The organism is Streptomyces actinomycinicus, assembly GCF_016741775.1.
GTDB classification, from domain to species: Bacteria; Actinomycetota; Actinomycetes; order Streptomycetales; family Streptomycetaceae; genus Streptomyces; species Streptomyces actinomycinicus.
Window position 1 is genome coordinate 56562 of the sequence record NZ_JAERRK010000001.1, and the last position, 54497, is coordinate 111058.

Annotated in this window: 56 protein-coding genes, 3 tRNA genes and 2 pseudogenes (2 of these 61 cut by a window edge); 42 read left to right on the forward strand and 19 right to left on the reverse strand. The window is 72.2% G+C overall.

Annotated features, from left to right (window positions below):
* Positions 1-823: the 3' portion of an MFS transporter gene (locus JK359_RS00275; protein ID WP_201830355.1), read on the forward strand. It extends 719 nt beyond the left edge of the window; only the last 823 of its 1542 coding nucleotides appear in the window; its start codon lies off the left edge, out of view; it ends in the stop codon at positions 821-823.
* Between the two features lie 129 nt (positions 824-952).
* Here JK359_RS00275 and JK359_RS00280 read toward each other — a convergent pair whose 3' ends face one another.
* Positions 953-1405 carry a hypothetical protein gene (locus JK359_RS00280; RefSeq protein WP_201830357.1) on the reverse strand — a complete coding sequence of 151 codons (453 nt, stop codon included), beginning with the start codon at positions 1403-1405 and terminating at the stop codon, positions 953-955.
* A 274-nt stretch (positions 1406-1679) separates the two neighbouring features.
* On the opposite strand from JK359_RS00280, the gene JK359_RS00285 reads away from it, so the two are divergent.
* On the forward strand, positions 1680-2630 hold the full coding sequence (locus JK359_RS00285; RefSeq protein ID WP_201830359.1) for a GlxA family transcriptional regulator: 951 nt from the start codon (positions 1680-1682) through the stop codon (positions 2628-2630).
* 283 nt (positions 2631-2913) lie between these two features.
* Here JK359_RS00285 and JK359_RS00290 read toward each other — a convergent pair whose 3' ends face one another.
* On the reverse strand, positions 2914-3216 hold the full coding sequence (locus JK359_RS00290; RefSeq protein ID WP_201830361.1) for a hypothetical protein: 303 nt from the start codon (positions 3214-3216) through the stop codon (positions 2914-2916).
* 203 nt (positions 3217-3419) lie between these two features.
* Here JK359_RS00290 and JK359_RS00295 point away from each other — a divergent pair.
* The 3 genes and pseudogenes from JK359_RS00295 to JK359_RS00305 form a co-directional block, all read left to right on the forward strand.
* Positions 3420-3810 (forward strand): annotated as a pseudogene (locus tag JK359_RS00295) (Hsp20/alpha crystallin family protein); the annotation flags it as partial.
* A gap of 266 nt (positions 3811-4076) precedes the next feature.
* Entirely contained in the window at positions 4077-4556 is a 480-nt protein-coding gene (locus JK359_RS00300) for a DUF2267 domain-containing protein (protein ID WP_201830363.1), read from the forward strand.
* 64 nt (positions 4557-4620) lie between these two features.
* Positions 4621-5085, forward strand: a complete 465-nt coding sequence (locus tag JK359_RS00305; protein ID WP_201830365.1) for an ATP-binding protein — start codon at positions 4621-4623, stop codon at positions 5083-5085.
* Here JK359_RS00305 and JK359_RS00310 read toward each other — a convergent pair.
* Entirely contained in the window at positions 5082-5840 is a 759-nt protein-coding gene (locus tag JK359_RS00310; RefSeq protein WP_201830367.1) for a hypothetical protein, read from the reverse strand. The two genes, JK359_RS00305 and JK359_RS00310, sit on opposite strands and share 4 nt — an antisense overlap.
* A 563-nt stretch (positions 5841-6403) precedes the next feature.
* On the opposite strand from JK359_RS00310, the gene JK359_RS00315 reads away from it, so the two are divergent.
* Genes JK359_RS00315 through JK359_RS00330 form a run of 4 tightly spaced genes read left to right on the forward strand, consistent with a single transcriptional unit; the run spans position 6404 to position 10878 of the window.
* A complete protein-coding gene (locus JK359_RS00315) occupies positions 6404-7114 on the forward strand; it encodes a KpnI family restriction enzyme N-terminal domain-containing protein (RefSeq protein WP_201830369.1) in 711 nt (236 codons plus the stop codon).
* Between the two features lie 16 nt (positions 7115-7130).
* Complete coding sequence (locus JK359_RS00320; protein WP_201830370.1) at positions 7131-8552, forward strand: ParB/RepB/Spo0J family partition protein; 1422 nt, start codon at positions 7131-7133, stop codon at positions 8550-8552.
* Positions 8549-10366 carry a DEAD/DEAH box helicase gene (locus JK359_RS00325; RefSeq protein ID WP_372445327.1) on the forward strand — a complete coding sequence of 606 codons (1818 nt, stop codon included), beginning with the start codon at positions 8549-8551 and terminating at the stop codon, positions 10364-10366. The genes JK359_RS00320 and JK359_RS00325 overlap by 4 nt, the downstream gene beginning before the upstream one ends.
* A gap of 44 nt (positions 10367-10410) precedes the next feature.
* Positions 10411-10878, forward strand: a complete 468-nt coding sequence (locus JK359_RS00330) for a very short patch repair endonuclease (RefSeq protein WP_201830371.1) — start codon at positions 10411-10413, stop codon at positions 10876-10878.
* Here JK359_RS00330 and JK359_RS00335 read toward each other — a convergent pair.
* Both JK359_RS00335 and JK359_RS00340 read right to left on the reverse strand, forming a co-directional pair.
* On the reverse strand, positions 10804-12138 hold the full coding sequence (locus JK359_RS00335) for a DNA cytosine methyltransferase (protein ID WP_201830372.1): 1335 nt from the start codon (positions 12136-12138) through the stop codon (positions 10804-10806). The genes JK359_RS00330 and JK359_RS00335 overlap by 75 nt on opposite strands.
* A 317-nt stretch (positions 12139-12455) precedes the next feature.
* Complete coding sequence (locus JK359_RS00340; RefSeq protein ID WP_201830373.1) at positions 12456-13475, reverse strand: tetratricopeptide repeat protein; 1020 nt, start codon at positions 13473-13475, stop codon at positions 12456-12458.
* A gap of 123 nt (positions 13476-13598) precedes the next feature.
* On the opposite strand from JK359_RS00340, the gene JK359_RS00345 reads away from it, so the two are divergent.
* The 3 genes from JK359_RS00345 (at position 13599) to JK359_RS00355 (ending at position 16473) form a co-directional block, all read left to right on the forward strand.
* Entirely contained in the window at positions 13599-14654 is a 1056-nt protein-coding gene (locus JK359_RS00345) for a permease (RefSeq protein WP_201830374.1), read from the forward strand.
* Positions 14651-15376 (forward strand): TIGR03943 family putative permease subunit, encoded by a 726-nt coding sequence (locus JK359_RS00350; RefSeq protein WP_201830375.1) that lies wholly within the window; start codon positions 14651-14653, stop codon positions 15374-15376. The genes JK359_RS00345 and JK359_RS00350 overlap by 4 nt, the downstream gene beginning before the upstream one ends.
* 236 nt (positions 15377-15612) lie before the next feature.
* Positions 15613-16473: a class E sortase gene (locus JK359_RS00355; protein WP_201830377.1), complete on the forward strand. Its 861-nt coding sequence runs from the start codon at positions 15613-15615 to the stop codon at positions 16471-16473.
* 327 nt (positions 16474-16800) lie between these two features.
* Here JK359_RS00355 and JK359_RS00360 read toward each other — a convergent pair whose 3' ends face one another.
* Positions 16801-18192, reverse strand: coding sequence for an MFS transporter (locus JK359_RS00360; protein ID WP_201830378.1), 1392 nt, complete (start codon positions 18190-18192; stop codon positions 16801-16803).
* A 144-nt stretch (positions 18193-18336) separates the two neighbouring features.
* On the opposite strand from JK359_RS00360, the gene JK359_RS00365 reads away from it, so the two are divergent.
* From JK359_RS00365 to JK359_RS00380, 4 genes are all read left to right on the forward strand, one after another.
* Entirely contained in the window at positions 18337-18876 is a 540-nt protein-coding gene (locus JK359_RS00365; RefSeq protein ID WP_236677106.1) for a winged helix-turn-helix transcriptional regulator, read from the forward strand.
* Positions 18877-18906: 30 nt separating this feature from the next.
* Entirely contained in the window at positions 18907-19236 is a 330-nt protein-coding gene (locus JK359_RS00370; RefSeq protein ID WP_201830379.1) for a DUF6412 domain-containing protein, read from the forward strand.
* A gap of 117 nt (positions 19237-19353) precedes the next feature.
* Positions 19354-20064: a YidC/Oxa1 family membrane protein insertase gene (locus JK359_RS00375; protein WP_201830380.1), complete on the forward strand. Its 711-nt coding sequence runs from the start codon at positions 19354-19356 to the stop codon at positions 20062-20064.
* 151 nt (positions 20065-20215) lie between these two features.
* A complete protein-coding gene (locus JK359_RS00380; RefSeq protein WP_201830381.1) occupies positions 20216-21073 on the forward strand; it encodes a fumarylacetoacetate hydrolase family protein in 858 nt (285 codons plus the stop codon).
* 201 nt (positions 21074-21274) lie between these two features.
* Here the strand turns inward: JK359_RS00380 and JK359_RS00385 are convergent, their stop codons facing one another.
* Positions 21275-21784, reverse strand: a complete 510-nt coding sequence (locus JK359_RS00385) for a heme-degrading domain-containing protein (RefSeq protein WP_201830382.1) — start codon at positions 21782-21784, stop codon at positions 21275-21277.
* Positions 21784-22857, reverse strand: coding sequence for a Gfo/Idh/MocA family protein (locus tag JK359_RS00390; protein ID WP_201830383.1), 1074 nt, complete (start codon positions 22855-22857; stop codon positions 21784-21786). Before JK359_RS00390 ends, JK359_RS00385 begins: the two co-directional genes overlap by 1 nt.
* A gap of 72 nt (positions 22858-22929) precedes the next feature.
* Here JK359_RS00390 and JK359_RS00395 point away from each other — a divergent pair, with 72 nt between their 5' ends.
* The 13 genes from JK359_RS00395 to JK359_RS00455 all read left to right on the forward strand — a co-directional run bounded on the left by JK359_RS00395 (position 22930) and on the right by JK359_RS00455 (position 36541).
* Positions 22930-24171: an ROK family transcriptional regulator gene (locus tag JK359_RS00395; RefSeq protein WP_201830385.1), complete on the forward strand. Its 1242-nt coding sequence runs from the start codon at positions 22930-22932 to the stop codon at positions 24169-24171.
* Between the two features lie 604 nt (positions 24172-24775).
* Positions 24776-25741, forward strand: coding sequence for a hypothetical protein (locus tag JK359_RS00400; RefSeq protein WP_236677107.1), 966 nt, complete (start codon positions 24776-24778; stop codon positions 25739-25741).
* Positions 25742-25950: 209 nt separating this feature from the next.
* Entirely contained in the window at positions 25951-26706 is a 756-nt protein-coding gene (locus tag JK359_RS00405; protein WP_201830389.1) for a GntR family transcriptional regulator, read from the forward strand.
* Positions 26707-26898: 192 nt separating this feature from the next.
* Positions 26899-28023 (forward strand): TIGR03364 family FAD-dependent oxidoreductase, encoded by a 1125-nt coding sequence (locus tag JK359_RS00410; protein WP_201830391.1) that lies wholly within the window; start codon positions 26899-26901, stop codon positions 28021-28023.
* Positions 28020-28727 carry a phosphonatase-like hydrolase gene (locus tag JK359_RS00415; protein ID WP_201830399.1) on the forward strand — a complete coding sequence of 236 codons (708 nt, stop codon included), beginning with the start codon at positions 28020-28022 and terminating at the stop codon, positions 28725-28727. The genes JK359_RS00410 and JK359_RS00415 overlap by 4 nt, the downstream gene beginning before the upstream one ends.
* Before the next feature lies 1 nt (position 28728).
* Complete coding sequence (locus tag JK359_RS00420; RefSeq protein ID WP_201830400.1) at positions 28729-29784, forward strand: ABC transporter ATP-binding protein; 1056 nt, start codon at positions 28729-28731, stop codon at positions 29782-29784.
* Positions 29777-30646, forward strand: coding sequence for a 2-aminoethylphosphonate ABC transporter permease subunit (locus JK359_RS00425; RefSeq protein ID WP_201830402.1), 870 nt, complete (start codon positions 29777-29779; stop codon positions 30644-30646). Before JK359_RS00420 ends, JK359_RS00425 begins: the two co-directional genes overlap by 8 nt.
* The gene (locus tag JK359_RS00430; protein WP_201830404.1) at positions 30633-31430 is read left to right on the forward strand and encodes an ABC transporter permease; all 798 of its coding nucleotides are present in this window, start codon (positions 30633-30635) and stop codon (positions 31428-31430) included. The genes JK359_RS00425 and JK359_RS00430 overlap by 14 nt, the downstream gene beginning before the upstream one ends.
* Positions 31431-31563: 133 nt before the next feature.
* The gene (locus JK359_RS00435; protein ID WP_201830406.1) at positions 31564-32619 is read left to right on the forward strand and encodes a 2-aminoethylphosphonate ABC transporter substrate-binding protein; all 1056 of its coding nucleotides are present in this window, start codon (positions 31564-31566) and stop codon (positions 32617-32619) included.
* Between the two features lie 144 nt (positions 32620-32763).
* Positions 32764-34245 carry an alkaline phosphatase family protein gene (locus tag JK359_RS00440; protein ID WP_236677163.1) on the forward strand — a complete coding sequence of 494 codons (1482 nt, stop codon included), beginning with the start codon at positions 32764-32766 and terminating at the stop codon, positions 34243-34245.
* 77 nt (positions 34246-34322) lie between these two features.
* The gene (locus JK359_RS00445) at positions 34323-35102 is read left to right on the forward strand and encodes an HAD-IIA family hydrolase (RefSeq protein ID WP_201830417.1); all 780 of its coding nucleotides are present in this window, start codon (positions 34323-34325) and stop codon (positions 35100-35102) included.
* Positions 35103-35315: 213 nt separating this feature from the next.
* Complete coding sequence (locus JK359_RS00450) at positions 35316-35861, forward strand: hypothetical protein (RefSeq protein ID WP_201830425.1); 546 nt, start codon at positions 35316-35318, stop codon at positions 35859-35861.
* A gap of 8 nt (positions 35862-35869) precedes the next feature.
* On the forward strand, positions 35870-36541 hold the full coding sequence (locus JK359_RS00455) for a class F sortase (protein ID WP_201830426.1): 672 nt from the start codon (positions 35870-35872) through the stop codon (positions 36539-36541).
* 37 nt (positions 36542-36578) lie between these two features.
* Here JK359_RS00455 and JK359_RS00460 read toward each other — a convergent pair whose 3' ends face one another.
* Together JK359_RS00460 and JK359_RS00465 are read right to left on the reverse strand one after the other, a co-directional pair.
* Entirely contained in the window at positions 36579-37259 is a 681-nt protein-coding gene (locus JK359_RS00460) for a FadR/GntR family transcriptional regulator (RefSeq protein ID WP_201830427.1), read from the reverse strand.
* A 108-nt stretch (positions 37260-37367) separates the two neighbouring features.
* Positions 37368-37444, reverse strand: a tRNA-Lys gene (locus JK359_RS00465).
* Positions 37445-37631: 187 nt separating this feature from the next.
* Here JK359_RS00465 and JK359_RS00470 point away from each other — a divergent pair.
* From JK359_RS00470 to JK359_RS00490, 5 genes and pseudogenes are all read left to right on the forward strand, one after another.
* Complete coding sequence (locus JK359_RS00470) at positions 37632-38948, forward strand: peptidoglycan-binding protein (protein WP_201830428.1); 1317 nt, start codon at positions 37632-37634, stop codon at positions 38946-38948.
* A 97-nt stretch (positions 38949-39045) separates the two neighbouring features.
* On the forward strand, positions 39046-40182 hold the full coding sequence (locus JK359_RS00475; RefSeq protein WP_201830429.1) for an SPFH domain-containing protein: 1137 nt from the start codon (positions 39046-39048) through the stop codon (positions 40180-40182).
* 113 nt (positions 40183-40295) lie between these two features.
* Positions 40296-40901, forward strand: coding sequence for a lytic polysaccharide monooxygenase auxiliary activity family 9 protein (locus JK359_RS00480; protein WP_201830430.1), 606 nt, complete (start codon positions 40296-40298; stop codon positions 40899-40901).
* Between the two features lie 181 nt (positions 40902-41082).
* Entirely contained in the window at positions 41083-41550 is a 468-nt protein-coding gene (locus tag JK359_RS00485) for a DUF3592 domain-containing protein (RefSeq protein WP_201830431.1), read from the forward strand.
* Positions 41551-41590: 40 nt separating this feature from the next.
* A pseudogene (locus JK359_RS00490) lies at positions 41591-43248 on the forward strand (AMP-binding protein).
* Here JK359_RS00490 and JK359_RS00495 read toward each other — a convergent pair.
* The 6 genes from JK359_RS00495 to ehuB form a co-directional block, all read right to left on the reverse strand.
* A tRNA-Lys gene (locus tag JK359_RS00495) sits at positions 43214-43287 on the reverse strand. The pseudogene JK359_RS00490 and the gene JK359_RS00495 overlap by 35 nt on opposite strands.
* Before the next feature lie 97 nt (positions 43288-43384).
* Positions 43385-44137, reverse strand: coding sequence for an IclR family transcriptional regulator (locus JK359_RS00500; RefSeq protein WP_201830433.1), 753 nt, complete (start codon positions 44135-44137; stop codon positions 43385-43387).
* A 196-nt stretch (positions 44138-44333) separates the two neighbouring features.
* Positions 44334-45116, reverse strand: a complete 783-nt coding sequence (ehuA, locus tag JK359_RS00505) for an ectoine/hydroxyectoine ABC transporter ATP-binding protein EhuA (protein WP_201830435.1) — start codon at positions 45114-45116, stop codon at positions 44334-44336.
* On the reverse strand, positions 45106-45756 hold the full coding sequence (ehuD, locus tag JK359_RS00510; RefSeq protein WP_201830437.1) for an ectoine/hydroxyectoine ABC transporter permease subunit EhuD: 651 nt from the start codon (positions 45754-45756) through the stop codon (positions 45106-45108). Before ehuD ends, ehuA begins: the two co-directional genes overlap by 11 nt.
* The gene (ehuC, locus tag JK359_RS00515) at positions 45753-46400 is read right to left on the reverse strand and encodes an ectoine/hydroxyectoine ABC transporter permease subunit EhuC (RefSeq protein ID WP_201830438.1); all 648 of its coding nucleotides are present in this window, start codon (positions 46398-46400) and stop codon (positions 45753-45755) included. The genes ehuD and ehuC overlap by 4 nt, the downstream gene beginning before the upstream one ends.
* A complete protein-coding gene (gene ehuB, locus JK359_RS00520) occupies positions 46400-47314 on the reverse strand; it encodes an ectoine/hydroxyectoine ABC transporter substrate-binding protein EhuB (protein WP_201830439.1) in 915 nt (304 codons plus the stop codon). Before ehuB ends, ehuC begins: the two co-directional genes overlap by 1 nt.
* A 47-nt stretch (positions 47315-47361) precedes the next feature.
* On the opposite strand from ehuB, the gene JK359_RS00525 reads away from it, so the two are divergent.
* A complete protein-coding gene (locus tag JK359_RS00525; protein ID WP_201830440.1) occupies positions 47362-47856 on the forward strand; it encodes a DUF3830 family protein in 495 nt (164 codons plus the stop codon).
* A gap of 94 nt (positions 47857-47950) precedes the next feature.
* The gene (gcvH, locus tag JK359_RS00530) at positions 47951-48343 is read left to right on the forward strand and encodes a glycine cleavage system protein GcvH (RefSeq protein ID WP_201830441.1); all 393 of its coding nucleotides are present in this window, start codon (positions 47951-47953) and stop codon (positions 48341-48343) included.
* Here gcvH and JK359_RS00535 read toward each other — a convergent pair.
* Together JK359_RS00535 and JK359_RS00540 are read right to left on the reverse strand one after the other, a co-directional pair.
* Positions 48319-49737, reverse strand: coding sequence for an amidase (locus tag JK359_RS00535; protein ID WP_201830442.1), 1419 nt, complete (start codon positions 49735-49737; stop codon positions 48319-48321). The two genes, gcvH and JK359_RS00535, sit on opposite strands and share 25 nt — an antisense overlap.
* A gap of 15 nt (positions 49738-49752) precedes the next feature.
* Positions 49753-50706 (reverse strand): D-2-hydroxyacid dehydrogenase, encoded by a 954-nt coding sequence (locus tag JK359_RS00540; protein WP_201830444.1) that lies wholly within the window; start codon positions 50704-50706, stop codon positions 49753-49755.
* Between the two features lie 127 nt (positions 50707-50833).
* Between JK359_RS00540 and JK359_RS00545 the strand changes: the two genes are divergently transcribed.
* From JK359_RS00545 to JK359_RS39750, 6 genes are all read left to right on the forward strand, one after another.
* Positions 50834-51619, forward strand: coding sequence for a maleate cis-trans isomerase family protein (locus JK359_RS00545; RefSeq protein ID WP_201830449.1), 786 nt, complete (start codon positions 50834-50836; stop codon positions 51617-51619).
* Positions 51616-52353 carry a maleate cis-trans isomerase family protein gene (locus tag JK359_RS00550; protein WP_201830453.1) on the forward strand — a complete coding sequence of 246 codons (738 nt, stop codon included), beginning with the start codon at positions 51616-51618 and terminating at the stop codon, positions 52351-52353. Before JK359_RS00545 ends, JK359_RS00550 begins: the two co-directional genes overlap by 4 nt.
* Before the next feature lie 121 nt (positions 52354-52474).
* On the forward strand, positions 52475-52843 hold the full coding sequence (locus tag JK359_RS00555) for a DUF8844 domain-containing protein (RefSeq protein ID WP_201830455.1): 369 nt from the start codon (positions 52475-52477) through the stop codon (positions 52841-52843).
* Between the two features lie 264 nt (positions 52844-53107).
* Complete coding sequence (locus JK359_RS00560; RefSeq protein ID WP_201830462.1) at positions 53108-53677, forward strand: bifunctional DNA primase/polymerase; 570 nt, start codon at positions 53108-53110, stop codon at positions 53675-53677.
* Positions 53668-53741: transfer RNA gene (locus tag JK359_RS00565), tRNA-Lys, on the forward strand. The genes JK359_RS00560 and JK359_RS00565 overlap by 10 nt, the downstream gene beginning before the upstream one ends.
* Positions 53742-53859: 118 nt before the next feature.
* A complete protein-coding gene (locus JK359_RS39750; protein ID WP_269138949.1) occupies positions 53860-53982 on the forward strand; it encodes a hypothetical protein in 123 nt (40 codons plus the stop codon).
* Positions 53983-53997: 15 nt separating this feature from the next.
* On the opposite strand, the gene JK359_RS00570 is transcribed toward JK359_RS39750, so the two are convergent.
* A protein-coding gene (locus tag JK359_RS00570; protein WP_201830463.1) for a M6 family metalloprotease domain-containing protein crosses the window boundary here: on the reverse strand, positions 53998-54497 show its final stretch. Its footprint extends 751 nt past the window's final position; the window shows 500 of its 1251 coding nt (coding positions 752-1251); its start codon lies beyond the right edge, outside the window; its stop codon occupies positions 53998-54000.

Below are 54497 nucleotides of genomic sequence, written 5' to 3' on the forward strand. Positions count from 1 at the left end.
CGGCATCGAGCGCCGGGTGGAGGCGGAGAAGGGCGAGCGGCTGGCCGAGCCCGAGGGCGAGCTGGAGATCCACCAGCGCAAGAGCGTGTCGTTCCTGGAGATCGCCCGTACGGTCTTCGGCCGCTACCGCAGGCGGGCGGTGCTCGGTTTCTCCCTCTTCATCGGGCAGGCGTTCCTGTACAACGCGATCACCTTCGGCTTCGGCGCGATCCTGACGAAGTTCTTCGATGTGCCGTCGGACCACACCGGCTACTACTTCGCGGTGATCGCGGTCGGCAACTTCTGCGGTCCGCTGCTGCTCGGCAAGCTCTTCGACACGGTGGGCCGCAGGGTGATGATCTCCTCGACGTACCTGCTGTCGGGTCTGCTGCTGTTCGGTACGGCGTGGCTGTTCGACCGGGGTTCGCTGAGCGCGGGCACGCTGACGGCCTGCTGGTGCGCGGTGCTGTTCTTCGCCTCGGCGGGCGCGTCGAGTGCCTACCTGACGGTCTCGGAGATCTTCCCGATGGAGACGAGGGCGATGTCCATCGCCTTCTTCTACGCCCTCGGCACCGCGGCCGGCGGCATCAGCGGCCCGCTGCTCTTCGCCGACCTGACGGGTACGGGCCGGGTCGGTGACACGGTCCTGGCGTTCTCGATCGGCGCGGCGCTGATGTGCGCGGCCGGACTGGTCGCGGCGGCCCTCGCGGTACGGGCCGAACGCCGTTCCCTGGAGGACATCGCCCGTCCGCTGACGGCGGTGGCCGGCCGGGCGAAGGCAGCGGCGAAGGGCACCCGCCCCGGCCCGGGCCCTTCGGCCCCGCCGGCCGCGAGCAGGCCGTGAGACCGCTCGCGCGCCTGTGACGGGTGGGCCGGCCATGCGCCCGCGGCGGGTGAGCCGGTGACGCGCCGGCCCCTGGCCGGCCCCGGCCGCCCCACCCGCCTCGGCAGGAACCTGTGACGGGTGACCCGGTCACGCGCCTGTGGTGGACCCCGGCCGGACGATCATCAGGACGGTCACGGCGGCCCACAACAGGTTGAACAGCCCGGTGGCCATCGCGAGACGCGCGGTCAGTGCGGCCGTACCGCCGCCCTCTACGAAGGTGCCCTGGACCGGGAGGACCAGCGCGGCGAGGACGAGGGCGGCGAGAGCGGTCAGCGCTATGGACGTGACCAGCCAGGCGCTGCCGAGGACACCCATCTCGCTCGCGGTGGCGAACCCGAAGACCGGGACGACGACACCGGCGACGGCGTAGACCCGGCAGATCCGGTGCAGGAGCCGGAGTGTCCCGGCGGCGTCCGTGTCACCGTCGTCCGAGGCCAGGGCCCGGCGGGCGGCGGGCGGGAACATGCTGGCGGCGACGGCGACGGGCCCGACGGCGAGGACCGCGGCGATGACGTGGACGGCGAGGAGGAACTTGGTCACGGAAGGACGGTAGGGGCAGGGACGGCCACCCAGAAGTGGCGAGACTGCCAGCGATCAACGGATTCCCGCCAACGGCCACGGCCACGGCCACGGCCGACGGCTCACCGCTCACAGTTCGCTCCAGCTGTGCGGACCGACGACCGGTCACAGTCGATCGGCGGTCGGCGGTCGGCGGTCGGCGGTCGGCGGTCGGCGGTCGGCGGTCGGCGGCCGAAGTCGAGCGCCGCGGGGCCGGACGATTGGCGACAAGCGACCGTACGACTAGGTTCCTGCCATGCACACCGTGGCCGTACTGGCGCTGGACGGCGTCGTGCCGTTCGACCTCTCCGCCCCGATCGACACCTTCGGCTGGGCACGGCTGCCCGACGGCCGGGAGCCGTACCGGGTGCGGGTGTGCTCGGTACGGGGTGAGGTGAGCGCGGGCGCGTTCACGGTGCGGGCGCCGTACGGCCTCGAGGCGCTGGCGGAGGCGGACACGATCATCCTGCCGGGGGTCGCGGACCCGACCGCGCCCCTGCCGCCGGGAGTCGCGGAGGCGCTGCGCGCGGCGGCGGCGAGCGGCACGCGCATCGCGTCGATCTGTGTGGGCGCGTTCCTCTTCGCGGCGACGGGACTGCTGGACGGCCTGCGCGTGACGACCCACTGGATCGCGGCCGCGGACCTGGCCGAGCGCCACCCCGGGGTGACGGTCGACCCGAACGTCCTGTACGTCGACAACGGCCAGTTCCTGACCTCGGCGGGTGCCGCCGCGGCCCTGGACATGTGCCTGCACATGATCCGCAAGGACTTCGGCTCGGCGGTGGCCGCGCATGCGGCCCGGATGTCGGTGATGCCGCTGGAACGGGAGGGCGGGCAGGCCCAGTTCATCGTCCACGACCTGCCCCCGGCCCCGGCCGGCACCACCCTGGAGCCCCTGCTGGTCTGGCTGGAGGCCCACAGCGACCGGGACCTCACGCTGGACGAGATCGCGGCACGGGCGGGCATGAGTACGCGCACCCTCAACCGCCGCTTCCGGGAGCAGACCGGTACGACACCGCTCCAGTGGCTGCACCGGGCGCGGGTGCGGCGGGCGCAGCACCTGCTGGAGACCACCACGTACCCGGTGGAACGCATCGCCGCACAGACGGGTTTCGGCTCACCTACGGCCTTCCGGGACCGCTTCCGAAGGGTGGTGGGCACGAGCCCCCAGGCGTACCGGAGGGCGTTCCAGGCGGGGGTGTCGTAGGGCCGGGGGTGTCGTAGGGCCGGGGGTGTCGTAGGGCCGCGGGTGTCGTAGGGCCGCGGGTGTCGTAGGGCCGCGGGTGTCGTACGGGCGGGGGAGCGTGGGGGCGCGGGCCTCGTGAGGGGCGGGGGCGTGGGGCGCGGGTCTCCTCGTGAGGGCGGGGGCGTGTAAAGGCCGGGGCGGGCTGGAGGGGCCTCGGCGCTGACGACGGCCGGCGCCGACTGTGGCCCCCGCCCTTACCTCGCGGTCGGCGGGCCGGCTCAGGCCTTGCGGCCGGCGGGCCGGCTCAGGCCTTGCGGTCGGCGACGGCCCAGCTGGCCAGCGCCACGGCACCGGCCACGCCGAGCACGGACGGCCAGGCGCCGACCTTCTTGGACAGCGGATGGGATCCGGCGAACGCGGCCACGTACGCGGCGGTCAGCGCACCCGCGGCCTTCCCCCCGGCCTGCTTGCGCCACTGCTGTGCCGCCGCGGCCCCCGCCGCGGCCAGCACGACCCCGCCGAGCTGCCGCTTCTTGGTCCACCGGGCGACGCCGTACCCACCGACGAGCCCGGCACCGGCGACGACCGCGCTGGGAACCCTGGCCATGACTGCCTCCTCGTGTCCCGTACGACTCCCGTACGACGCCTGCCTCAAGGCCGGCGTTACGACCCTCGATTCCTTTCTCGAGACTAGCGCGCGGGACGACGCTCCAAGTGAACCTGAGTCGAGGCTTGTCAAGTTCCGGCGGGCAGTTATATGAGAAGCCGTAGGGCATCGCTCCCAGCGTCTGAGGAAAGGAGTGGCCTGTGATGCTCATGCGCACGGACCCGTTCCGTGAATTCGACCGACTCGCGCAGCAGGTGTTCGGCACGAACGCCGCCCGTCCGTCCGCGATGCCGATGGACGCCTACCGGTCCGGGGACGCTTTCCTCGTCCACTTCGACCTGCCCGGCACCGACCCCGAGACGATCGAGCTGGACGTCGAGCGCAACATCCTCAACGTCCGCGCCGAGCGGCGCAGCCCCGCTCCCGAGGACGCGGAGATGCTCGTCGCCGAGCGGCCCGCGGGCACGTTCACCCGTCAGCTGTTCCTGGCGAGACGCTCGACACGGACCGCATCGACGCCTCGTACGAGGCCGGCGCCGCCCAGACCGTGTGCCGGAAAGGGTGCGCGGCCGCTCGCGACGCGTGACAACCACGTGCCCCACATGCCAGGGCCGGCAGGCGGGGCACCAAAGCGCACGGCAGGCCCACGGAGGGCATGCGGCCCAAGAGGCCGACGCGGTCCAGGCGGCCGATGCAACCCGACCGGCCCATGCTCCCCCAAGCGGCCCATGCAGCCCAAACAACCTATGCGGCCCAAGCGGCCCATGCCGCACATTGGCCGAACTCCCGCCCATGCCCGCCGTATTACGGGGTACCGGGCTTCCGGTGCCCCGAAGCGTCCCGGAAGAGGAGCCAGCACGATGACCGTGACGACCCCGCAGCCCAGAACCACCATCTCCACCCCCTCCCTGCGCCCGCGCGTCAGGGAGGAGCCGGAGGCCGCCGACTGGCTGAAGCTGACCGAGGCAGTGCGTGACGCGGGCCGATACCCGACGAGGGCGGAGGCGGAACGCGTCACCCGCATCGTCCTGTCGGCCCTCGGCGGCCACGTCACCGGCGACGAACGCGTGGCCCTGGCCCAGGCCCTCCCCCGGGAGGCGGGCCGCGTCATCGCCTCCCAGATCCCCGCGACCCACCCGCTGACGGCCCGCGAGTTCGTGGAGTCGGTGGCCACCCGCATAGAGGGCTCGACCCCCGCGACGGCCCGCTGGGACGTCAGCTCGGTCCTGAGCGTCCTGTCGACCTACGTCGGCGAGCCGCTGACCTCCCGCGTGCTGGCGCAACTCCCTCCGGGGTATGCGCTGCTGTTCGGGCGGGCGGATTTGGCGGCGCACCACTAAGCAGGGGCGCCGTGTGCCGGGCAGCGGCTCGGAGATTCCTGGCCAGGCTAGGCAGCGTCCGAACGTGGTGAAGCACGTCGGTGAGGGAACGTCGGCCACGCTGGTGCTGGAGTGGAGGCTCGAGCGTCTCCGGCTTGAAGTCCACGGCAGGAGCCCGGCACTGCCCTCGGCCCAGACGCGCAGGTGCGAGGAGGAGTGCGGCCGAGGGCTTCACTTGATCGCGGCCCTTGCAGTGGTCTGGGGCGTAGTGCCGACGGCCGTCGGCAAGGCGATGTGGTGCGAGGTGTCGGTCGACTCCGGGAAGGACTGCCGGCGCATCGAGCGTGCGGTCGCCGTTCTGGAGTGGTCCCAGGCGAAGGCCTGGACTGTAGCGTGGGCGGGACGTAGTGGCGCTGCGGCACTAGACGAGTCAGTAGTCGAATTGATTGCTGGCCTGCTCTACTGGACCGCTGCCCCGGGCCAGGATCCAGACGATGTCCTCGACCGTGTTCAGATGCACTACGAGGCGGAGCTGGGAGGGGCGGCCTAAGCGGTACGGTATGGATTGCGCCTTTGCGCAGCGCTCAGCAGCAGGGCTTCAACGTTGCCTGGGGCGCCGGACCTGAGGAGTTCCAGCGCGGTGCGCAGCACTTCGCGGTCGGGCTTGTCCCGTCCATAGATGTGGAGAAGGTCCCTGACGAGATCCTCCTGGCCTTCCTGGGCCAGCAGGACGACCAGCAAGGCTGTCTCTGCCGGGCTGTAGGCATCCGCCGTATGCCGCAGGAGCGCCAGCACCTCATCCGCTTGCCGGCCGTCGTCGCGCAGAGCTTCCGCTCGCCTCGCGACGTTCCGGGCGGCCGCCGTATCAAGTTCAGTCCGCTGCCGGTACCCCGCCCGACGGGGTACCGGCAGCGGAGCGGCGGCCGGAGCGTGAGGCGAATGGACTGGTGAGCCGGCTTCGAGGAGGCTGACCCGTTCCCGCAGCGAGGCGGCTTTTCGCTGCAGCACTGTGTACTTCCGCTGGAGGGAACGCAGGCTGTCGGCCTTCAGTGAGGCGTGCTGGCGCAGCGTGTCACGTTCCGCGCGCAGCTCCTCGTTCGCGCTCCTGAGCTGCTCATTCTCGTCACGAAGCGCGCGCAGTTCTCTGGAAGCCGACTCCAGGTCTGCGCTCAGGTGCGTGGTGATCGCACCGTTCTGCTCGGCCGTCGCCTCCGCGTGCAACTGGCACAAGTCGTCCAGGGTTACGCCGACCTCGATGCCCCTCTGCGCGGCGTCGGCGCTCGCCTCCTCGAAGAGGATCTCCACCGATCTTCGCTGGGGCAGCGCCTTTCCGCTGAGCGCCCTAGAAAGTGCGCTTTCACTCATTTTGAGCCGGTTGGCGACCTCGCCCTGGGTCGGGCTGTGTGTAGGTGCGTCGGCGCTCTTCGGCGTGATGAGCAGGAGAGGGCAAAGGCCCTGAAGGACGGAGGCGAGTTCACGCCTTGCTGGTGAAAGGTCACTGTCGATGGACTTCTTCGCCCATGCGTATGGAGGGCGACTGTTCCTGCTGTACGGCACGCTCTTGAGACCTCCCCGTTCTCCAGCAAGTTGGCTTACCAGCAAGCCCGTTGCTGGGTTCCTGGCTCATTCTGCCGTAGTGGTGACGGAGTTGCGCTTGCTTTTGACGAGCAAGGCTTGCTTTGTGTCGGCAAGTGTTCAAAGGGGATTGAATCTCGGCATCTGTCGTGTTCACTGGACGTCATACCGCTCTTGAGGCGGGGGGTGGTCGCGAGGCGAACGCTTGTGCAGGAACGGCAGTTCTTGTGCTGTTATGCAGCAGCTCGCGCTTTAAGGCCAGATTCACGTAATTGCCATATGGGAGGGAACGGATGACCGCGCTGCCATCTTGGCGGGACACGACCTACGAGGGCCGCAAGCTCGGAACCATGGCGCGCGTCGCGCTGTGGCTCATCCAAGAGGTGAAGGAGAACGGCACCTTCACCAAGGGCGACCTGCGGGCCGCGTTCCCGGACGTGGCGCAGATCGACCGGCGCATGCGTGACCTGCGCGACCGCGGCTGGGAGATCGCGACGAGCCGCGAGGACCCGACGTTGCGCCAGCAGGAGCACCGCTTCCGGACCAGGGGTGCTGACGTCTGGATTCCAGGGCAGTCGAAGGCGCCCGAGCACAAGAGCAGCATCACTAACGCCCAGCGGGCCAAGGTGTTCCACGACGACGGTTACCTCTGCCGGAGCTGTGGCGTGACGGGCGGCGAGACCTACAGCGACGGGGGCTTGGAGCAGGCCGTACTCAACGTGGCGCGTCGGCCGGTCGTGCAGCTCGACGGCAGCGTGGAGTACCAGCTGGTCACGGAGTGCCAGCGGTGCGGCCGGGGCAACGCGGACCGGACCGTGCACAAGGGGGATGTCCTGGCGGAGATCGAGTCTCTGGCGCTGGTGGAGCGCAAGGTGTTCCGCGGATGGATCGCCGCGGACCGCCGGACCCCTAGCGCGCTGGAGAAGCTGTGGGCGCTGTACCGGACGCTGCCTGCGGACACACGCAAGGCCATGGCCGACAAGCTCGACGGCACGGACGACTGAGACAGGACGGGATGACATGATGCGCGAGTTTCCGGCCCCGCCGAGGGCAGCCGAGTTCAGCGAACTGATCAGCAAGAAGGTCGAGGAGGTCAAGGCGGCCGGCGGTACGCGGGAGACCGTGACTGTCGACTGGAACGGGCAGCAGGCCCATGTCGAAGTGATCGATCTGCCGCTGAGCAGCCTCTTCTATAACCCCAGCACTCACCGGATCCGGGCTCAGCGCAGTCACGACGCTGAGCGGGACTCGCTGCTGGACAAGGACCCCTGGTGCGCTGAGAGCCAGGATTACCTCGGCTTCCTGCTCAAGGCGGACCCCGAGAACACGAACGTGCGGGATAAGGACTTCGACGTTCTGAAGGACAGCCTTAGCCAGTTCGGGCAGAACGATCCCGGGCTCGTGACCCGTCAAGGGGTGCTGGTCAACGGCAACACCCGGGCTGCCGCGCTGCGCGAGCTCGGCGAGCAGTCGATGCGTGTGGGCGTGCTGCCGGCGTCGTTCACCTGGGCCGACATCAACGCCGTTGAGCTGGCCTTGCAGCTTCGTAGGGATCACCGGCGTGACTACTCCTACATCAACCGTCTCCTTGCCATGGAGGAGCAGGCGGCGCTGGGCCGGACGCCCGAGCAGATCGCCAAGGACTTCCGGATTCAGGTGCGCACCTACCATCAGGAGCGGTGGATTCTCAGCACGGTCCGCGAGTTGAACGAGCGTAGTCGTACCGGTGGCGGTAACGGACTGCGCCTGGTGGATTGGGAGGGCGCCCAGGAGCGGCTCAAGGAACTTCACCGCCTGTACGTGAAGCTGGAAACGGTGGACCGTGACCGGGCCGAGATCCTGAAGGAGCTGCGCTTGGCCGCGATCCTCCTCAACTTCTCGAAGACGGACGTTCGCCACATTGACGAGGACTTCCTGGAGGCGGGTCTGGAGCGGCAGTTGCCCATGGGTGGTACGACGGCCGCACAGCCGCAGTCGGTGGCCATTCCCGGCCTGGGCCTGGAGGTGCCTGCCGCTTCCTCCGCCGTCGCGGAGGCCCGGGCGATGAACGACGAGATCCTCCGCACCGCCGCCGTGGTGAGGAATGGAGCTCCAGACCTTGGTGACGAGCGGAAGGCCGCCGCTCAGGAGACCTGGGACAACACCTGGAAGGCGTTCGACGAGGTGATCGAAACGGCGGGCCGCAGCGCCAGGCTGCGCAAGCGTAAGCAGCTCGCGCCGGCCCGCCTGGCCGACGCCTGCGCGAGCATCGACCAGTGCGTGAGCGACCTGGTGCAGGCACGGACCTCCCGAAGTCTGGACGAGGAGGCGTTCGATGACGCGGTGGTCAAGCTGCGGGAGAGCCTTCTCAAGCTGGCTCAGCAGGCCGGCCGCGGGCTGCCGCAGCCGGGAGACGGCGTGGCCTGGCTGCTGGAGGCGGTCGCGGCGGAGGGCTCCCGGTGACCAGTCCCATCGGCGAGAAGTCGCTGCGCCTCGGGTTTGATGAGACCCGGACCCGGGTTGTCCTGCGGACCACGGAATCGTTCCAGCAGGAACTCGTGCAGCTGGCCGCCCGGTTTCGCACCGGCGGCCAGCTCGGCCCCCTGAGTGCCTCGGTCTCCCTGGACGAGCTGCTCGCGGACCTTGGCCTCCTCAGCACCTGGTCCGACCCGGCCGGCGTGGAGTGGGCGGATGACCTGCGGGGGCTGGTCTCCGGTGTGGTCCGGGACGCGCACACGGTGCAGCAGCGGCTCGCGGGGCGAGACGCGCCCGACGAGGTCGCGCCCGACGACGTGCTCGCCCTCCTCGGTCAAACCTGGAAGGGGGACCTCAGCGAGTTCCAGCGCCGCGACATCGCGAAGCTTCTGTCGCTGCAGCACGGTGCGAACTTCAGCGTGCCCGGTGCCGGCAAGACCCGTGTCGCCCTCGCCGTGTACGCCGCGCAGAAGGCCGCTGGCAAGGTAAGCCGTCTGCTGGTCGTCTGTCCCAAGTCGGCTTATGAGTCCTGGCGTTACGAGACCGCCGAGTGTCTCATCCACCCGCTGCGGATCAACGTTCTGGACGGCTCGTGGGACGAGTGGGCCGAGGTGCTCGTCGTGAACTACGAGCGCCTCGACCGGTCACTGCCCATGCTGGCTGGCTGGCTCAAGTCAGGTCCCTCAATGATCATCCTCGACGAGGCGCACCGGATGAAGCTGGGCGCCCGGGGGACGTACGGGGCAGCCTGCATGGCCCTGGGCCCGCTGGCCACGCGCCGGCTGATCCTGACCGGGACCCCGGCCCCCAACGGATCCCGGGACCTGGAAAACCTGCTGGGCTTCGTCTGGCCTGGGCACGGTCAGCGCACGGTCGTGCAGGCGGTGGCCGGCGGTGACCTCGCACACGCCAGCTCGGTCCTCCGGCCGCTGTTCACGCGCACGACCAAGCAGGAACTCGGCCTGCCGCCCGTTCAGCTGGGGCTTCGCTTCGTCGACATGCCGCCCCTGCATGACGAGATCTACACGGCTCTGGTGGGCGGCGAGAAGAGCGGCGCAGCGCGCGAAGACCTGAGCAGCCTGGGCAAGACGGCTCTGCGTCTTCTCATGGCGGCCACGAGCCCCGCCCTGCTCCTTGAGGGAGCCAGCCGGTATGAGCCGCTGGCCTACCAATTGCCGCCGCTGGATGCCCCCGAGGGCAGCTCGCTGTACGCGCTCTTGCAGAACCTCCCCGACTACGAGCTGTCGCCTAAGTACCAGGAAGCCATCGCGATCATCGCGGAGAACGCCGCACAGGGCCGTAAGACGCTGGTCTGGACGACCTTCGTCAGGAGCCTCACAACGCTGGAACGCCTGCTGGAGAAGTACAGTCCGGCTGTCGTCCACGGCGGCACCGCGGACCGTGAGGAGCAGCTCCGCCGGTTCCGGGAGGACCCGGCGTGCATGGTGCTGATCTCGAACCCGGCGACCCTGGGAGAAGGGATAAGCCTGCACCATGTGTGCCACGACGCTGTCTACGTGGACCGCGACTTCATGGCCGGCCGCTTCCTTCAGAGCCTCGACCGGATCCACCGCCTCGGTCTGGCCCCGGACACGGAAACCCGGGTGACTGTCCTGGCGGTGCGGAACTCCATCGACGAGGTGGTCGCCGAGCGCCTGGAGCGGAAGCTCGACTTCATGGGGCGCATCTTGGACGACCCCACGGTGCAGCAGCTCGCTGACCTGGAGGAGGAGCCCTCGGTGGCCGCTGGACTCGCGCCGAGTGACATAGAGGCACTGCTCAGTCACATGGGAGGCCGCTAGGGCGGGCCGCGTGCTGCGGACCCCGCGGGACTACCCTCTGCGGTGTGTCCGATGATGCCGAATGGGAGGCCCCGGGAGGTTCCTGGGCTTCGTCCGCAGCACGCCGCCGCAACATGCAGGCGATCCGCAGCCGTGACACCAAGCCCGAGTGGCTCATCCGTAGGCTGGTCCACGCGAAGGGTCTCCGCTACCGTGTCGCGGCCCGGCCCCTGCCGGACCTCCGCCGGACGGCGGACTTGGTCTTCCGTCCGGCGAAAGTCGCTGTCTTCATAGACGGCTGTTACTGGCATGGCTGCCCGGAGCATTACGTGCCGCCCAGGACGAATTCAGGCTACTGGTCCGAGAAAGTCCTGCGAAACATGACACGGGACAGGGACACGGACCGGAGACTGAAGGCAGCCGGTTGGTGCGTGCTCCGCTTCTGGGAGCATGAACCATCAGACGCTTGTGCTGACAAAATCGCCCTCACGGTCCTGAGCCGGCGCAAGGGCGGCGCGGGCGGCGGAGACTGAAATCTCCAGCTGCCGTGGGACGTCTGCGACGGGCAGCGCTCCCGCCGGTTCCATCTCGTACTCGGCGAGAAGTTCCTCGCGGTGTTCAGGACGCAGAACGGCCGCAATGGCCCGGCCAACCGCTTCCGCGACCGGGGGCGGGAACGCGTTCCCGACCTGGCGGTAGCGGGCGGTCTTGCGGCCCTGGAAATTCCAGTCCTCCGGGAAGCCCTGAATGATTGCGGCCTGAGCGACGGTGAGCATGGGGCCGTCGGGACGGAAGAGGTCGCGCTCCGGGACGCAATTCTCGGGGTCGTTCGCGATTCCCATGCCGTCAACTCCCAGGTCCCGCCAGGCACGCTTGGCTCGTGTGGGACCAAGGTCGGCGCCGCCGTGCTTCTTTGACCCGCCTACGAGAGTAGGGGCGACCGTCTTACCTGAAGTGGCTTCTTCCCACTTCTCGAAGATCCGCTGTCCAGTTTTATCTCCAGGTCCTGCGGGCTGCCCGTGGAGATTCTTGTCCCAGAACTCCTTGCAGCGCGCTTTCATGCTTTCGTAGAGTTCCCCTTGGACCGTTACCGGATCGCCCTTCAGCTTTGTGGGCCACCTGAACTTCTGACCATCCGGCCTTATTGCATCCTTGTGAATGGCTACCAAAATTGCGCGCGGCCGCAGTTGTGGAACGCCAAAGTAGCTTGCGTCAAGACGCCGCCAGACCGAACGCATGATGACGTCCTGTTCAGTCGCAGAACGGCCTGGATCAATCTCGGGGACCAGATAGCCGAGGCCGCGAAGTCTTTCGAGGATTGAGATCCGGTAATCAATGAAGAACTCTGGAGGTTCCAGGATTCCTCGCACATTTTCAATCATCACCGCCTTGGGCAGCAAAGCGTCGATGATGTCAAGCGCTGCGGGAAAAAGGTCGCGTTCGTCGTCAGGGCCGAGCCTGTGTCCCGCCAAGGAGAACGGAGGGCACGGTACGCCGCCGGCGAGCAGGTCAAGGTCTCCGCGTTTCAAGCCGAGGTCCTTCAGGACGTCCGACTCCAGGAAGTCCTTTACGTCCATCGGACGAATGGCGTCAGCCTTCTCCTGGTCCCAGCCGGGCCAGTCGCCCACGTTGGCCCGCAGGGTGGCCACGGCGTGCGGGTCCCACTCCACGAGCGCACGGTGGTCAAAACCGGCGTTGTGCAGCCCGACGGCTTGCCCACCGGCGCCCGCGCAGATCTCGATCGAGGTCAATGGCGAGGCGAACTTCGGTCGCTTCTGGCCGCTGCGGGGCATGCAGCTCCTCCTGGATGATCATGTACAGGTCGGGAGCAGTGATCAGCAACTGCTCTCCAGCACCAAGAGTCTCGCACTTCCCGCCAGGTTCATCCGAGCGTCGGCGACAGGCTGGTCACCTGTTGTCGAACTGACGCACGATTTTGTCATACCCTGTGCCCAAGCGCGCCGCGCATCCAATCTGTCTCATCCAGGACCGCGCGAGGTCCGCTCGTGTCACACCGTCGGGCCGCTTCTCGGGCAGTGTCGTGCTTCCTCATGCATGCCGGGTGGACGGGGCCTACGGGACGCGGGGTGCCTCTTCAGGGGCCGCGTGCTCAGTTTGCTGCGTCGTGACACTCCCCATAAGCCGCCTCCGAACCGCACCAGCAAGACGCCCCCCTCCCCGGCGGCCAAGCCACCGCCCGCCCCCGTGCGGCCAGCGTCGTCGCGTACTGGGGCAGCAGGGTCGGGTCCGACGGGGACGAGCCCTCCGAGGCCGCGAACGCCTCGTACGACGGGACCGTGCCCGTGACGATGCCCAGGTTGGGCGTGCCCGAGGCGGACAGTTCGCGGAGGGAGGACTCTATGGTCGACAGGTGTTCGGTGTGGGACGGGTACTCCGTGCTCAGCGTCGGGTACGCCACGAGGAGCTCGGAGAGTTCCGGGGCCGGCCAGTGCAGGACCGCGACCGGGAACGGGCGGGAGAGGGCCTCGCGGTAGGCGCCCAGTTCGGCGCGGAGGCGGGAGATCTCCGCCGCCAGTTCCGCCGGGTTGTCCGAGCCCAGGGACCACACGCGTTTGGGGTCGTGGAGTTCGTCCAGGGAGACCGGGGACGTGTGCAGCGTGTCCGCGAGGGTGTCCCGGTCGTCGTGCGGCAGGCCCAGCATGCGGCGGACGCGGTGACGGCCATAGAGGAGGGGGTGGGTGGCGGGAGGGGGTTCCTCCGAGGAGTGCGGCAGCAGAAGGTCCGCGGCCTCGCCGAACGTCTCCACCGCCGCCTCCAGTTCGTCGTGCGACTCCAGGGCCTCCGCCACGATCACCCACGGAGCCGGGTCCCGGGGCGCCGTCGTGCGGATGCCCTCGATGATCGCCCGCGCCTCGGCCTCGTGGCCGTACTCCCACAGGTTCGACGCCTTCAGGGCGCGGACCAGGGCGGGGTTGTCCAGCCCGTCGGCGGACGTCAGCAGGCGGTCGTAGAGAGCGGTCGCCGCGGGGCGGTCGCCGGATAGCTCCAGGTGGGCCGCCGCCCGCAGGAGAAGGGTCTCGGCGTCCTCGGGGTACAGGCCGGCGGTCCGCTCCAGGCGTGCCGCTTCGGCGGTGTGGTCGACGTTCTCGGCAGGCGTGTCGGGGCGCATGGGGGACACCGTACTGCCGGGACGTGACAAAAGTGAGGCGCGGAGGGCTGCCGAGCAGGGGGCCGGCCAGCCGGTACGCAGATCTGGATATCTTCTGTCCCGACATCTACACGCGGAGTCGGCATGCAGAAGACGGGTGAGCCGGTCGGGGTCCTGGTGGGGGCCGCGGGGGCCGCCGGGGCCGGGAGCGGGCCCGAGGAGGCGGGTGGGGAGCCGGGCGGGGGGTTGCCCCGGTTCTGGCCCCTGTTGCTCCTGGGGGCCGCCGTCGTCCCCGGTACGGCCCTCTTCCTGCTCGGACGCTGGGGCGATGCCCCGGCCGTGCAGGCGTGGCGGACCGTGTGTCTGGCGGTCACCGTGCAGGCCCTGCCCTTCCTGCTGCTCGGTACGGCCCTGTCCGGGGCGATCAACGCCTTCGTGCCGGAGCGGGTGTTCCAGCGGCTGCTGCCACGGCGTCCCGGGCTCGCCGTTCCGGTGGCCGGGGTCGCGGGGGTCGTCCTGCCGGGGTGCGAGTGCGCTTCCGTGCCGGTGGCCGCCAGCCTGATCGGGCGCGGGGTCACCCCGGCCGCCGCGTTCGCGTTCCTCCTCTCCGCGCCCGCCATCAACCCGGTCGTCCTCACGGCCACCGCGATCGCGTTCCCCGGCAGCCCGGCCATGGTGCTGGCCCGGCTGCTCGCCTCGCTCGCCACCGCCCTCGTCATGGGCTGGCTGTGGCTGCGGTTCGGGCGGGCGGAGTGGCTGCGGCCCGTCGTCCGGCACACCGGCCACCACCACGGGCGTAGTCGCTGGGACGAGTTCCGGACCGGGTTCCAGCACGACTTCCTGCACGCCGGCGGGTTCCTCGTGCTCGGCGCGATGGCCGCGGCCACCTTCAACGTGGCCGTACCGCGGTCCGTGCTCGACACCTTCGCCGGGGCGCCCTGGCTGTCGGTGCTGTTCCTGGCCGGCCTCGCCGTGCTGCTCGCGGTGTGTTCCGAGGCCGACGCCTTCCTCGCCGCGTCGCTGACCGGCTTCCCGCCGGTCGCGCGGCTGGTGTTCATGGTGGTGGGGCCCATGGTCGACCTGAAGCTCATCGCCCTGCAGGCGGGGACCTTCGGGCGGGCGTTCGCGGTGCGGTTCTCCGCCGCGACCGTCGTCGTGGCCGTCGCGTGCAGCGTGCTGATCGGTGGGGTGTTGCTGTGAAAAGGTCGCTTCAGGCGGGGCTGCTGGTCCTGTGCGGGCTCGGGTTGCTGCACGTCTCCCTCTTCACCGACCTCTGCCTGCGGTACGTGAAGGAGGGGATGCGCCCCCTGCTCGTCGCCTCCGGGGTCGTACTCCTCCTGCTCGGGCTCGCCAGTGCCGTACTCGACCGAGGACGCAAGGACGCCGAGGACGAGAGCCACGGGCACGATCACGGGTCCGTACCGGGTGTCGCCTGGCTGCTCCTCCTGCCCGCGCTCAGCCTGCTGTTCTACGCCCCACCCGCCCTCGGCGCCTACACCGCCGCCCGGCAGCCGGCCAAGCCCGTCGCCACCCACGCGGACGACTTCGATCCGCTGCCCCGCACCTCGCCCCTCCCCATGACGCTGTCCGACTTCACCAGCCGGGTGCGGCAGGACCGCGGGCAGGCCGTCAAGGGCCGCAGCATCCGGCTGGTCGGGTTCGTCACCCCCGGTGGCCGGGACGGTGGCTGGGACCTGACACGGATCATCCTCAACTGCTGCGCGGCGGACGCCCAGTCCGTGAAGGTGCGGATCTACGGCGGTCCCGCCCTGCCCGCGAACACATGGGTGGCGGTGACCGGGACCTGGCACCCGGGCGGGAAGCTGGGCACCGGCTCCGCTCCGGTCGCGCTCGACGCCCGCACGGTCACGAAGGTGGCCCGGCCGACGAACGGCTACCAGGACGCCCTGCCCCTGGGGTGACCTTCACGGCCGTATGCCGGCGAAGTCGTTCACTCGTCCGGTCCAGCCGTCCAGCCGTCCGGTCCGGTCGTCCAGCCGTCCGGTCCGGCTGTCCGGTCCGGCCGTCCGGTCGTTCAGTCCAGCCGTCCCGGTACGCGGGCCGGGAGCCCGTGCCCGCTGTCCATGCCCTTCCGGCTCTGGCCAGTTGAGGGCGCTGCGCCTATCGTGCGGGCGGCTCCGGCTGGAGGTGGGTGCGGATGCGGGCGGCGGCGGGCGTACGGGTCGTACGGCACGGGGATCTGCGGCGGCGTGCCCGGCGCAGGCGGGTGCTGTGGGGCGGGGGCGAGGCGCTCGTCACCGTCGGGCTGGTCCTCCTGCTGCTCGTCGTACACCAGCTGTGGTGGACCAACCGGGAGGCCCGGCGCGGTGCCGAGCGGAAGGTGGAGGCGCTGGAGAGGGAATGGTCGAGCGGGGCGGCGGGGGGCGGGAGCGGAACCAACGGCGGGAGCGGAGGCAGCGGCGGAGGCGGGAGCGGAGGCAGCGGCGGAGGCGGGGGCGGAGGCGGAGGCGGCGGCAGGGGTGCCGGCAGTGGCTCCGCGACCCCCGGCCCGGCCGGCGAGTCCCGCGCGCCACAGCGGTCGTACGCGCCCGTGTCCCTGCCCCGGCGGTCCCAGGCGTACGCCGTGCTGACCATCCCGCGGCTCGGTCTCCGCGTCCCGGTCGCCGAGGGCGTGAGCAAGGCCGGTGTCCTGAACAAGGGGTACGTCGGTCACTATCGCGGCACGCAGCAGCCCGGCCAGGCCGGCAACTTCGCGCTCGCCGGGCACCGGAACACGCACGGCGAGCCGTTCCGGTACCTGCCGCGGCTGCGGGCGGGGGACGCCGTCGAGGTGGAGACGCGGACGGCTGCGTTCACGTACCGGGTCGACAGAGTCCTGCCGCGGACGTCGGCGAGGGACTCGGGGGTCGTCCGGCCCGTTCCGCGCTCCCTCGTCCGGCCCGGGTACGGGTACGACGAGCCGGGCTACTACCTCACCCTGACCACCTGCACCCCCGAGTTCACCTCCCGGTACCGGCTGGTGGTGTGGGGGAAGCTGGTGTCCATGCGGCCGAGGTGAAGTCATCGGCCGGGCCCAGGCCACCGCGCCGGGTGAAGTCCCCGGGCCGAGCTGGGGCGTCGCGGCCGAGGTGAGATCCCCGGGCTCGGTGAGGTCGTCGACTCCGGCCGCTCGGCCTCCCCGCGCGACCGCGCCGCCGCCTCCGCCCGCGCTCGGCATCAGGTCCATGGCCGGCCTCGGTGCGACACCTCAGCGCCCCAGCCCCTTCGGCGCCCCCGCCCCCTCGACACCCCTGCCCCTTCGGCGCCCCCGCCCCCTCGCGCCCCTGCCCCTTCGGCGCCCCTGCCCCTTCGGCGTCCCTGCCCCCTCGGCGCGCTCCCCGGCCGTTCACCCCCGTTCCCGCGGTCCCAGCACGCTCGCCACCCCCGCCACTGCCAGTCCCGCCGACACCAGCAGGGCGGTGTCGGCGCCCCGGGCCAGGTCGTCGGCCGACGTGGCGAGGGCGATGGTCAGGGCCACGCCGGCGCAGGAGCCGATGTAGCGGAAGGTCTGCTGGGCGCCGGAGCCCATCGCCGCGCGCTCCCGGGGCACCGACTCGACGGCGAGCAGCGGCAGCGCGCCGTTCAGCAGGCCGCTGCCGATGCCGCCGACGATCAGGCCAGGCAGCAGGCGGGGCCAGGATCCGGAGCCGATGGCGCCGAGCATCGTCAGGGCGGCGGCCGTGTGCAGCGCGAAGCCGAGGGCGAGCTGGGTGCGCGGGGGGACGCGGCCGGCCAGGTGCTTGACCTGGAGGGCGACGACGAAGCTCAGGCCGGACCAGAGCAGGAGCAGCCAGGCCGTGGCCAGCGGGGACAGCCGGAGCGCCTGCTGGAGCAGGGCCGGCAGGAAGCTGAACGTGCCGATGACGGCGAGGCCGGTGAACAGGCCGCCGGCGGAGGAGGCCAGGAACTGGGGGCGGCGCAGCAGACCGAGGTCGATCATCGGGGTGCCGGAGCGGTGTTCCACCGCGACGAACACGGCGACCAGGAGGACGGCCGCGGCCAGGAGCAGACCCACCGGGGCGCGCAGCCAGCCGTCCCGGCCCAGGGTGAGGGCCGCGACCAGGGCGACCAGGGCGAGGCCGAAGGTGAGGGCGCCGAGCACGTCGGGCCGGCCGCCGCGCGGGGCGCGGGACTCGGTCAGTGCCCGGGTGCCGAGTGCGGCCACGACGAGAGCGGCGGCGCCCAGGACGCCGTAGCCGATCCGCCAGCTCGGCAGTGCGCCGGCGATCAGCGGGCCCACGGCGATACCGCCGCTGACGAAGGCGCCCCACACGCCGGTGGCGTGCAGCCGGCCGCGCGGGCTGGGGAAGGCGTGCACGATCAGGCCCAGGCTGCTGGCCAGCAGGGCCGCGCTCGCGGCGCCCTGGGCGATGCGGGCCAGGGTGAACAGCCAGGTCGAGGTCGTGAACGCGCCGAGGGCGGTGGTGAGGCCCAGTCCGAGGGTGCCGGCGAGGAAGATCCGGCGGCGGCCGTAGTCGTCGGCGAGGCTGCCGGCCACCAGGAGGAGCGCGGCGAGACCGAGGGGGGTGCCGTTGAGCAGCCAGGCCTGGGCGGAGAGGGGGGTGTGCAGGTCGGCCGCGGTGTCGGGCAGCGTGACCATCGGGGCGGTGTACGTCATCAGGGCCACGGCGGTGGCGGCGCTGGTCAGGGCGAGGGTGGCCCGTGGCCCGGCGGGGGTGGCCCGGGCAGGGGTGCTGCGTACGGCTGCGGGGGCGGTGACGGAGTCGAGCCCGGTCATGGCCTGTCCTGTCCTTCCGGGCCCCCGGGCTGTCCGGAGGGCCTGCGGCTGTCGGTTCGGTCATTGAACTGACCTGTCGGGCCAGCGTAACACCGTAGGTTCGTTCATTGAACCAATTGCGCCGAAGTGGTTACAGTGGACGGCATGGCACTGGGCAAGGACTACGCGACGCAGGAGTGCTCGATCGCCCGCGCGCTGGAGGTCGTCGGCGAGCGGTGGACCCTGCTCGTCGTCCGCGACGCGCTCTACGGCGTCCGGCGCTACAACGACTTCCTCGTCCACCTCGGCATCCCGCGTGCCGTCCTCTCGGCCCGGCTGCGCACGCTGACCGAGGAGGGCATCCTCGAGAAGCGCCGGTACCAGGAGGCGCCGCCCAGGGACGAGTACGTCGTCACCGACCGCGGAGCCGCCCTGTGGCCCGTGCTGCGCGCCCTCGGCCAGTGGGGGCGCGATCACGTCGACGCCAGCCGGCTGCGGATCTTCCGGCACGCGGACTGCGGCGGGACCGTCGAGTCGTACGGAATGTGTGACGCCTGCGGAACTCTCGTGCCGGTGTCGGACGTTGTGATGGTGCCGGGGCCGGAACTCGACTCCGCACCGGCGGATCCGGTCAGCAGGGCACTGCTGCGGCCCAAGCGGCTGCTGGAGCCCTTGGAGACCGATCCCGGGCAGCACGTGGACTGACGATCGGTGAGGGAAAGGGGGGGAGTGCTGATGCGCAGCAGTGTCGCCGTCGTGCGCCCCCTCGCCCTGCTGCTGGTCCTGGCGCAGTTGCTGCTGCTCCAGGCCGCGTTGCCCGGCACCGGCGGTCTCACCATCACCACCGCCGTCGCCCTCGCCGCGACCGCCACCGCCGCCGCGGTGCTCGCCGCCGGCATCCTGCTGACCGGGCGCTGCGCCCCCGTCGTACGCCCCGCCCGCGTCCGTACGGCGATACGCGACCGGGACCGCCGTACGGCATTCCTGCCCCAGCGCGACCCCGACGCGCCCGGCCGGCGGCGGCCCAGAGCACCCGGACACGCCGGTCCGGCGACCGCCGCGTAGGGCACGTTCCGCACACCTCAGCACGTGACCCCGCGCGGGTCGTCATGCCGATCTCCGCTCATGACCGGTCGTTCTCCGGTCGCTTCCGGCACGACGAGACCCCCGGAGGGCTCACCCATGTCCGTTTTCGCCCGCATCGTCGAGCAGCTGGCCGAGCTGCTGACCCCGCTCTTCCACGCCTCCGCGGCAGCCGCCGCGATCGTCCTGTTCACCGCGCTGGTACGGCTCCTCGTCCACCCGCTGTCCCGGGCCGCCGCCCGCGGCCGGCGCGCCCGGGCCGCGCTCCAGCCGAGAGTCGCCGAACTGCGCCGCAAGCACGCCAAGGATCCGCAGCGGCTCCAGCAGGCGGTGCTGGAGCTGCACGCCGAGGAGAAGGTCTCGCCGCTCTCCGGCTGCCTGCCCAGCCTGCTCCAGGCGCCCGCCTTCTTCCTCCTCTACCACCTCTTCTCCAGCGGTTCGATCGGCGGTGACGACAACGGCTTGCTCGCCCACCGGCTGTTCGCCGCCCCGCTCGGCGGACGCTGGACCGACGCGCTCGCCGACGGCGGACCGTTCGGTCCGGCCGGGCTGGTCTACCTGGGCCTCTTCGTGGTCGCCGCGGCCGTCGCCGCCGTGAACTTCCGGCGCGCCCGGCGGACGATGGCCGAGCAGCCGATACCGGCCGGCGCCGGCGGCGAGCTGCCCGGGCTCGGCGCGGCCACCCGGATCATGCCGTTCCTGTCCTTCTTCACGCTCGTCACCGTGGCGGTCGTCCCGCTCGCCGCCGCCCTCTACCTCGTCACCAGCACGGCTTGGAGCGCCGCCGAACAGGCTCTGCTGTCCCGCTGAGCGGGCGAGCGGCATCCCCGGGACGGGGCCTGGTTACGGTCCAGTACGTGAACAAGGTCTTGCGGAGTGGACAGGGGAATTGGAGGATCAGCCAGTCCTCCGATGGCTGCACCCATCGGCCGGGCGCCCGCGATCGAGGGAGATTGTGACCATGAAGCTGCTGCGAGTCGGTACGGCAGGGGCGGAGCGCCCTGCACTGCTCGACGCCGAGGGGGCCCTGCGGGACCTCTCGGGCCTCGTGGACGACATCGACGGCGCGCTCCTCGCCGACGAGACCGCGCTCGGCCGGGTCCGGGCGGCCGCCGAATCCGGTGAGCTGCCCGTGCTGGACCCGGCCGGACTGCGGATCGGACCCCCGCTCGGCCGCATCGGGAAAGTCGTGTGCATCGGCCTCAACTACCACGACCACGCCCGCGAGACGGGCGCCGAGCCGCCGCCCGAGCCCGTGGTCTTCCTCAAGGCGCCGGACACGGTCGTCGGACCGCACGACACCGTGCTGGTGCCGCGCGGTTCGGTGAAGACCGACTGGGAGGTCGAACTCGCGGTCGTCATCGGCCGCACGGCCCGCTACCTGGAGTCGGCCGAGGAGGGGCTCGCACACGTCGCCGGGTACGCGGTGGCGCACGACGTCTCCGAGCGGGAGTTCCAGATCGAGCGCGGCGGAACCTGGGACAAGGGCAAGAACTGCGAGACGTTCAACCCGCTGGGCCCCTGGCTGGTCACGGCCGACGAGGTACCGGACCCGCAGCGGCTGCCGCTGAGGCTGTGGGTCAACGGGGAGCTGAGGCAGGACGGTACGACGGCCGAGCAGATCTTCCCCGTCGGCGAGGTGGTGCGGTACCTCAGCCGGTTCATGACGCTGCACCCCGGGGACGTCATCAACACCGGGACGCCGGCCGGGGTCGCGATGGGGCAGCCGGAGCCCAAGCCGTACCTGCGCAGCGGGGACGTGGTGGAGCTGGAGATCGAGGGCCTGGGCCGGCAGCGGCAGGAACTGAAGGACGCGTAGCGGCTCCGCCGGGAGCGCCGGGAGTGCCGGAAACGATGGGAGCGCCGAAACGCCGGGAGCGCTGGGAATGCCGAGCGCCCCGGGCACCCGGAGATCTTGGAACGCCGGGTACCCGGAGTTTCGGGGGCGCCGGGCACCCGGAGCCCGGGGAGCGCCGAGTACCGGCCGGGGGGCGTCCCGGGCGGTGCTCGGCGCCGTGCCTCAGCCGGCCGAACGGCCGAGGAACTCCTCCAGCGCCTCCACCACGAGCCGGTGGTCCTGGAGCTGGGGCAGTCCGGAGACGGTCACCGCGCCGATCACGCCCGCGCCCTCGACCGTGATCGGGAACGAGCCGCCGTGGGCCGCGTAGGTGTCCGGGTCGAGACGGGAGGAGTCCTCGAACGTGGTGCCCTTGGCCCGGAAGCGGGTGCCGACCAGGTAGGAGGAGGCGCCGTAGCGCTCCACCACCCGGCGCTTGCGGGCGATCCAGGCGTCGTTGTCCAGGGCGGAGCCCGGCAGTGCCGCGTGGAAGAGCTGCTGGCCGGCGCGGTGGATGTCGATGGCGACCGGCGCCCGGCGCTCCCGGGCCAGCCGGACCAGCAGGGAGCCGAGAGCCCAGGCGTCGTCGTACGTGAACCGCCCGAAGACCAGGCGGCGTTCCTGCTCCTCCAGTTCCTGCACGCCCGGGGTGAGTTCGGGTGTCGGCCTGGGGGCGATGTGCGGCTGATGCATCAGAGGGTCACCGTCACCTTGTCACGGGCGGACCGGCGGGCCGCCTCCAGTACGTCGAGCGCGGCGGCCGCCTCCAGGGCGGTCACCGGGTTGGGGCCGGCACCGGTCAGGGCGGCGGCGACGGCCGCGTAGTAGGCGGGGTAGTCGCCGGCGAGGGTCGGTACGGGGACACCGCCGCCGCTCACCGGGGACTCGCCGGAACCGGTGCGACCCCACAGAACCTTGTCCTCCACGCCCCACTCCGGGGTGGTGCCGGGACGGCTGCCCTCGCGCAGGGCCGCCTCCTGCGGGTCCAGGCCGTACTTGACGTAGCCCGCGCGGGAGCCGAGCACCCGGAAGCGGGGGCCGAGCTGGGCGGTGGTGGCGGAGACGTAGAGGTGGGAGCGGACACCGCTCGCGTGGGTGAGCGCGATGAAGGTGTCGTCGTCGGTCTCGGCGCCGGGGCGGCGGACGTCCGTCTCGGCGTACACCTCGGTGGCCGGGCCGAAGAGGACCAGGGCCTGGTCGACGACATGGCTGCCGAGGTCGTAGAGCAGACCTCCGATCTCCGCAGGGTCACCGGACTCGCGCCAGCCGCCCTTGGGCTGGGGGCGCCAGCGCTCGAAACGGGACTCGAAGCGCCAGGGGTCACCGAGTTCGCCCTCGGCGAGTAGCGTGCGCAGGGTCAGGAAGTCGTTGTCCCAGCGGCGGTTCTGGAAGACCGACAGCAGCAGTCCGCGCTCGTCGGCGAGGGCCGCCAGCCCCCGGGCCTCCGCCGCGGTGCCGGCGACCGGCTTGTCCACGACCACCGGCAGCCCCGCCTCGAGGGCGGCCGTGGCCAGCGGGACATGGGTCCTGTTCGGGGAGGCGACGACGATCAGGTCCAGCTCGTCCGCACGGTCGAACAGTTCCCCGGGGGTGGCGGCGAGCCGGACGTCCGGGAACTCGGCACGGGCCTGCTGCTGCCGCTCGGGGTTGGCCGTGACCACGGTGTCCAGGGCGAGACCCTCGGTGGCGGCGATCAGCGGGGCGTGGAAGACGGAGCCGGCGAGGCCGTAGCCGATCAGGCCGACGCGGAGGGGGGCGGTAGTCATGCCTCCCACTTTGGCAACGCTGTTGCCAAAGTGCAAGCGGCGGGGAGAATGGTCGGCGTGAACAGGACGGGCATGAACAGGACGAGGACCGCGCGGAGCGGAGGGCCGGCCGGGGCGAACCTGGGCGTCCTGCGCAGCCACAACACCGCCCTGGTGCTGGGGCTGCTGCGGGACGCCGGGACCGAGGGCATCAGCCGCCTGGAACTGGCCGAGCGCACCGGTCTGACCCCGCAGGCCGTCAGCAAGATCACCGCACGGCTCCGGGAGGAGGGCTTCGCGGCGGAGGCCGGCCGGCGCGCGTCGACGGGGGGCAAGCCGCGGACCGTACTGCGCCTGGTGCCGGAGGCGGGGCACGCGGTGGGGGTGCACCTGGACCGGGACGAGCTACGGGTCGTGCTCGTGGACCTGGACGGCACCATGGTGGGCGAACGGCACGGCGAGCTGCACCTGGGTGCGGGTGCGGAGGCGGTACTGGGCGCCGTCTGCGAGGCGGTCGAGGGCTTGGTGAGGGAGAGCCTGGGAGAGACCACGGGGGGTGGTGCGGGTGCCGGTGGGGCGGTGGCCGAGGGGGGCGACGGCGGGGTGTCCGGTGTCCGTGACGGGGGCCTGGCCGCGGGTGCCGGGCTCGGCGGGGTTCGGTCGCTGCTGGGGGTGGGGGTGGCGCTTCCGGGGCCGTTGGACCATGCGCAAGGCGTCCTGCACCGGGTCACGGGGTTTCCAGAGTGGGACGGTTTCCCGCTGCGGGACGCGCTCGCGGAGCGGCTGGGGGTGCCGGTGGTCGTGGACAAGGACACGAACGCCGCCGCGCTCGGTCTGGCGGTCGGAGGCGAGGAGGGCGCCGCGGGCCGGTCGTTCGCCTATCTGCACCTCGGTACGGGGCTCGGGGCCGGACTCGTGTTCGGCGGGAGCGTGCACCGGGGGGCGCGGACCGGGGCCGGTGAATTCGGGCACCAGGTGATCCAGCTGGACGGGCCGCGGTGCGAGTGCGGGAACCGGGGGTGCGTGGAGGTGCTGTGCCTCGGGGCCGCGGCGCGGGGGGAGGCCGCCGAGGCGGCGCGCGTACTGGGCGTGGCGGCCGGGAACCTGGTGGGCCTGCTGGACATCGACGTCGTGCTGCTCGGGGGGCGGACGGTGGCGGCGGCGCCCGAGGCGTACGTGCAGGGGGTGGGCGAGGTGCTGGACGCGCAGGCTCTGCGGGAGGGAGCGAGCGGCGGGCCGGTGCCGGTGCGGATCGCTCCGCGGGGGGAGCGGGTCGTGGCCGAGGGGGCCGCGCAGTTGCTGCTGGCGCCGTTGTTCGGGCGGGGGGACGTCTGAGGGGCGCTGTGTGCGGGGGGAGTCGTGGCGGCGCCGGCGATCGCACTCCCACAGCGCTGTCCGTCTGACCCGACACCACCCTCGAACCGACTGCGACGATCCAGCCCACGACGGGCCGGCGCCACCTCTGTCCAGCTCACCTTCGAACCGACCGCGACGATCCAGCCCACGTCGAGCCGGCACCAGCTCCGTCCAGCTCACCTTCGAACCGACCGCGACGATCCAGCCCACGTCGAGCCGGCACCAGCTCCGTCCAGCCCGCCTTCGAACCGGCCGCCGCGATCCAGCCCACGTCGAGCCGGCACCAGCTCCGTCCAGCCCGCCTTCGAACCGGCCGCCGCGATCCAGCCCACGTCGAGCCGGCACCAGCTCCGTCCAGCCCGCCTTCGATCCGACCGCCGCGATCCAGCCCACGACGGGCCGGCGCCACCTCCATGCAGCCCGCTCTCGATCCGGCCGCCGGTCCAGCCCACCCTCGTCCACGACCCGTCCGGCCCGGTGACCGGCCGCGGCCGGGGCTCGCTCCGCTGATCGAGCGGAGTTCGCCGTAGCCCCGGAGTGGCGCACTTCCTCCGCCGCACCCACCCGGCATGGTCATGTGTTCATGCGACTGTGCCCGTCCCTGTCCCTCCGTCTCTCCGCAGCCGCCGCCACCGCCACTCTCGCCCTCCCGGTGGCTCCGGCAGCCGCCGCCACCGGTGCGGCCCCCTCCGCCGGTGCGGCCCCCTCCGCCGGTGCGACCGCCTCCTGCACCGGCACCGACACGCGCAGCTTCCCGCTGGCCGCCCGGATCCGCGGCGGACCCGACTCCTACGAGGCCGGCGGCGATTACGGCACCTGGTACATCGACCTCACCAACAGCACACGGCGGACCTGCGCCGGGATCCACCCGGTTGTGGTCCTCGTCGACGACAAGCGCTCCCTGCGCCCGGGGCAGCCCCGGCTGGACTTCTACGACGGCTCCCGGGCCCGGCCCGTGGCGTTCGAGACCACCGACGAGCAGGAGTTGGTCGGCGTGCTCGACGGGGAGGGGTTCGCCGGTTTCACCGTGCCGCCCGGCGGGACCGTGAGCGTCCGCCTCCGGCTCGCACTCACCTCCGACGCCGTGACCGACCGGGTCACCGCGAGCGCCGCCGTCGTGCAGCGCCGGGGCCAGGACGGGGACTGGGTCGGGGCGTCCAACGCCTACCGCTTCGGGGTCGGTGCGGAGGGCGAGGAGCCGCCGGACGTCGGGGAGAGCGTGGAGCCGCCGGGCGCTGGGGAGAGCGAGGGGCCGCCGGCTGTCGGAGAGGTGCAGGTCAGCCCGTCCGGCAGCGCATCGGCCGCGGCTGCCGGTACCACCTCCGGCACGAGCGCCGGAACCGGCACCGGCACCGGTCCCGGCGCCGGCTCCGGTACCGACACCCCGGACTCGTCCCTGCCGTTCGCCGAGGAGGCCGAGCAGGCCGGAGCACGGGCGCGCGAGCTGGCGCGTACCGGGCCGGGGCTCGCCCACGGGCTGCTCGCCGCCGGGGCCACGCTGCTGGCGGTGGGTGCCGGCGCGTCCCTACTCGCCCGCAGACGCCACTGACCCCCACCTCGCCCCGCCCGCAGCCCGCACTTGCCCGCCACTGACCCCGACCTCGCCCCGCCCGCAGCCCGCACTTGCCCGCCACTGACCCCGACCTCGCCCCGCCCGCAGCCCGCACTTGCCCGCCCCCGTCGCCACTTCACGCCGCCCGCCGCCCGCCGCCCGCCCCCGGCCCCCGCCGGTCTCCTCCCGTCTGCGACGATCCACCCGTGGACTACCCGAACGACCAGGCCCCCGGCGCCCCCGTCCGCTCCGGCATTCCCGAGCACGGGCGCATCCCCAAGTACTACGCGGTGAAGGCGCGCATCGCCGCGCTGCTGGAGGAGCTGGGGGAGGGCAGCGTCATCCCCACCGAGCGGGATCTCGCCGAGCGGTACGACGTCGCCCGGGAGACCGTGCGGCAGGCTGTGCGGGAACTCGTGCTGGAGGGCCGGCTCCGGCGCCGCGGCCGTGGGACGGTCGTCGCCGGGCCCAAGCTGGCCCAGCCGCTGTCCCTCGCGAGCTACACCGAGGGTGTGCGCCGGCAGGGCCGCACGCCGGGCCGGACTTTGGTCTCACTGGACCGCTTCCCCTGCCCGGACGCCCTCGCCGCCGAGGCCGGGCTGACCCGGGGCGAGCCGGTGTGGCACCTGGAGCGCGTGCTCCTGGCCGACGAGGAGCGGGTCGGCCTGGAGAGCACGTACGTCGCCGTCGAGCGGGTGCCGCGGCTGGACGTCGACTTCGACCCCGACTCCTCGTTCTACGTCTACCTCAAGGCCCAGGGCATCCACTTCGGCGACGCCGACGAGCGGCTCGAGACCGTGCTGGCCACCCCCCGCGAGGCCCTGCTCATCGGCACCCCGCCGGCCCTGCCGATGCTGCTGATCCACCGGGTGTCCCGGGACACGGAGGGCCGCTCACTGGAACGGGTGCGGTCGCTGTACCGGGGAGACCGCTTCTCCTTCACCACCCACCTCCGCGGCTGAAGCCCCCCGCGCGGCTGAAGCCCGTCCCCCCGACCCTCACCCCCGCGACCCTCACCCCCGCGCCCCACCGCCCCACCACCCCCTTCGATGTCACGAAAAGATAACGGGTCTAGCCCAAACGTGATGGGTCGTTCACGCTCTCGTTGTCAGCCGGATGTTTCCGGTTCCCGCATCGCGAGGAGCGTTGCCGCCGTGAGAGTGACAGTCGTAGGAGCCGGCGTGGTGGGCACCATGCACGCCTGGCAAGCAGTGGAGCGCGGCCACCAGGTCGTCCAGATCGAGCGTGAGGCCGAGGCGCGCGGCGCCTCGCTGCGCAACTTCGGACAGATCTGGGTCAGCGGGCGCGCCGGTGGAGAAGAGCTGGAAGCCGCCCTGCGGGCACGGGAGCTGTGGGAGGGGATCGGCGGCCGGGTGCCCGGCCTCGGCTTCCGGGCCACCGGCTCCCTCACCCCCGTCCGCGGCCCCCTCGAACTCGCCGTCGCCGAGGCCGCCGTGGCCCGCCCGGACGCTGCCGCCCGCGGCTACAAGCTGCTCACCCCGGGCGAGGCCCGGGCCCTGAACCCCGCCCTGCGCGGCGAGTTCACCGCCGCCCTGTACTGCGAGCGGGACGCGGCCGTGGAGCCCCGCACCGCCCAGCTGGCCCTGCGGGAAGAGCTGCTGAAGTCCCCGGACTACACCTTCCTGCCGGGCCGCGAGGTCCGTGAGGTGACCGGCGCCGGCACCGTCCGCGACGACCACGGGGACGTGCACCACGCCGACGCCGTCGTGCTGTGCACCGGCGCCTGGCTCGGCGGCCTGGTCCGCGAACTGGCCGGTCCCGGCCTGCCCGTGCGCCGCGTCCGGCTGCAGATGATGCAGACCGACCCGCTCGGCGAACCGCTGACGACCTCGGTCGCCGACGCCGACAGCTTCCGCTACTACCCGGCGTACGCCTCCCCGGCGCTGGACGAGCTGAACGCCCGCCAGCCGCAGCCGGAGACCGCCGCGGCGCACAAGATGCAGCTGCTGATGGTGCAGCGCGCCGACGGCGGCCTGACCATCGGCGACACCCACGAGTACGAGCACCCCTTCGCCTTCGACACCGTCGAGGAGCCGTACGAGCACCTCACCGCCGTCGTCGAGTCCTTCCTCGGCCGGCCGCTGCCGCGTGTCCGGCACCGCTGGGCGGGGGTGTACGCGCAGTGCACCGAACCCGGCCGGGTGGTGCACCGCCAGCAGGTGCACGAGGGGGTGTGGCTGGTCACCGGGCCCGGCGGGCGCGGCATGACCTGCGCCCCCGCGATAGCCGAGACCACCGCGAACGAACTGGGCTGGTGAGCAGCGTGACCGACACCCCGGAGAACATCCGTCTCGTCGTCCTCGACATGGCCGGTACGACCGTCGCCGACGGCGGCCTGGTCGAGCAGGCCTTCGCCGTGGCCGCCGCCGAACTGGGCGTCGAGCCCGGCTCGGCCGAGCACGCCGAGCACCTCGCGTACGTCCGCGCCACCATGGGCGAGTCCAAGATCTCCGTCTTCCGGCACCTGTTCGGGGACGAGGACCGGGCCCAGCGCGCCAACTCCGCCTTCGAGAAGGCCTACGGCGACCTGGTGGACGGCGGCCTGATCGCCCCCGTCCCGGGTGCCCGCGAGACCATCGAGGAACTGGCCGGCAGGGGCCTCGCCGTCGTCCTCACCACCGGCTTCGCCCGTGTCACCCAGGACGCCATCCTCGGCGCCCTCGGCTGGCGTGACCTGGTCCCGCTCACGCTGTGCCCGGCCGACGCCGGCGGGCGCGGGCGGCCGTACCCGGACATGGTCCTGGAGGCCTTCGTGCGCACCAAGGCCGCCGAGGACGTGAGGCAGGTCGCCGTCGTCGGCGACACCTCGTACGACGTGCTGAGCGGCGTACGGGCGGGCGCGGGCCTGGTCGCCGGCGTGCGCACCGGCGCCCACGGCGACGACGCGTTCCGCGCCGCCGGGGCCACCCACGTCCTCGACTCCGTCGCCGCGCTGCCCGCCCTGCTCACGGGAGAACGGTGAGATGGGCATCCGCTTCGATTCCGTCACGGTGGCCTACGACGGCAACGTCGTCCTCGACTCGCTCGACCTGACCGTCGGGCCCGGCGAGGTCATGGCGCTGCTCGGGCCGTCCGGATCCGGCAAGACCACCGCGCTGCGGGCGGTCGCCGGCTTCGTCCGGCCCGCGTCCGGGCGGGTGCTCCTCGGCGGCCGGGACGTGACGGACCTGCCGCCGTACCGGCGGGGCATCGGAATGGTCGTCCAGCAGTACGCGCTCTTCCCGCACCTGCGGGTGGACGACAACGTGGCCTTCGGACTGAAGGCCCGCCGGAGCCCCAAGGTCTCCAGGTCCGGGATACGGCAGCGGGTCGCCGAGGCGCTGGAGATGACCGGCATGGCCGCGTACGCCCGCCGGCACCCGCGCGAGCTGTCCGGCGGGCAGCAGCAGCGGGTCGCCATCGCCCGGGCGCTCGCCATCCGGCCGGACGTGCTGCTGCTGGACGAACCGCTGTCCGCGCTGGACGCCCAGCTGCGCTCCGGAATGCTGGCCGAACTCGCCCGGCTGCACCGCGAGCTGCCGGACGTGTCGATGCTGTACGTCACTCACGACCAGGTGGAGGCGCTGACGCTGGCCGACCGGATCGCGGTGATGGACAAGGCACGGTTGCAGGCCTGCGGCACGCCCAGGGAGCTGTACCGGGCCCCGGCCAACGAGTTCACGGCGTCCTTCGTGGGCAACGCGAACCTGCTGCCGGTGACGGTGGGCGCCGGTGGCGTCGGCTTCGCCGGCACCGAACTGAAGGTCGACACGGCGGACGCGGTCGCGGGCGCACGGGCCACGCTGTGCGTGCGGCCTCATCTCGTCGGGCTCGGCGAGGGGCCGAACCGGCTCGCGGGTGTCGTGCGGGAGATCCAGTGGCGGGGGGCCACGCACCGGCTGTACGTGGAGGTCGACGGGCACGCCGTGATGGCGGACGTGCGTGAGCTGAAGGACCCGCCGCGGCACGGCGACCCCGTGAGCCTGCACTTCGCCCCGGACGACGCGGTGCTGCTGCCGGCCGGGATGAGCCATGGCTGAGGCCGTACAGAACGCGCGGGCCGCCCGTGGCCCGGTGCGCCCGCGCGGCGGCGGCCACGGACCAGACACCGTGCGGCGCTCCCGCGGGGCGCTCCTGTGGGCCCTGCCCCCCGTCGCGCTCCTCGCCCTCTTCTTCCTCTACCCCCTCGCCCTCGTCGTCCGGCAGTCCTTCCGGCCGGACAGCGGAGGCACCTCCCTCCAGCCGTACGCCGACGTGTTCGCCTCCGAGGCGTTCCGGCACGCGCTGTGGACCACCGTGTGGCTGGCGGGCGCGTCCACCGCCGGCTGTCTGGCCCTGGGCTTCGCGCTGGCGCTGGTCATCGCGTTCGTGCCGTTCCCGGGGGCGAAGGCGGTGGCGCGGTTCATCGACGTGTACCTGTCCTTCCCGTCCTTCCTCATCACGCTGGCGCTGCTGTTCATCTACGGCACGACCGGCATCGTCGGCTCCTTCCAGTTCCTGACCACCCCCTGGGGCGTGCTGCTGGCGGAGGTCACCTACTTCACACCGTTCGTGATGCGGCCCCTGCTCGCCGCGTTCTCGCAGCTGGACACCGCACAGCTGGAGGCGGCCAGTTCGCTGGGCGCGCGGGCACCGCGGATCGTGCGGCAGGTGATCCTGCCCGAGGCGCTGCCCGCGCTCGCGGCCGGCGGCAGCCTCGTACTGGTGCTCTGTCTCAACGAGTTCGGCATCGTGCTCTTCACCGGCGCGAAAGGGGTCACCACCCTGCCGATGCTCGTCTACGGCAAGGCGATCCTGGAGTCCGACTACCCGGGAGCGTGCGTGGTCGCCGTCGTCAACGTCCTGATCTCCGTGGGCCTGTACGGCCTCTACCGGGTGGTGAGCCGTCGTGCTGGTGCATAGCCGCAAGGCCAGGTGGGCCGTGTGGGCGGTCTTCCTCGTCCTCTTCCTGCCGCTGTTCGCCCTGCCCCTGCTCGTCGTCCTGGGCGCTTCCTTCGCCACCCACTGGTCCGGCGTCCTGCCGTCGCACCTGACCACCGCCAACTACCGGTCCGCGACCCGGGGCGAGGCCCTGCAGGCGCTCACCACCAGCCTGCTCACGGCCATCACCGCCAGCCTGCTCGCGCTGACCGTCGGCACCTGGGCCGCGCTGGCCGGGGCGGCCCTGAGGAAGCGGTACCGGCGGCTGCTGGACGCGCTGTTCGTGCTGCCGGTCGCCGTGCCCTCGGTCGTCGTGGGACTGTCGGTGCTGGTGGCCTTCTCCCAGCCGCCGATGCTGCTCAACGGCACCCGGTGGATCGTGATCGTCGCGCACACCGTGCTGGTCACCGCCTTCGCCCACCAGTCCGTGTCGGCGGCGATCACCCGCCTCGACCCGGCCTACGAACAGGCCGCCGCCTCCCTCGGCGCCCGGCCCTCCTACGTGCTGTGGCGGGTGCGGCTGCCCCTGCTGCTGCCGTCCCTCACCGCCGCGGCCGGCCTCTGCTTCGCCCTGTCGATGGGTGAGCTGAGCGCCACGATGATGCTCTATCCGCCCGACTGGACCCCGTTGCCCGTCCTCGTCTACGCGGCCACCGACCGCGGCGCCCTGTTCACCGGCTCCGCCGTCGCCGTGGTCCTCATGACCGCGACCCTGCTCGTCCTGTTCGCCGTCTCCCGGGTCCGCACCCGGGCGTCGTACCGCTGAGTCCTCCCCCCCGCTCACCGAACCGATCACCGCTCACCGAACCGATCACCGATCCCCGATCCCGATCGGTGATCACCGAACACCGATCGCCGACCGTCCGGTCCCCGCTCACACGCAAGGAGTTCACCTCGCCATGCCCAGAAACCGCGTCGCGCTCGCCATAGCCCTCGCCCTGCTCGCCACTCCCGCGCTGTCCGCCTGCGGCGGCTCCTCCGCCGCCTCCGACGCCAAGGTCGTCACCGTCTACAGCGCCGACGGCCTCAAGGGCGAGAACGGCGACGGCTGGTACGACCAGGTCTTCAAGGACTTCGAGAAGCAGACCGGCATCAAGGTCAAGTACGTCGAGGGCGGCTCCGGCGAGATGGTGCAGCGTGCCGTCCGCGAGAAGAGCAACCCGCAGGCCGACGTGCTGGTCACGCTCCCGCCCTTCATCCAGCAGGCCGACGGCAAGGGCCTGCTGCAGAAGTACGCCCCCCAGGGATCCGACCAGGTCAGCGGCGCCGACAAGGCCGCCGACGGCACCTGGACCTCCGTCGTGAACAACTACTTCGGCTTCGTCTACAACAAGAAGGAGCTGAAGCAGGCCCCCAGGACCTGGGACGAACTGCTCGACGGGAAGTACAAGAACAAGCTCCAGTACTCCACGCCCGGCGTGGCCGGCGACGGCACCGCCGTGCTCATCAAGGCCGTCCACGACTTCGGCGGCAAGGACCAGGCCCTCGCCTACCTGAAGCAGCTCCAGGCCAACAACGTGGGCCCGTCCGCCTCCACCGGCAAGCTCGCCCCCAAGGTCGACAAGGGCGAACTCCTCGTCGCCAACGGCGATGTGCAGATGAACTACGCCCAGTCCAAGGACATGCCCAACCTCGGCATCTGGTTCCCGGCCGGCAAGGACGGCAAGCCCACCACCTTCGGTCTGCCCTACGCGGCCGGCCTGGTCACCAAGGCCCCGCACAGCGAGAACGGCAAGAAGCTGCTCGACTTCATGCTCGCGCAGAAGCAGCAGCAGGAGGTCAGCGAGATCGGCGGCGGCTTCACAGCCCGCCAGGACGTCAAGGCCACCGACGCCAACGCCATCGCGCTGACGAAGCTGATGGACGGCGTCGAAGTCTTCCAGCCCGACTGGAACGACATCGACGAGAACCTCGCCTCGTACGTCGAGGACTGGAAGTCGGCCACCGGCAGCTGATCCGCCCGCCAACCCGGCTGCGGAAACTAGGAGTTGTCCGGCAGCCGACAGTGAAGCACCGCCCCTGGAACCACCGGGGGCGTTGCCATGCCTGCACGCACACGCTCATCCCGCCACCTACGGAGGCCCTCCGTGTCGTCCCGCATGTCCCGTCGTACCTTCCTCGTCTCGGCCACCGCGCTGGCCGTGTCCGCCGGCCCGCTCGCCGCCGTCGCCCGCGCGGCCGTCCGCACCCCCAAGGTGCTGGTCATCGGCCTCGACGGTGCCCTGCTCCAGCGCATCAAGGACGCCGACGCCCCCAACCTCGACGCCCTGATGGCCGCGGGCCTCACCGCGCCCAGCAGCATCTACGCCGACCCGCTCGCCCCGACCCTGTCCGGCCCCGGCTGGTCGACCGTCATCACCGGGGTGTGGCCGGACAAGCACAACGTCAAGGACAACAACTTCACCGGCTCCCGGTTCACGCAGTACCCGGACTTCCTCACCCGCGTCGAGACGGCGAAGCCCTCCCTGTCCACCTACGCCGTCGCCTCCTGGAACCCGATCACCGACACGGTCTTCTCACCGAAGGTCGACACCCGCGTCTCCACCCCGAGCGCCGAGTACGACACCGGCACCACCTCCCGCGCGGTCGCCCGGCTGAAAGGCGCCGACCCGGACGCCGTCTTCGTCCACCTCGACAACATCGACCACGCGGGCCACAGCTACGGCGCCGCCTCCCAGCAGTACCTGGACGCCATCCACGGCGCCGACGCGCAGGTCGGCCAGATCGTCGCCGCCGTCAAGTCCCGGACGGCCTACGCCGACGAGGACTGGCTGATCATGGTCACCGCCGACCACGGTCACACCGACGCCGGCGGCCACGGCGGCTCCACCCTCCAGGAGCGCCAGACCTTCATGATCGCCACCGGGTCCGCCCTGGCGCCCGGCTCGGTCCGCCACGACGTGAAGATGCCGGACGTGGCCGCTTCGGCGCTCGCCCACCTCGGCATCGCGATCGACCCCGCCTGGGGCCTGGACGGCCGCCCGGTCCAGCAGCCCGCCCCCGACGACTTCGACGCCCTGCGCGGGCAGTTGCAGCCCCGCGCGGACGAGACCGGCATCCCGGCGAGCATCCTCGGCTTCACGCACACCCCGCCCGCCGGCTGGTCCGTCGACAACTCCGCGATGGGCACCGGCGGGGTCACCGAGTGGCGCGGCTGGTCCTTCACCACCGACGAGTTCTGGACCCAGGCCCAGCGCGACCAGAACCGCGAGTGCAACATCCGTGCCCGGAACGTCTTCGCGGTCGCCGACGGCGACGAGTGGTACGACAAGGCCCTCACCGGCACCTTCGACTCCACCCTCGTCAGCCCCGCCCACCCGGTGACCGGGGGCCGCACGGCGACGCTGACGTACACCACCTACTACCGGCAGGAGGCCCCGCAGAAGGGCGAGGTCCTCGTCTCCTACGACGGCGGCACCCCGGTGAGCGTGAAGACGTACACCGCCGACGTCCCCTCCCGCACCGAGACCGTCACCCTCCAGGTCCCGGCGGGCGCCACCACCGTCCGGGTGCGCTTCCGCTACACCGGCGGCAACAACTGGTACTGGGTGATCGACGGGGTACGGATCACGCAGGCCTGACTAGGCTGGGGGCGTCGGTACGCCGTGGTTCCGGCGCCCCCGCTCGTTGACCGTATGCATGCCAGGAGACGCACAGCATGGCAGACCGCAAGCCCATCGAATCGTGGCTCACCGACATGGACGGCGTCCTCATCCACGAAGGGGTGCCGATCCCCGGCGCCGACGCCTTCCTGAAGAAGCTGCGCGAGTCCGGCCGGCCCTTCCTGGTCCTCACCAACAACTCCATCTACACCGCCCGTGACCTGCACGCCCGGCTGCGGCGCATGGGCCTGGACGTGCCGGTGGAGAACATCTGGACCTCGGCGCTGGCCACCGCCCAGTTCCTCGACGACCAGCGTCCCGGCGGCAGCGCCTACGTCATCGGCGAGGCCGGTCTGACCACCGCGCTGCACGACATCGGCTACATCCTCACCGACCACGAGCCCGACTTCGTGATCCTCGGCGAGACCCGCACCTACTCCTTCGAGGCCCTGACCAAGGCCGTACGCCTGATCAACAACGGTGCCCGCTTCATCGCCACCAACCCCGACAACGTCGGCCCCTCCACTGAGGGCGACCTGCCGGCCACCGGCTCGGTCGCCGCGCTGATCACCGCCGCGACCGGAAAGAAGCCGTACTTCGTCGGCAAGCCGAACCCGCTGATGATGCGGGCGGGGCTGAACGCGATCGGCGCCCACTCCGAGACCTCGGCGATGATCGGCGACCGCATGGACACCGATGTGCTCGCCGGCCTGGAGGCCGGGATGCGCACCTTCCTGGTGCTCACCGGCGTCACCCAGCCCGCGGACGTCGACCGCTACCCCTTCAGGCCCTCTCAGGTCGTGGACTCCATCGCGGACCTGGTCGACCTGGTCTGAGCACCGGCCCGGCCCACGGGTCTGAGCACCGGCCCGGCCCACGGGTCCGAGCACCGGCCCGGCCCACGGGTCCGAGCACCGGCCCGGACCGGGTCCGAGCACCGGCCCCGGCCGGGCCGAAACCCGGCATCACCCGTTCGGAGCAATCGGGCGCCTCCCGAGGATGCGGGGGCGCCCGGGCCGGGGGAGCCTCCTGATAACTGGAGGTTCACGATGGGCTCACTACGCCTCACTCTCTGTACCGGAATTCTCGCCACGGCCGTGTTCGCGCCCGCAGCCCACGCGGCCGGGACCGGCTCGGTCTCCGTGACCCCCGCCTCCCCGGGGCCCGGCTCCGACGTCACCGTGCGGGTCAGCGGCTGCGGTGGCGACCAGGGCGCCGCCGCCTCGCGCGCCTTCGTCGCCGACGCCCGGCTGACCGGTACCCAAGGAGCCCTGGCCGGCGAGACCCGTATCCGCTCCTCCGTGGCGCCCGGCGTCTACGACGTGCAGGTCAGCTGTGGCGGCGCCGAGATCACCGGCCGGATCACGGTCGGGGCGGCCGGCGCCGCCCAGCCCGGGGAGCCCGCCGTGCCGTCCGCCGCCGCCTCGCCCGTCGCCCCGGTGGACGCGGGCGGCGGCGGTACGGCGCACTTCGCCACGGTGGCCACCAGCGGCTCCGGCCCCGGCACCGGCCAGTCGGTGACCGGCCTCGCGCTCGCCGGCGTCGCCGCGGTCGCCGTCGGGCTGCGCGCCCGCCGGAGCCGCCGCACGCGCTGAGCGCCGCCATGTCGGACGACCACGGGCGCACGCCCGGAACCGGGCGGCTGATCACCGCTCTGGCCTGGGCGCTGCTGCTGTTCGGGCTGTGGCTGTGGGGGCGCGGGGTGAGCGACGTCCGGCCGAGCACGGAGCGCCCGGCCACCGGCGACGTCTTCGCCCTCGGCCGCGCCGCCGGCCCGGCCGTGCTCCCGCACGCGGCGACACCCCTGGGTGCGGCGGTGCCCCAGCGCGTCGACATCCCCCGGCTGGGGGTGCAGGCGCCGGTGGTGGACCGTGGGCTGGACGCCCGGGGCGCGGTCGACCCGCCGCCCTACGACCAGCCGGGCGTGGTCGGCTGGTACGGCGCCGGGACCGCACCCGGTGCCGCGGGAGCGGCCCTGCTGGTGGGGCACGTCGACACCACCACCCGGCCCGCCGTGTTCTACCAGCTCAGCACACTCGTCCGGGGCGAGACGGTCCGGGTGGTCCGCTCCGACGGGAAGGTCGCCGTGTTCACCGTCGACGACGTCAGCGTGCTGCCCCGCGAGGGCTTCGACGCGCGCCGGGCCTACGGCCCCCACGAGCCGGGCCGCGCCGAACTCCGCCTGATCACCTGCGGCGGCACCTTCGACCGCGCCGGCCACAGCTACACGGCGAACGTGGTGGTCTCCGCGTACCTCACGGGAACCGGCCGCTGAACCCGCTCGCGCGAGCCGCTGCCGCGCAGCGCAGGGGTCACACGGTCACCGGGGACAGGCGGGTGCGGATGTTGCCGAAGTGCTCCCTTATGGCCCGCTCGGCCCGCAGGGAGTCGCCGGAGCGCACCGCGTCGAGGATCTCCCGGTGCTGGCGGCAGGTGACCCGCGGGTCCTGCGGCACGTCCACCAGGTCCTGCCGGACGCGGTGGAAGGCCTCCCAGAACGCCTCCAGCACCTCGCCCAGGAGCACGTTGTCCAGCCCCCGGTAGAGAGTGGCGTGAAAGGCGCGGTCGGTCTCGGCGAGGCCGGCCCCCTGTGCCGCCTCCCGTTCCATGCGGTCCACGAGTGCTTCCAGCTCCACCAGGTCCGCCTCGGGCAGCCGCCCGGCCAGCCGGGACACCAGCCCGGTCTCGACCGCCTCGCGCAGCTCCAGCAGCTGGAGCAGGGAGTCCTCGCCGCGGTAGTGGCCGGCGACGGTGCGGAAGGCGAGGCCCTCGATCATCGGAGCGAACGACATCGAGCCGACATAGGTGCCGAAGCCGTGCCGGATCTCCACGATGCCCATGGCCTGGAGCGCCTTCAGGGCCTCGCGCACCGAGTTCCGGCTCGCCCCGAGGAGCCGCATCAGCTCGGGCTCGGTGGGCAGCGGGGCGCCCGAGGGCAGCCGCTGGTCCACGATCAGCTTCTTGATCCGTTCCTGAAGGTCCCGGGCTGCCATGGCCAGAGGGTATCCGGCCATTCGCGAGGACGGTCCGGTCCGGAGCCACGCAAAAACAACGATGGCGAGCCGGACCGTGCTGTACACGGTCATGACTCGCCATCGCCATGGTGCGCCGCCAGGGACTCGAACCCCGGACCCGCTGATTAAGAGTCAGCTGCTCTAACCAACTGAGCTAGCGGCGCCTGCTGACGGAGAAAACTCTACCTGACCTCCGAGGGTGCTTCCGACCACCCCCAGATGGCCCGGAGGTCGTCCGGAGGGGCCGCGTACATCATTCGGACCGTCAAAATGCGCGTTCTGAGCACAGTTGGGAAACTGATCAACGTGCACACTCGCGGACACCACACCCCCGAATGTGAGGCAGGTCGCATGAGCGCTCCGCTGTTCGAGGACGTCGACCCCGAGAGCGACTGCGACTGCCCTGGCTGCATCGACCGGCGGCGGACCGCCCCCGGCGCGCTGCCCGGCCGCCTCTGCGGCCACCCCGCCGCCCGCGGAGTCGTGGTCGTGGCCGCCACGTCCGCCGCCCTCGGCGCGGTCCCCCCGGCCGCCGCCCTCACTCCCGGCCACTCCCCGCACCGCCAGGCCGTGCCCGGTGACGGCGAGCCCGAGACCCCGCAGGGCACCAAGGCCCCGCTGCACGGACCGGCGGGCAAGCCCGCGGCGTCCACCGCCCCGCTTCCCACCACCACCCGCACGGAGATCATCAACCGGGCCAAGGTCTGGGTGACGGCGCAGGTGCCGTACAGCATGTACGCCTACTGGTCCGACGGCTACCGGCAGGACTGCTCGGGCTACGTCTCCATGGCCTGGGGGCTGCCCGGCAACGAGTGGACGGGCAGCCTCGGCCAGTTCGGGGTGAAGATCACCAAGGGGGAGCTGCAGCCCGGCGACATCCTGCTCTACCACAACCCGGACAACCCCGAGAAAGGCTCCCACGTGGTCATCTTCGGCGGCTGGACGGACTACACGCACACCTACTACACGGCGTACGAGCAGACGCCCCCGCACGCCCGCCGGCAGACCACGCCCTACCCCTACTGGAGCCACACCGACAAGTACGTCCCCTACCGCTACAAGGGCGTGACGAAGAGCGGCGCCGGTTCCTCGCCGGTCGCCGGCGCTGAACCGGCGTCCGCCACGAAGACGCAGGTGTCCTACCCGGGTGCGGGCTACTTCGGGCCCGGCGCCGACAACAAGTACGTCACCCTGCTCGGCGAGATGCTCATCGCCCGGGGCGGGCGCGGCTACTACGCGAAGGGCCCGGGCCCGGTCTGGGGCGAGGCGGACCGGCGGGCCACCCAGGCGTTCCAGCTGGCTCAGGGCTGGACGGGCGCCGACGCCGACGGGCTGCCCGGGCCGGGCACCTGGAACCTGCTCATCACGGGCACGGGCAAGAACATCAGCTCCGGCGCCGCCGGACCGGGCCGCCCGGCCTCGCACGGGGTGCCCGGCTACCCCGGACGGAACTACTTCCGGCCGGGTGCGGCCAACGACTACGTGACCCAGCTGGGCGTTCAGCTGGTGAAGAAGGGGTTCGGCCGGTTCTACGCCCTCGGTCCGGGTCCGCACTGGGGCGAGGCGGACCGCCGGGCCGTGGAGGCCTTCCAGCGCAGCCAGGGCTGGCGGGGCGGTGCGGCGGACGGCTATCCGGGGCCGGAGACCTGGCGCCGCCTGTTCGCCTGACCGGCCCCGCCCCGGCCGGTCCCGGCGCGTCCCCTGCCGACAACTGCACACCCCACCCCTGTTCATGACGCATCTGGCGCGGAGGCTGGAGGCACGCATGAGTACGACCACGTCACACACACCGCCGGAGTCCGAGGAGCAGCCGGAGGGCGGCGCCGCGGGCCCCGGCACCCGGCCGGCCCGTCTCATCCAGAACGAGGCGACCACCGAGATCCCGGTCCACCTGCTCTTCCGGGACGACCCCGACCCGGTGAAGGTGCCGCTGAAGCCGGCCGTGGTGGCCCGCAGGCAGGGCACCGGCGAACAGCCACGCCAGCGCCGGCCGGTCCCGGTGCGCCGCCGGCCGCTGCCGGAGGTCGACCCGGAGCTGGCGGAACGCCCGGCGCGGGTGCTGCCCGGCGTGGCCGGGGTGCTCGCCGGGGCCTGCGGGGTGACCGGGTGCCTGGCCACGACCTGGTGGGCGGGTCTGCTGCCCCCGCTCCTGGCGGAGGCGCTGCGCATGCCGGGTGGTGCGGGCGGGGGTCTGGGCCCGGCGCAGTGGGCGGCGTACGCGGGGGCCGGGGCGCTCGGCGTGGCCGGCTTCGGCGGCCTGGTCCGGGGGCGGACCGGGCGGGCCTGGGTGCTCGGCCTGTTCGGCCGCTACCGGGGGACGGTCCGGCGCACCGGGCTGCTCTGGATGAATCCGCTGGTGCTGCGCCGCCGGGTGGACGTGCGGCTGCGGCACTGGCGCAGCGAGGCGATGACCGCGACGGATCCCGACGGGATGGCGCTGCGGGTGGTCGTGCTGGTGGTGTGGCGGGTGCGCGACACCGCGCGGGCCCTGCTCGGCATCGAGGACCACGAGGCCTATCTGCGCGAGTGCGTGGAGTCGGCGCTGGCCCGGGTGCCGGTGGAGCCGGCGGGCGGCACGCGCGGCGGGACGACGGCGGCCGGGGACGCGCTGACCCGGCTGGTCGCGACGGAGGCGGCACCGGTCGGCGTGGAGGTGTTCTCGGTGCAGCCGGTGCGGGTGGAGTACGCCCCCGAGGTGGCCGGCGCGATGCACCGGCGCCGGATCGCCGCGCTGGACGCCCGGCAGCGGGCCAGCATGCTCAGTTCGGTGGTGGATTCGGTGGAGGACACGGTGACCCGGCTGACCGTCCGCGGGCTCGTCGAACTGGACGACTACGAGCGCAAGGTGCTGGTCCGCGACCTGACGGTGGCCTTCTGCTCGGGTCGTGCCGAGCCGGTCTAGCACGGCCCGCGATTGGTATGGACATGTTCAACTAACGGCAATAATCTGAGACTTGGTCTAGACCTACCTGCACAGCTCACCGAACTCCCCACGTTCTCCCCAGGAGCGGCAGCATGCGCACCAAGACCAAGTTGTCCGCAGTCGTGCTGGGTGCGGTGACCGCCGGAGCCTTCGCGCTCTCCACCGGCGGCGCCAGCGGGCACGGCTACACCGACCTCCCCATCAGCAGGCAGAAGCTCTGCCAGAACGGCACCGTGGCGAACTGCGGCCCGATCCAGTGGGAGCCGCAGAGCGTCGAGGGCCCCAAGGGCTTCCCGGCCGCCGGTCCCGCCGACGGCCAGATATGCAACGCGGGACTGGGCCAGTTCGCCCAGCTCAGCTCGCCGAGGACACCGTCCGGCGCGGCCTGGCCCACCACCAGGGTGACGGGCGGTCAGTCGTACACGTTCCGCTGGCAGTTCACCGCCATGCACGCCACCACCGACTTCAGGTACTACGTCACCAAGCCGGGCTGGAACCAGAACCACAACCTCGCCCGTTCCGACCTCAACCTCACCCCGTTCCTGACGGTGCCCTACAACGGCCAGCGCCCGCCGGCCACGCTCAGCCACAGTGGCACCCTGCCGTCCGGCCTGAGCGGGCACCACGTCATCGTCGCGGTGTGGACGATCGCCGACACGGGCAACGCGTTCTACGCCTGCTCCGACGTCACCTTCTGACCCCCGTCAGGGCAGGATCCGTGTGCGCCGGCACCGGGCGCTCCCGGTCCCGGCGCGCACGGATCGAACTGTCCCGATACGGATACTGAGCTTCTCCTGAGGCGGGCCGGCCCGTTCCCCGGGTACGTTCCTCGCACGCCGGCCGAGCGGGGACGGCGTACCTGACCACGGGGGAACCAGTATGTTCGAGTCCTTCTTCTACGCCGTGCCCGCCCTCATGATCGTTGGCTTCGCCACCGGCGCCTTCCTGATGCTCCGCCGCGCGCGGCGGATCAGCGTGACGTGGGAGCGCGGTCTGCAGGCCGAGGGCCGCTGCCTGCGGATGTACACGACGACCAGCGGGGGCGGCGGGGACACGTCCGTGAGTACGACACTGCACCACGTCTACGAGTTCACCACCCGCGAGGGCCGCACGGTCCGGTTCGAGGAGGCGAACGGCCCCTCGACCGTCCTGGAGGGCGACTTCGTGACCGTCCGCTACCTGCCGGAGGCGCCCGAGCGGGCCACCGCGCTGCCGCCCGCGCGCGGCAAGCTCGCCGCCGGCACCGGATGCGGGCTCGTCTTCCTCGGAGTGGGCATCGCCTTCTGCATAGGCTTCATGCTCCTCGCCCACACGATCTTCGCCGAGTCGGACGGCATGATTCCCTGACCCTCCCTTTCTGATGCTCCGTCAGTTATCGTGCCGGGCCATGGAGACCACGCCGCGCACGATCGCCGAGCTGGTCGCGGCCCGCTGGGGCGACCACCGGCCCGGACTGTGGTGCGGGGACCGGGTGCTGACGCAGCACGAGGCGGCCGCCGGTGCCGCCGCCCGGGCCGCGCTGCTGGCCGACCTGCTGCCCGCGGGTGCCGTACCGCACGTCGGAGTGCTGCTCGACAACACCGAGGAGTTCCCGCTGTGGCTCGGGGCCGCCGCGCTCGCCGGCGCGGCGGTCGCCGGGATCAACCCCACCCGCCGCGGCCCCGAACTGGCCCGGGACGTCCGGCACACCGAGTGCCGGATCCTGGTCACCGAGCGGGCCCGGCTGCCCCTGCTGGCCGGGCTCGACCTGCCCGGCGTACGGCTCCTCGTCACGGACACCCCGGAGTACGGCGCCCTCCTCGCCCCGTACTCCGGCGCCGTACCCGACCCGTCCCGGGCGGCCCCGGCCGACCGGCTGCTGCTGTACTTCACCTCCGGCTCCACCGGCGCCCCCAAGGCCGCGATCTGCTCCCAGGGCCGGCTGACGGCTGCCGGCCAGGCCCTGGTGCGGCAGTTCGGGGTCCGCGCGGACGACGTGCACTACATCTGCATGCCGATGTTCCACGGCAACGCGGTCATCGCCGACTGGGCACCCGCGCTGGCCGCCGGCGCCGGGGTGGCGCTGCGCCGCCGCTTCTCGGCCTCCGCGTTCCTGCCCGACGTGCGCCGCTACCGGGCGACCTACTTCACCTACGTCGGCCGCGCGATCCAGTACCTCCTCGCCACCGAGCCGCGGCCGGACGACCGGGAGCACCCACTGCGGCTCGGCTTCGGCACGGAGGCGGGCGCGGCGGACGCGGCGGCCTTCGAGCGGCGGTTCGGGGCCCGGCTGGTGGAGGGCTACGGCTCCTCCGAGGGCGGGGCCGCGGTCCAGTGGGCCCCTGGCACCCCGCGGGGCGCGGTGGGCCCGGCCGGACCCGGCCTCGCGGTGCTGGATCCCGCCACGGGGCGGGAGTGCCCGCGGGCCGTCCTCGACCGCGCCGGGCGGCTGCTCAACGGGGACGAGGCGATAGGCGAGCTGGTGAACCGGGGGCCGAACCCCTTCGAGGGCTACTGGCGCAACCCGGCCGCCGAGGCAGAGCGGCGCAGGGGCGGGGCCTACTGGACCGGAGACCTCTTCTACCGCGACGCCGACGGCTACCTCTACTTCGCCGGCCGTACCGACGACCGGATCCGGGTCGACGGGGAGAACCTGGCCGCCGCGATGATCGAGAACATCGTCGCCCGGTACGCGGGCGCGCGGGCCGTCGCCGTGTACGGGGTGCCGGACCCGGTCACCGGGGACCAGGTGATGGCGACGATCGCCGGGTCCTTCGACCCCGGGGGTTTCACGGAGTTCCTGGCGGCCCAGCCCGACCTGGGCACCAAGATGGCGCCCCGGTTCGTCCGGGTGGTGGAACGGATGCCGGTGACGGCGACGAACAAGATCGAGCGGGCCCGGCTGCGGCGGGAGGGGTACCGGTGCGCCGACCCGGTGTGGTGGCGGCCGCCGGGGGAGGAGTCGTACCGGAGACTGACCCGGGAAGACGCCGAAGGGCCCCTCGCTCTCGCGAAGGACCCTTCGATCTCGTGCGCCGCCAGGGACTCGAACCCCGGACCCGCTGATTAAGAGTCAGCTGCTCTAACCAACTGAGCTAGCGGCGCATGACTCCCGCCTTCCGCGGTTCGTGTTTCCCGCGGTCGGCGACGAAGAAAATACTACCTGGTCCCCGGGGGTGCTCGTGACCACCCGCGCGGGCGGCTAGATCGCCAGCGAGAGCAGGACCGGTGCCGCGCTGCGGTTGAGCGTGTCCGCGGCCTGCCTCAGCCGGTGCGCGTGCTCCACCGGGAGTGAGAGCGCCAGGCAGCCCACCGAGGAACCCGCCGTGACCGGTACGGCCGCGCAGACCGTGCCGATCGCGTACTCCTGGAGGTCGAGCACGGGGACCGTCGGCGGCTGGGACTCCAGGCGGGACAGCAGCAGCTTGTCGCTGGTGATGGTGCGCGAGGTGAGGCGGGCCATCTTGTACCGGGAGAGGTGGTCACGGCGGGCGTTGTGGTCCAGCTGGGTCAGCAGGCTCTTGCCGACCGCGGTGGCGTGCGCGGAGCAGCGGAAGTCCACCCACTCGTTGACCGCCGGGGTGGCCGGCCCGGCGGCGTACTGGGTGACCCGGACCTCGCCGTCGACGTACCGGCTCAGGTAGACGGCCGCGCCGACCGAGTCGCGCAGCCGGTCCAGGGTGTGCTGGAGCTTGTCGCGCAGTGCCTGCTCCCGGTCGTGCGCGGAGGTGAGCCGGCGCAGGGTGTCGCCCGTGACGTACGCCCCGCCGGTGATCTGCTGGACGTAGCCCTCGCGGCGCAGCATGCGCAGCAGGGCGGTGAGCCGCTCGGGGCCGAGGCCGGTGCGGCGGGCCAGCTCGGTGCCGGTGACGCCGGCGGAGTGCCGGGCCACGGTCTCGAGTACGCGCAGCGCTTCCTGCGCGGAGTGGTACGGGGCGGTCGGCTCGATCCTCATGCAGGTCCCCCTCGGCCGCGATCCGGGTCGGCGGATCCTCTCCACGATAGCTGTCAAACCCGTACCGAGGAGAGGGGGTTGACGAGATTGGACCGGGCGCTCTCGCGCTCCCAGCAGGGGCGGAGATCCTCTGGCATATGCCAAAGTCATGTCCCAGGGACCGGACCTCGGCCTTCCTCCCCGGCACGTCCCTCGATCACAGCACCGCGCCGAGGAACTCCCGGGTGCGCTCGTGCTCCGGCTCGCTGAAGATCTTCTCCGGCGGGCCCGTCTCGATGATCCGCCCCGAGTCGAACATCAGCACCTGGTCGGAGATGTCCCGGGCGAAACCCATCTCGTGGGTCACGCACAGCATCGTGATGTCCGTGCTGCGCACGATGTCCCTGAGCAGATCGAGCACCCCCGCGACCAGCTCGGGGTCGAGGGCGGAGGTGACCTCGTCCAGCAGCAGCACCTGGGGCCGCATGGCCAGCGCCCGGGCGATCGCCACCCGCTGCTGCTGGCCGCCGGAGAGCCGGGTCGGCCGCGCGTCGCACTTGTCGGCCAGGCCCACCAGGTCCAGCAGCTCCCGGGCCCGCGCCTCGGCCTCGTCCTTCGACATGCCGAGCACCCGCACCGGGGCCTCGGTGATATTCCGCAGCACCGACATGTTCGGGAACAGGTTGAACTGCTGGAACACCATCCCGATCTTCTTGCGGATCTCCCGGACCCGCTTCTCCGGCGCCGGGAACAGCTGCTGACCGTCGACGGTGATCGTGCCCTCGTCCGGCTCGGTGAGGGTCATCAGCATGCGGAGGATCGTGGTCTTGCCGGAGCCGGAGGGACCGATCAGGGTGACGTGCCGGCCCGCGTCCACGGACAGGTCCAGGCCGTCGAGGACGGTGTTGTCCCCGAACCGCTTGGTCACGCCCTCCAGGCGTATCAGCTCGGTCGGCAGGGTGCCGGTCGCGGCCGGCTGCTTCGTGGTCTCAACGGACAAGACGTCGCTCCAGGGTGCGCAGGAGAAGGGAGGCCAGGTACGAGACGACGATGAAGGCGATCCCGATCACCGTCAGGGGCTCGGTGAACTGGAAGTGCTGCTGCGAGACGAGCCGCGCCCGGCCCAGCATCTCCAGCACGCCGATCGTCATCAGCATCGGCGTGTCCTTCAGCATCGAGATGACGTAGTTGCCGAGCGGCGGCACCACCCGGCGGACCGCCTGCGGCAGGATCACGGCCGTCCAGGTGCGCCGCACCGGCAGGCTCAGTGCCGTCGCGGCCTCCCACTGGCCCGCGGGCACCGCCTCGATGCCGGCCCGGTAGACCTGCATCGTGTACGTCGAGTAGTGCAGTCCGAGCCCGAGGATCCCGGTGGTCAGAGGGGACAGGGTCAGCCCCGTCTCGGGCAGCACGTAGAACAGGAAGAACAGCTGCACCAGCAGGGGGGTGTCCCGGACGAACTCCGTGAAGACGCCCACCGGCCAGCGCACCCACCGGGTCGGCGTGCGCACCAGCAGGGTCCAGACGAGCCCCAGCGTGAACGCGATCAGCGACCCCAGGGCCAGCGCCTCCAGGGTGACCAGCAGGCCCTGCCAGAAGTACGGCATGAAGTCGGCGACGGCTCCCCAGTCCCAGGTCATCGGGCCACCTCCGCCTTAAGCCGCCGCTCCAGACCGCGCATGCCGCGGGTGAGCAGGAACGCGATCACGAAATAGATCAGCAGCAGGTACGTGTAGATCTCACCGCTCCGCTGGAGGGCGAGGCGGACCAGGTTGCCGCTGAACGCCAGGTCGCCCATGCCCGTGATGGACACCAGCGCGGTGCCCTTGAGCAGCTCGACCAGCAGGTTGGAGAAGGACGGGATCATCTCCGGCACCGCCTGCGGCAGCAGGATCAGCCGGAGGCGCTGCCCGAACGAGAAGCCGAGCGCGATGCCGCCCTCCCGCTGCGCCGGGTCCACCGCCTGCAGGGCGCCGCGCACGATCTCCGAGCCGTACGCGCCGTACGTCAGCCCCAGCGCGAGCGTGCCGGCCCACATCGGCACCAGCTGCCAGCCGAAGGCGACCGGCAGCACGAAGAACACCCAGAAGACCATCACCAGCGCCGACGTGCCGCGGAACACCTCCGTGTAGAAGGCCGCGACGAAGCGGACGAGGCGCGAGCGGTGGGTGCGCGCGGCACCCACGGCGAAGGACACCGCGGTGGCGAGCAGCGCGCTGTACACCAGCAACTGGAGCGTGGTGCCTATGCCTTCGAGGACAAGCTTCCAGAGTCCCGCAGTCATCAGCCGCACAACTCCTTCGCGGTCATCGTCGTCATCTCGGCCTTGGAGAAGCCGAAGCGACGGACGATCCGGAACAGCTCCCCGCTGCGGCGCAGCTCGTGCAGCTCGGCGTTGAAGGCGTCCCGCAGCCGGGTGTCCGTCGGCCGGAACGCGAACGCGCCGCCGTCCGCCTTGGGTTTGCCGTCGACGAGCGCGACGAACGGCTCGGTCGACTCGGCCTTCGCCGAGTCCTGCGCGACGAGCCGGGCCGTGACGGCCGTGGCCGCGAACAGGTCCACCCGCCCCGCCTCGACGGCGTTCAGCCCCGCCACCTGGTCCGGCACGATGACGAGGTCGTCCTCCTTGTAGCCGGCCTCGACCGCGTGCTGGATCTGCGCGTACCCCGTCCCGGTGGCCACCCTGGCGTGCCTGCGCAGCGCGTCCGCATAGGTGCGCAGCCCCAGCGGGTTGCCCTTGCGGACGATGAAGGCGTCGGGCATCCGGTAGTCGGGATCCGCGAAGATCACCTGCTCGCAGCGGTCGGGTGTGACGTACATGCCCGCGGCGACCACGTCGAACTGCTGGGACTTCAGACCGGGGATCAGCGAGCCGAACTCGGTCGGCACCGGCTGCACCCGGTCCACGCCGAGCCGCTTGAAGATCACCTTGGCCAGCTCGGGTGCCTCTCCGGTGAGTTGCCCGTTCTTGTCGATGTAGCCGAAGGGAATCTCGCCCGCGATCCCCAGCCGTACGACACCCAGCGCGCGCAGCCGCTCCAGCGGGTCGCCGCCGCCCTTGCCCGACGCGGTCGCCACCCGCGTGCAGCCCGCGGCACCGAGTGCGCCGAGCGACGCCAGGCCCGCGAGCACCGAGCGCCGGGTGCGTCTGTGTCCCGGCCGGTTTGTGTGTACGTCGTTCCCATGTGGTGGAGCCATGGCGGCGCGGCTACCCAAGCGCATCCGGGCTATGCACCCTGGTTCTCATGGCCGATCGATTCGTCACCGTCTCGCTCGACGAGCGGGACGCGCACTGCACGGCACGACTGCTGGACGACCGCGCGCCCCTGACCTGCGCGGCAGTGTGGGAGGCACTGCCGCTCACGGGCGACGTCTATCACGCCAAGTACGCGCGCAACGAGATCTACGCGCTCTTCCCGCCGTTCGCCTCCACGGAACCCCCACTGGAGAACCCGACCGTCACCCCGATTCCCGGCGACCTCTGCTACTTCTCCTTCACCGGAACCGAACTGGGCACCCGGGCCTACGGCTACGACCGCGAGGTCCGGCCCGGAGCCACGGTGGTCGACCTGGCCCTCTTCTACGAGCGCAACAACCTGCTCCTCAACGGGGACGTCGGCTGGGTGCCCGGCATCGTCTGGGGCCAGGTGACCGACGGCCTCGACCGCATGGCCGAGGCCTGCAACGACCTGTGGCGCACCGGTGCGGCGGGGGAGCGGCTCAGCTTCCGCCGGGCATGAGCCCGTGCGCCTCGCCCGTCCGGGGGACTTTGCGTTGCGTACGGGCCCGGGGGCGGCAGGCTGATCTCAGTCGAGCGCCCACCAAGGAGTCCCGATGGCGAACATCCCGGAAAACCTTCAGTACACGCGGGAGCACGAGTGGCTGATGCCCCAGAGCCCCACCGCCCGCGTCGGCATCACCGATTTCGCACAGCGGCAGCTGGGCGACATCGTCTTCGTGGAGCTGCCCAGGCCCGGTGACCGGTTCGAGGCCGGGGAACCGTTCGGCACCGTGGAGTCGGTGAAATCGGTGACGGAACTCTACCTGCCGGTGGCCGGCACGGTGACCGAGGTCAACACCGCGCTGAACGACTCGCCGGAGGACTGCAACACCGACCCGTACGGCGACGGATGGCTGATCGAGATCCAGCCGTCCGCGCCGGCGGAGCTGAAGAACCTCCTCACCCCCAAGCAGTACCAGGACTACATCGCCGAAGAGTCCGGCTGACCCGGCCGCCCCACGGCCGTCGCCACACCCGCCTCGAACAACGCGTGCGCGGCCCGCAGCACCAGGTCGTCCCGGTGCCGGGCCGCGATGATCTGCATGCCCACCGGCAGCCCCCCGGCGTCCGAACCGACCGGCACGGTCGCCGCGGGCTGCTGCGTGAGGTTGAAGGGGTACGTGAACGGCGTCCACCCCGTCCACCGCCGGAACACCGAACCCCTCGGCACCTCCACCCCCGCCTCGAACGCGGTCACCGGCAGCGTCGGCGTCACCAGCAGGTCGTACCGCTCGTGGAAGCGTCCCATCCGCCGGCCGATGCCCATCCGGACGTCCACCGCGGCCAGGTACTCCAGCGCGCTCGTCCGTGCACCCTGCGCGCAGATCTCCCGCAGCCCCGGATCCAGCAGCTGCCGACGGCGCGGGGAGAAGTTCTGGGTCAGCCGGGCCGCGCCGCTGAACCACAGGGTGTGGAACGCGTCCACCGGGTCGCTGAAGTCGGGGTCGGCCTCCTCGACGTACGCGCCCAGGTCGGCGAGGCGCGCCACCGCCTGCCGTACGGCCGCCGCGACCGCCGGCTGCACCGCCACCTGCCCGCCCAGCGACGGCGAATAGGCCACCCGCAGCCCGTGCACGCCCTCCCGCAGCGCCTCCGTGAAGGAGCCCGGCGCGGCCGGCAGCGCCGACCAGTCGCGCGGGTCGGGCGTGCCGATCACATCCAGCAGCAGGGCCGCGTCCGCCGCGTCCCGGGTCATCGGACCCGTGTGCGACAGCGTGCCGAACGCGCTCGCCGGATACAGCGGCACCCTGCCGTACGTCGGTTTCAGCCCGAAGATCCCGCAGAACGCGGCCGGGATGCGGATGCTGCCACCGCCGTCCGTGCCGAGGGACAGCGGCCCGGCGCCGAGCGCGACGGCCGCGGCGCTCCCGCCGCTGGAACCGCCCGCGGTGCGCGCCGGGTCGTGCGGATTGCGGGTGATCCCGGTCAACGGCGAGTCCGTGACGCCCTTCCAGCCGTACTCGGGCGTGGTCGTCTTGCCCAGGAAGACCGCGCCGTGCTCGCGCAGCCGGGCCACCGGCGGCGCGTCCTCGTCCCAGCTGCCCTGCTCCGACACGGTCGCCGAGCCCCGCAGGGTCGGATGGCCGCGCAGCAGCAGGACGTCCTTGACCGTCACCGGCACCCCGTCCAGCAGCCCGGCCGGCTCACCGCGCCGCCACCGGGCCTCCGACTCGCGGGCCCGCACGAGCGCGTCCTCCTCGGTGAGCCGCACGAACGCGTTCACCTCCGGACCGCTCCGCCGCGCCCGCTCCAGCGCCTGCTCGGTCGCCTCCACCGGGCTGAACTCTCCCTTGCGGTAACCGTCGAGGAGCCGGCCGGCGGTCAGGTCGGTGAGCTGCATGCACCCTCCAGGGGTTCAGTGACCGGGCACGTAACCACGCTTCTTGTCGACCACGTTCGGCAGAGACCTGCCCGCCGCCCACCGCTCGTACAACTCCACGAACTGCACGCCCAGTTCGTCGCGCCAGCCGACCGTGTCACCGCTCATGTGCGGGGACACGATCAGCCCCGGAAGCTCCCACAACGGGCTGTCCGCGGGCAGCGGTTCGGTGCTGAACACGTCCAGGGCCGCGCCCGCGATCCAGCGCCGGGTCAGCGCCCGGGCGAGCGCCTCCTCGTCGACGAGCTGACCGCGGCCGACGTTCACGAAGAACGCCGAGGGCTGCATCACGCCGAACCGGTGCGCGTCGAACATCCGGTACGTCTGCTCGGTCAGCGGAGCCGCCGCGATCACCCAGTCCGCCCGCGAGATCAGCCGGTCCAGGTCGTCCGGGCCGTGCACACCGGTCCGCGACACCCGCCCGACCAGCGCCGTCGTCACCCCCAGCGCCTTCAGCGTGCGCACGACGGCCCGGCCGATCGGCCCCGAGCCGACCACGCACGCGCGCGTGCCCGCCACCCGCCGGCCCTCCCGGTGCCGCCAGGTCCGCTCCCGCTGCAGGTCCAGGGTGCGCGGCAGATCCTTGGCGACCGCCAGCACCAGAGCCGCCACGTACTCGGCGATCGGCTGGTCGAAGATCCCGCGCGCGTTGGTCACCACCGTCTCGGACGCGGCCAGCTCCGGGCACATCAGATGGTCCACGCCCGCGCTCGCCGTGTGCACCCAGCGCGGCCGGGGTCCGTCCCCGGGCCAGGCCTCGCGCACCGCGTGCGAGGTGAAGTCCCACACCAGCAGCGCGTCGGCCGCGGGCAGCCGGTCGGCCAGGTGCGCCGCATCGGTGTGCACCACCCGGGCGCGGCCGGTGAGGCGGCCGAGCCGGGGCGGCGGATCGGCGTCGAGGACCAGAAGGGTAGGCACGGTCGGCGTCATGCGGGGCGGCTCCCGGCGTCTGACATGCGCGGATTGACCACGCTCGCACCCGAACCTACCTTCGTCAACACGGGCGTACTCACGATCCGTTGCCCACTCGTCTCCCAGCGTGAGGCCGGTGTCAGCCATGGACGTCTCCTTTCTCGGCGGTCCCCGTCCCCAGCGGGGTGTGGGTGTGGTGGCCCCCTTCGACTTCGCCCTGGACCGCGAGCTGTGGCGCTGGGTGCCGGACGAGGTGTCGCTGCACCTGACCCGGACCCCGTTCGTGCCGGTCGAGGTGAGCCTGGACCTGGCCCGGCTGGTCAGCGAGCACGAGACCCTCGGCGAGGCCGTCCGCGCGCTGACCGCCGTCGCCCCCGAGGTCGTCGCCTACGCCTGCACCTCCGGCAGCTTCGTCGGCGGGATGGCCGGGGAACGGGCGATGCGCGCGGCGATGACCCGGGCCGGCGAACTGCCCTCCGTGACCACCTCCGGGGCGCTGCTGGAGGCACTGGCCGAGCTGGGGGCGCGGCGGGTCGCCCTGGTCACGCCGTACACGGTGTCCGTCACCCGGGCGCTGGAGGGGTACGTGGCGGAGGCCGGCATCCGGGTCACCGGCTGCGCCTACATGGGACTGACCCGGCACATCTGGCAGGTGCCCTACCGGGACGTCGTCGCGATGGCCCGGCGGGCGGCCCGGCCGGGCACCGCCGACGCCCTCTTCCTCTCCTGCACCAACCTGCCGACCTACGACGTCATCCCGCAACTGGAGGCCGAGCTGCGCATGCCCGTGATCTCGGCCAACCAGGTCACGATGTGGGCGGCGCTGCGCCGACTGGGTACCCGAGCCGTGGGTCCCTACCAGGCGCTGCTGGACGCGGCGGCCCGCGCATGGCCCGTACTGCCCGAAGAACAGCAGGAAGGCTGGACATGACCGCACTCGGATTCCTCTACCCGGGCCACTCCGCCGAGGACGACTATCCACGCATCGAGCAGCTCCTGGGCAGCGACATCCGGGTGGATCTGGTGCACACCGACATCGGCGAGGACGCGCACCGGGCGGACGCGCTGCGCGAGATGGGCTCCGCCGAGCGGCTCGCCGCGGGAGTGGAGGGGCTGCGGCTGTCCGGGGCCGAGACGGTGGTGTGGGCCTGCACCAGCGGCAGCTTCGTGCACGGCTGGGATGGCGCCCAGGAGCAGGTGCGGAACCTGGCCAGGGTGGCCGGGATGCCGGCCTCGTCGACGTCGTTCGCCTTCGTGCACGCGGCCCGCGAGCTGGGGGTGCGACGGGTCGCCGTGGGCGCGACCTACCCGGACGACGTCGCCGCGCTCTTCACGGAGTTCCTGCGGGCCGGCGGCCTTGAGGTGACCGGGATGCGGTCCTCCGGGATCGTCACGGCGGCCGAGGTCGGCACGTGGGGCGAGGAGGACGTGCTGACGCTGGCCCGGGCGGCGGACGCGGACGCCGCCGGCGCGGAGGCCGTGCTGCTGCCGGACACGGCGCTGCACACCGCCGCACACATCTCGCTGCTGGAGAAGGCGCTCTCCAAGCCGGTGCTCACCGCCAACCAGGTCACCGTCTGGGAGGGGCTGCGGCTCGCCGACCGGCGGGTGAACGCGCCACGGCTGGGCATCCTGTTCACGCGGGAACCCTTGGTCCAGGTGTGACACCTGCCTCCTCGTACGGATCCGGTGAGCGGCCGTGGGGCCCCTTGCGCCGGCGCGGGACAATGGACGGTGGCCCACCTGAAGGCGGTGCCCGGCGAACCGTACGAGGAGGAGACAAGACATGGCGGAGCCCACGCCGCGTCGTAACGAACCGCGGCTACGCCCCGCGCCCCTGATCTTCGAGCCCGCGGACGCGGCCTCGGATCCCGAGCACTTCTTCGATCTGGAGTCGATCGAGGACCCGCGGGCGCTGCTGGCCCGGGCGACGGAGCTGGCCCAGGCGTTCCGCGCGGCCGCCGACCGTGCCGTGGAGTTCCAGGCCGTGGCGGCGGCCCAGCTCGCCGACCCTCGCCGGTTCGACCGGCTGACCCCGGCGGACATCGCCGAGCGGGCCGAGTGGACCGAGGACTACGCGAAGAAGATGGTCGAGTTCGGCCAGGACCTGCTGCGGGGGAACGGCGAGGGCCGCACGTCCGCCGATCCCGTGTAGCCCGCGGCGTCCGGGCGCGGGCCGGAGTCCGTTGATCCCGTGTAGCCCGGGCCGACCGCGCGCCGGACGTCCGCCGATGCCTGCAGCCCTCGGCGACCGGGCGCGGGCCCGCTGTACCGGCCGTCCCCCGGACGGCCCCGGGCCGTCCCCGGACAGCTCACTCGGCATATGCCAGGCGGGCAAGATACTCCCGGCCTCCCGCCCGTGTCCCGGTTTTCCGCAACTCAGGAGAACGGTCCGCTCACGGCCGGTACACCTGAATGCATGAGCAGCGCACCGAACGTCACCTGTGTCAGCTCCGACGGCGTCGCCTGGCTCGCCTCGGCAGGAACGTATCCCCGGAGCACCCTGGCGCTGTGGCGGGACCACCCGGACGCCCCGGTCGTCCTGCCCTGCGGCACCGCCTTCGACGTGGTGAACGCCCCGGCGATCTTCGGACGCCGGATGCTGGACCGCCTGTGGGGCGACGGGCCGGGCTCGGGCCCCGTCGCGGTCTTCCGGGGCCGGATGCTGCTGTTCGCCGCCCCCGGCACGGCCCAGCGGCTGCCCTCGCTGCTGGCCTGGGAGGAGTGGGGGTCCCAGCGGGCCGGGGGAGTACCGCCGCTGCTGTGCCACGGCACCGGGGACGCGGTGACCGTCCCGCCCCTGACCTGCGCGGACACCTCCGGTGCCGCGCGCTGGCTGGTCGCGCCCGACACCCGGCACCCCTGGCTGCCCGGCCCCGAGGTCATGCTGTGGGCGGCCGTCCGGGCCGCGCGGGCCGCCGTACGGATATCGATTTTTCCTCCCGCCGACCAGGATGCTAAGGTCTACGACGTCAGCAGGCGCCGCTAGCTCAGTTGGTTAGAGCAGCTGACTCTTAATCAGCGGGTCCGGGGTTCGAGTCCCTGGCGGCGCACGATGGCGATGGCGAGTCATGACCGTGGAAAGCATGGTCCGGCTCGCCATCGTTGTTTTTGCGCGGTTCCGCCGCGCGGGGTGGGGGCTCCGCCACCCACACCCTTGGGGGCCGGGTCGTGGCCGTCAGCCGGGAGGGGGCGACCTTCGTGGCCGTCGGGCGGGAGCGGAAGACTGCGGTGGCCGTCGGGCGGGAGTGGATGAACGCGGTGGCCGTCGGGCGGGAGCGGGCGGGCCGGTGAACGTCCGTCGAGCGGTCAGTGCGGGGTGATCTGCACCGTCCAGGCTCCCGAGGCCGTCCGGTTCTCCACCTCCACCTTCACGTCGTCCCCCGGCACGGTGAAGCTCTCGCCGAGGCCGACCGGGGCGTCGGCCAGGGGCGGGTAGACCGAGTTCTCCCAGCAGGCGTCCGTGCGCGGGTGGGCGTCGACGACCTGGACGGGGCCGCCGCCGGACTGGGCGCCGCCCTGCACCCGGTAGACCAGGATTCCCTGCCGGCAGGACGCGCGGTCGTTGCCGGCCGCGCCGCGCGCCTCGAAGGCGAGGACTTCGTCCGGACCGGTGCGTACGACGGCCAGCTTGGCACCGTGCCCGAGGCCGAACGCGGGGGCGCCGGCCGCGCCCTGCACCGGGACGTTCGGGCCGGCGGCCAGCGGCTCCAGGGTGAGGCGGGTCGGCGAGGTGCCCCGCACGCAGACCACCTGGCGCGGGTCCAGCCAGCCGAGCTTCCACTTGTGCCAGGCGAACAGGTCCGGCG

Bases quoted from the DNA above. Each gene is read 5' to 3' on its own strand.
- JK359_RS00285 (WP_201830359.1), top strand. From the start codon at position 1,680: ATGCACACCGTGGCCGTACTGGCGCTGGACGGCGTCGTGCCGTTCGAC.
- JK359_RS00290 (WP_201830361.1), bottom strand. From the start codon at position 3,216: ATGGCCAGGGTTCCCAGCGCGGTCGTCGCCGGTGCCGGGCTCGTCGGT.
- JK359_RS00300 (WP_201830363.1), top strand. From the start codon at position 4,077: ATGACCGTGACGACCCCGCAGCCCAGAACCACCATCTCCACCCCCTCC.
- JK359_RS00315 (WP_201830369.1), top strand. From the start codon at position 6,404: ATGACCGCGCTGCCATCTTGGCGGGACACGACCTACGAGGGCCGCAAG.
- JK359_RS00320 (WP_201830370.1), top strand. From the start codon at position 7,131: ATGATGCGCGAGTTTCCGGCCCCGCCGAGGGCAGCCGAGTTCAGCGAA.
- JK359_RS00335 (WP_201830372.1), bottom strand. From the start codon at position 12,138: ATGCCCCGCAGCGGCCAGAAGCGACCGAAGTTCGCCTCGCCATTGACC.
- JK359_RS00340 (WP_201830373.1), bottom strand. From the start codon at position 13,475: ATGCGCCCCGACACGCCTGCCGAGAACGTCGACCACACCGCCGAAGCG.
- JK359_RS00345 (WP_201830374.1), top strand. From the start codon at position 13,599: ATGCAGAAGACGGGTGAGCCGGTCGGGGTCCTGGTGGGGGCCGCGGGG.
- JK359_RS00355 (WP_201830377.1), top strand. From the start codon at position 15,613: ATGCGGGCGGCGGCGGGCGTACGGGTCGTACGGCACGGGGATCTGCGG.
- JK359_RS00360 (WP_201830378.1), bottom strand. From the start codon at position 18,192: ATGACCGGGCTCGACTCCGTCACCGCCCCCGCAGCCGTACGCAGCACC.
- JK359_RS00365 (WP_236677106.1), top strand. From the start codon at position 18,337: ATGGCACTGGGCAAGGACTACGCGACGCAGGAGTGCTCGATCGCCCGC.
- JK359_RS00370 (WP_201830379.1), top strand. From the start codon at position 18,907: ATGCGCAGCAGTGTCGCCGTCGTGCGCCCCCTCGCCCTGCTGCTGGTC.
- JK359_RS00375 (WP_201830380.1), top strand. From the start codon at position 19,354: ATGTCCGTTTTCGCCCGCATCGTCGAGCAGCTGGCCGAGCTGCTGACC.
- JK359_RS00380 (WP_201830381.1), top strand. From the start codon at position 20,216: ATGAAGCTGCTGCGAGTCGGTACGGCAGGGGCGGAGCGCCCTGCACTG.
- JK359_RS00385 (WP_201830382.1), bottom strand. From the start codon at position 21,784: ATGCATCAGCCGCACATCGCCCCCAGGCCGACACCCGAACTCACCCCG.
- JK359_RS00390 (WP_201830383.1), bottom strand. From the start codon at position 22,857: ATGACTACCGCCCCCCTCCGCGTCGGCCTGATCGGCTACGGCCTCGCC.
- JK359_RS00395 (WP_201830385.1), top strand. From the start codon at position 22,930: ATGAACAGGACGAGGACCGCGCGGAGCGGAGGGCCGGCCGGGGCGAAC.
- JK359_RS00400 (WP_236677107.1), top strand. From the start codon at position 24,776: ATGCGACTGTGCCCGTCCCTGTCCCTCCGTCTCTCCGCAGCCGCCGCC.
- JK359_RS00420 (WP_201830400.1), top strand. From the start codon at position 28,729: ATGGGCATCCGCTTCGATTCCGTCACGGTGGCCTACGACGGCAACGTC.
- JK359_RS00425 (WP_201830402.1), top strand. From the start codon at position 29,777: ATGGCTGAGGCCGTACAGAACGCGCGGGCCGCCCGTGGCCCGGTGCGC.
- JK359_RS00435 (WP_201830406.1), top strand. From the start codon at position 31,564: ATGCCCAGAAACCGCGTCGCGCTCGCCATAGCCCTCGCCCTGCTCGCC.
- JK359_RS00440 (WP_236677163.1), top strand. From the start codon at position 32,764: ATGTCCCGTCGTACCTTCCTCGTCTCGGCCACCGCGCTGGCCGTGTCC.
- JK359_RS00445 (WP_201830417.1), top strand. From the start codon at position 34,323: ATGGCAGACCGCAAGCCCATCGAATCGTGGCTCACCGACATGGACGGC.
- JK359_RS00450 (WP_201830425.1), top strand. From the start codon at position 35,316: ATGGGCTCACTACGCCTCACTCTCTGTACCGGAATTCTCGCCACGGCC.
- JK359_RS00455 (WP_201830426.1), top strand. From the start codon at position 35,870: ATGTCGGACGACCACGGGCGCACGCCCGGAACCGGGCGGCTGATCACC.
- JK359_RS00460 (WP_201830427.1), bottom strand. From the start codon at position 37,259: ATGGCAGCCCGGGACCTTCAGGAACGGATCAAGAAGCTGATCGTGGAC.
- JK359_RS00470 (WP_201830428.1), top strand. From the start codon at position 37,632: ATGAGCGCTCCGCTGTTCGAGGACGTCGACCCCGAGAGCGACTGCGAC.
- JK359_RS00475 (WP_201830429.1), top strand. From the start codon at position 39,046: ATGAGTACGACCACGTCACACACACCGCCGGAGTCCGAGGAGCAGCCG.
- JK359_RS00480 (WP_201830430.1), top strand. From the start codon at position 40,296: ATGCGCACCAAGACCAAGTTGTCCGCAGTCGTGCTGGGTGCGGTGACC.
- JK359_RS00485 (WP_201830431.1), top strand. From the start codon at position 41,083: ATGTTCGAGTCCTTCTTCTACGCCGTGCCCGCCCTCATGATCGTTGGC.
- JK359_RS00500 (WP_201830433.1), bottom strand. From the start codon at position 44,137: ATGAGGATCGAGCCGACCGCCCCGTACCACTCCGCGCAGGAAGCGCTG.
- ehuD (WP_201830437.1), bottom strand. From the start codon at position 45,756: ATGACCTGGGACTGGGGAGCCGTCGCCGACTTCATGCCGTACTTCTGG.
- ehuC (WP_201830438.1), bottom strand. From the start codon at position 46,400: ATGACTGCGGGACTCTGGAAGCTTGTCCTCGAAGGCATAGGCACCACG.
- ehuB (WP_201830439.1), bottom strand. From the start codon at position 47,314: ATGGCTCCACCACATGGGAACGACGTACACACAAACCGGCCGGGACAC.
- JK359_RS00525 (WP_201830440.1), top strand. From the start codon at position 47,362: ATGGCCGATCGATTCGTCACCGTCTCGCTCGACGAGCGGGACGCGCAC.
- gcvH (WP_201830441.1), top strand. From the start codon at position 47,951: ATGGCGAACATCCCGGAAAACCTTCAGTACACGCGGGAGCACGAGTGG.
- JK359_RS00535 (WP_201830442.1), bottom strand. From the start codon at position 49,737: ATGCAGCTCACCGACCTGACCGCCGGCCGGCTCCTCGACGGTTACCGC.
- JK359_RS00540 (WP_201830444.1), bottom strand. From the start codon at position 50,706: ATGACGCCGACCGTGCCTACCCTTCTGGTCCTCGACGCCGATCCGCCG.
- JK359_RS00545 (WP_201830449.1), top strand. From the start codon at position 50,834: ATGGACGTCTCCTTTCTCGGCGGTCCCCGTCCCCAGCGGGGTGTGGGT.
- JK359_RS00550 (WP_201830453.1), top strand. From the start codon at position 51,616: ATGACCGCACTCGGATTCCTCTACCCGGGCCACTCCGCCGAGGACGAC.
- JK359_RS00555 (WP_201830455.1), top strand. From the start codon at position 52,475: ATGGCGGAGCCCACGCCGCGTCGTAACGAACCGCGGCTACGCCCCGCG.
- JK359_RS00560 (WP_201830462.1), top strand. From the start codon at position 53,108: ATGAGCAGCGCACCGAACGTCACCTGTGTCAGCTCCGACGGCGTCGCC.